Below are 57,671 nucleotides of genomic sequence, written 5' to 3'. Positions count from 1 at the left end.
GGCTCGCAATTGCTGCAGGTGTTCGGGAGGCTGGAATCAAAAAGCGGCGTACGGCACCTGATCGCCCAGCGGCTTTATGACCTGACGCCGCTGTTGACTGGACTGGATGTGCGCAGCCGGGACTTCCAGTAATCGGGCCTGTAATTTGCAGTAGCAATCGGTACATCCTGCCAACGAGAAGCCCTGTATGTACAAAGACTACCCAGCCGCTTACCAGGTCAGCAAAGGCGCGGCGCTGCAAGTGGATACGGCCTTTTACGAGCGTATCCGCACGAATGCGCAGCAGCGTACCCTCGTCGAGCAATTCGAAGTGCCGATTCGTACCGGGCGGGCCTGGAAGGTCAAGGCCGGTCAGGTGTTTCGTGTTACCACACCGGTTGGCCCGCAGGTGGGCGATTTCAATCTGTGGAACGCCAACGACCCTCGGGAACGCCTGTGGGCGGCGCGCACGCGTCAGTTGCAGGGCGCGCATGTCAGCACCCATGACCGGCTGTGGTCGAACCTGCCGTTTTTACGGCCGCTGGTCACCATCACCGATGACAGCCTGGCCAGCTACGGGATCGACGAGCATGGTGGCCGTCTGCACGATTTGCTCGGCACGCGCTGTGATCCCTACGTCAACAAGATGCTGACCGGCGAAGACTTTCATCATCACTGCCATTCGAACCTGACCCGCGCAGTGTTGCCGCACGGGCTGACCGAATTCGATGTGCATGACGTGTTGAATATCTTCCAGTGCACCGGCCTGAACCATGACGACATGTACTTCATGAAAGCCTGTCCGGCGCAAAAGGGCGATTACCTGGAGTTCTTTGCTGAAATCGACCTGCTGTGCGCCTTGTCGACCTGTCCGGGTGGCGACCTGTCACTGCCGATGTGGGGGCCTGACGCGCAGGACCCGTTAAGCGTTTGCCGTCCGCTGGGCGTCGAAATCTACGATCTCGACGCTGCGTTGCTGGAGGGTTGGCAGTCTCCCGAACGTGCAGCTTATAACGGTCAGCATGGCTTGCAGATTGCCAAGGCTGAATGGGAAAAATAACCGCTCAGGCTGCGCGAGCCATCTTGCGCAGCCCCCAGACCATCATCGCCCCCAGCCCGAGCATGGCCAGAAGCAGTGCCGGGTAGGCCACCCACCAGTGCAGCGGGGCGGTCATCATGCTGAATTCCGACATGCCGCCGATCCCGGCAATCAGGTTCAGGGGCAGAAACACCACATTGATTAGCGTCAGTTTGCGCAGCAGGGTGTTGGTGCTGTTATTGACCAGATTTCCGCGTGCATCCATCAACCCGGCGAACACCGTGGAATAGATCTCCGCCTGTTTGTAGCACTGGTCGTTCTCGATGATCATGTCGTCGATCAGCGCCAGGCTGTCGGCTGCGTATTGCCGGCCTTGCGCATGGTTGCGCAGACGCGTCAGGACCGCACCGTTGCTGTGGATGGCATTGATGTAATACACCAGACTTTCGCTGAGGTTGAACATCTGCAGCAAATGGCGGTTTTCCAGGGAAGAGTTGAATTTCTGCTGCAATTCCCGGGCGACCATCTTGATGACTTTCAAATGGCCCAGATAGTGATGAATATTGTTGAACAGCAGCTCCAGAAGGATATCCAGCGGCTGGTCCAACGGGCGGTGAGCCCCCAGCGCGCTCAAGGGTTGCTCGTCATCGCAGATCAGCACCAGCTGGTCCCGGCTCAACAGCACGCCAAAGGACGAAACGTCGAACGAGAAGCTGTCCTTGCCCGAATAGTTCTCGGGACGTTTCCAGATGACGAACAACGCATCAGGGTGAAACTCGATGCGCGAAATTTCGTCGGGGTCGAGTGCCGAGGCAACGGCATGCTCATCAAGGTGAAATCGCTCCAGCAATAATCTGCGTTCCCCGGCATCGGGTTTGCTGAACCACAGCACCTGAGCCTTTTGCGGGTCACATGCCAGCAACTGGTTGTTGTCGAGTTTCAGGCCCTGAATCATCGTTTCACCATGCCTGGCCGAGGCGCTTGAGCTCCAGACGGCGGACGAATTCTTCCAGCACCAGGCTGTACAGATCATCCTGCAGATAAGCGTCTTCGATGCCGGCATCCAGATTCGGGTTGTCGTTGACCTCAATCACCACCACTTGATCGCCTGACTGTTTCAGGTCCACGCCATACAAGCCGTCACCAATCAGGTTGGCAGTCTTGAGCGCCAGTTCGACCACGGCGCGCGGCGCTTCGTGCACCGCCAGGGTACGGCATTCGCCAATGACCTTGGCACCGATTGCCTTGTGGTTGTAGATCTGCCAATGCCCTTTGGACATGAAGTACTGGCAGGCGAATATCGGTTTGCGGTTGAGAATGCCAATGCGCCAGTCGTACTCGGTGTAGAAAAACTCCTGAGCCAGCAACAACACCGAATGCTCGAACAATTGGGCTGTCGCCGTATGCATTTCCTCGGGCGTACTGACTTTGATCACGCCTCTGGAAAAACAGCCATCGGGAATCTTCAATACCAGCGGGAAACCCAGGCGTGTGGCCACGTGCTGCAGTTCTTCCGGGCGGTCCTTGTAGAGGGTTTCCGTTCGCGGCATGCCCAGATCGTGGCTTTTTAGCAGGTCAGTCAGGTACACCTTGTTGGTGCAGCGCAGGATCGAGGTGGAGTCATCCATTACCACCAGCCCCTCGCTCTCGGCCTTCTTGGCAAAGCGGTAGGTGTGGTTTTCAACGCTGGTGGTTTCGCGAATCAGCAGCGCGTCGTACTCGGCCAGTCGGGCGTAGTCTTTCTTTTCGATCAGCTCGACATCGATGCCCAGGCGCTGACCGACGCGGATGAAATTGGCCAGCGCCTCGGTGTTGGACGGTGGCAGCTGTTCCTGCGGGTCATGCAGGATCGCCAGGTCATAGCGGGCCATGCGCCGGGAGCTGGGCTGGCGCCAGACGTTGCGGCTGAAGCCTTCCAGCGCCATGGCGAACTCATCCTGCTGATCATCGCGCAGGCGCGGCAGAGCGCCTGCCTTGATACCGGCAATGTGCCAATTGTCACGCTTGCGAAACTCCACCATCAGGATCGGGCAGGGGAAGACTTCAAACAATTGACGGGCGAGATCCTTCAACGGCTCAAGTGTGGTCTGACCGAAGTAAAGTGTCAGGGTAAACCCTTCGGTGTCGTCATAGGGGTGATCCTGAAGTGCGGTTTCCAGCAACTTGTCCAGGTCATCGAGGGCCAGGCCGTAGAGTGACTTGCGGGTCAACTCGCTGATGGTCTTTACCGAGGGAATGACATTGTGCTGGCGTGCTTCGGCCAGCAGGGAACAGTAATAACCATGGCCCAGGTATTTGTAGCTGCGGCACAGGTTGATGACTTGCACACGCTTGCCTGCCGTGGCTTTCAGCGGCTTTTCCAGATAATCCTGGGCGCTGATCAAGTCTTCGCTGGGGAAGTACGATGCCCAGTCTTCGAGCCGTTCGACAATAATCACCAGTTGCCTCTGCGCTGCAAAGAGTGTTGTGGGGTCTGCTCGTCGGGTTGTTGCTGAAAGCGCAAGTTGCGCAGATACTTCGTTCATCTTCACCTGTGCCGCTGACATGTGTAATCGATCCGATGGGAAACAAGTCCTTTCTATTAAGCATGTGCTTTTTGAAATGTCCCGTTTCGTTACACAACTTTTACGGCGGTGCAGATGGACTTTATATTTCGCGATGCAGTTGAAACCGATGTCGACGACTTGCTGCTTCTGGAGAACCAGTGCTTTGACGGCGACCGTCTGACCGCGCGCAGCTTTCACTGGATGATTCGCCGCGCCAATGCCAGCCTGATCGTCGCCGAGCAGGCCGGACAGCTCACCGGCTATGCGCTGGTGCTTTTTCATCGGGGCACCTCGCTGGGGCGTTTGTATTCGCTGGCGATTGCCGATGCGGCGCGGGGCAAGGGGCTGGGCAAGCAGTTGTTGCAACGTGCCGAGCAGCAGGCCGTGGGCCGCGACTGCGCTTACCTGCGCCTTGAGGTGCGCCCTGATAACCACTCGGCTATCGGGCTGTACGAACGCAATGGTTACCGGCGTTTCGCTCAGGTCGACGACTATTACCAGGACCATGCCCCGGCCTTGCGCTACGAGAAACGTATCGTCGAGCACGCCCGGCTGGACAGTCGTTCAGTGCCTTACTACCAGCAGACCCTGGAGTTCACCTGTGGTCCTGCCTGCCTATTGATGGCGATGAAGGCTCTACATCCTGCGCGTTTGATGGATCGCGCCGAAGAACTGCAGATCTGGCGCGAGGCGACCACGGTGTTCATGACCTCCGGCCACGGTGGATGCAGCCCTCAAGGGCTGGCGCTGGCTGCCCGGCGACGGGGCTTTGCCGTGAAGTTGCTGGTGTCGGTAGCAGGCCCGCTGTTTCTGGGCGGCGTGCGCAGCGACAACAAGAAACAGGTGATTCGCCTGGTTCATGAGCAGTTCTGTCATGAGCTGCGAACCTGCGGTGTAGAGACGCTGCCCAACCGCTCATTGAACCTGCCTCGCGTACTGGCCGAGAGCGGCAAGCCGCTGGTGCTGATCAGCAGCTATCGCCTGACACGCTCCAAGGCACCGCACTGGGTGATGGTCACCGATTGCGACAGCGATTTCGTCTATCTGCACGATCCCGATATTGATCACAGCCTGCATCGGCAGGCCATCGACTGCCAGCATATGCCGGTAAGCCATGCCGATTTCAATCGCATGAGTTGTTTCGGTGCCGATAAACTTCGGGGGGCAGTGATTGTGTTTGCCGCGCCTGTGGATGATCATGCGTGCGCTTCCCAAGCGGCTTCAGCAGCCCGGCCACAGGATCCCGTACATTGATCAAGTCAGCCCTCAAGGCTCTTTGCGCATTGGCCATCGCCGCGAGCCTGTCGGCCTGCATCAGCGCGCCAGTCCCTCTGACGCCAAAAACTGCCGAACAGTTGCAGAAACAGCCACCAGTGCGGTTCCTGCTGAGCTTTGATGACGGCCCCAGTGCGTCGACTTTTTACAACCCCAGTATCACCGTACTCGACAGCCTGGCCGACAATCCGTTGCAGCCGAACATCAAAGCCGTGTTCTTCGTGCAGACCGGCGCCACAGGCGCAGGGAATAGTGATCAGGGGCGGGCGATCATGCATCGTCAGCATGAAGAGGGGCATTTGCTCGGCTTTCATACCGCCACGCCGCACCACACCAATCATCGTTCGTTGACCGATGAGGAGCTGGAGCAGTCCCTGACCCAAGGCTGCGCCATCATCGCCTCGATTACCGGCGTGCCGACCACGTTGTTGCGCCCGCCGTTCTGGAACTACGACAAACGCACGTTCAGCGCCTACCAGCGTCATGACCTGCATGTATTACTGACTGACCTGAGCGCCAATGACGGCAAGATCTGGGGCTATAACTTCAGCCTGCGCCGCCGTTCGAACATGGTCAGTCAGCTCTCGCAAGTACGTGAACGCATCGCCGCCGGAGAGCTGCCTGCGGTGGACGGGGTGATTCCGGTGGTGGTGACCTTTCACGACCTGAACCGCTACACCGCGCGGCATGCGCGAGAGTACCTGCAGATACTGGTCGACAGCGCCCATCAGACCGGCGTGCGACTTGCCGACAAGCCGTTCTACGACGACAGCGCGCAATTGCAGCGCGCTGCTCTGGCGCGCACGGTCAAGGACGCGGGGCAGCCTATAAGGCTACCCGGCGCATGGAACTGGATCTGGGACCACAACGCTCACTGACGCCCGGTCAGACCAGGGTGTTCTTACGCACGTGACCGCCCTGAACAATCATCGCCAGATGCTCGCCCTGACCGACCAGACAACCGATATCGCTCAGCGGGTCGCCATCCACCACCAGCATATCGGCTATCGCACCGGCGCTGATGCAACCCAGTTCACCCTCGCGCTGGAGTATCTGCGCCGCAACACTTGTTGCACTGCGTAACGCCGCCAGATTACCGAGCAGTTCGGCGCGAATCTTCAGTTCGTGGGTCTGGTACTCGTGCATTTCCCCCAGTAAATCCGAGCCATAGCCCATCGGTACGCCCGCTTCGGCGAACAGCAGCAGGGCGTTGCGGCCGGCCTGGCGCACATCCTCGATTTTGGCCACCGAGTCCGCTGGCAGGCCGAAGCGCTCGCCGTACTCGGCAAGCATTTCATAGGTGACCTGAGTCGGCACCGCAAATGCGCCTTTTTCGGCCATCAGTCGGGCGGTGTCGGCATCCACCAGGTTGCCGTGCTCGATGGTTCTTACGCCGCATTCTATGGCGCGCCGAATCGCTCGTGCGGTATAGGCATGGGCCATCACGTAGGTGTTCGCAGCGGCGGCTTCGTCAACGATGGCGCGGATCTCTGCCTCGCTGTATTGAGTGTTGGCAATCGGATCGGTTGGTGACGAGACGCCGCCCGAAGCCATGATCTTGATCTGGTTGGCGCCCTGTTGCAGCTCTTCGCGCACGGCCAGACGCACGTTATCGACGCCGTCCACTACGCGTGCGATGGCCCCGGCCCGAAAGCAGCACGAGCAAGGCTCGTTGAGCAGCAATTCGCCCCGTGGCGCATGTCGCCATGGCCGCCGGTCTGCGACAGCGCTTTGCCCGAAGCGAAGATCCTTGGCCCGGGAATCAGCCCCATCTGGATCGAACGCGCCAGCGCCCAGTCGGCACCCCCGGCATCACGAACAGTGGTAAAACCGCGGTTGAGCATCGCAGCCAGAATCGGTAATGCGCGGTACATGATGATTGCGTTGGGTTGCAGGGCATTCATGCCCAGGTTGGCGTTGGAAGCCAGCACATGCACATGGCAGTCGATCAGGCCGGGCATCAGGGTTCTGCCGCCCAGATCGATAATCCGCGCGCCAACCGGGGCAGGCTCGCCTTCGGCACGCACGTCGATAATGCGCTCACCCTCGATCACGACTTCCTGGCCGGAAATCAATTGCCCTTTTTGCAGGTCCAGCAGACGGCCGTTGCGCAGGATCAGGCGTGTAGGATCAGCAATACTCATTGGAAAGCTCCAGACAGGGGACGATGGGCAGCAGGCGCACGGTCGCGATACAGCAGCGCACCAATGCCGCTGACGACGGCCGCGAACATGATGTAGAAAGCGGGTGCCAGGTTGCTGCCGGTCGAGGCAATCAGCCAGGTGATGGTGAAGGTGGCAAAGCCGCCGAAAATGGTGACGGCAAAGTTGTAGGCCACCGAAAGCCCGGTGGACAGCACGTGGGTGGGCAGTAACTCGCCGAAGGCGGCGAGGATCGAACCGATGTATCCGGAAATCAGCAGGCCGAGTACCAGCTCAAAGACCAGCAGCGAAAACAGTCCCGGCATCTGGTTGATGAACAGGAACATCGGGTAGGCGCTGAAGAAAATGGCAATTGCCGAGCCCAGCAACCACGGGCGATGCCCGCTGCGGTCTGCGAGGGCACCGACAATCGGTGTGGCGACGATCAGTACTGCACCACCCATCATTCCTGCACTGAAGCCCATCCATGACGGCAGGCCAAGCACGCGTTGGGCGTAGGACGGAATGTAGAACAGAATCGCGTAGGTGCAGACCGTCCACAGTACCACCAGCGAAAAGCTGATCAGGGTCTGGCGCGGGTAGGTCTTGATGACTTCGCGCAGAGGCGACTCGACTGGTTTTGCGGCCTTGTAGGCAGGCGTCTCATCCACCCGGCTGCGAATATAAAAGCCGACCGGCCCGATCAGTGTGCCAATCAGAAATGGCACCCTCCAGCCCCAGCTTTCCAGCTGCGCCTGGGTAAGGTAACTGGACAGAATGGCACCCAGCGCAGAGCCGAGCAGCACTGCAACGCCGATGCTGGCCTGAATCCAGCTGGAGTAAAAGGCTTTTTTGCCCTCAGGCGCATGCTCGGTCAGGAATGCGGTGCCAGATAGCCAATTTGCGCGAAGCTGGGCGTCAATCCGATGATCAGCGTCCCCAGCGCCATCAGCAGGATGGTCAGGGATAAAGCCGCCTTGCGCCCGCGCTTGTCACTGTAGATGCCCAGAACAATGCCGCCCACCGGACGCATGAAGAAGCCGACCCCAAAGGTCGCCAGCGCCAACAGGTAAGAGGTCAGCTCGCTGCCGGTGGGGAAGAACACTTTGGCAATGATCACCGAGAAGAAGCTGTAGACCGTGAAGTCAAACCATTCCAGGCCATTGCCGATCACCGTAGCGGTCACCGCGCGGCGTGCCTTTTGTTCATGGGTGCGTGAAGCAGAGGATCGTAATGTGCTCACTGGATAAGCTCCTGCATGCGATGCGCGCAGGGAAGCCCCCTGCAGTGGCTGCATTGATTAAGGGGCAGGGTTGATGTAAGTGCTGCTGAGTCAGGTCTTTTTGCCCGTTTCAGTCGAGAGTAGGTGCTGGGCCGATTTTAAGAAAACGCTCATTGCGCAGGTTTGCATGCGTTATGTGCATGCAAGCGTCAGAGACGGGGCGCTAGTGTGGTTATCTCATCTGTCAGCCATTTCTCGAACGCACGCGCAGCGCGCCGCGGCGTCTTGCCGCTGGGGGTCAGCAGGTAATAGCCGCCTATTGCACCCACACTTTTCTGGCAGGCCGGCACCAGCGCACCGGACTGCACGTGACGGTCAATCATCGGTTGCCAGCCAAGTACGATACCGTGCCCGGCGACAGCCAGGTCGACCAGCACGGGGTACAGGTTGACGGTCATGCGCTTGCGGATCAGCGACGCATCAACGCCCTGACGGCCGAACCAGTCTCCCCAGGACAGCCGCTGGCGTTGCCCGTCCTCCAGCATCAGCAGGCAGTGGTCCAGCAACTGTGCTGGTTCCAGCAGCTGGCCGTTCAGGTAGTCTGGCGAGCAGTAGGCATTTACCGATTCGGCGAACAGCAAACGACTGTCGAGGCCCGTTGGTGATGTTTCGCGCAGGAAATACAGCGCCAGATCGAATTCCGCGCGAATCAGCGAGTCCAGCCCGTCGACCACTCGCAGGCGGATATCCACGGCGGGGAAGGCATCGCGATAGCGTCCCAGCAAAGGGCCCAGCCACAGTGCGGCCACGCCGCTGGAACACGCCAGCGTCAGTTGTTGTTCGCCGCTATGGGTAATGACTTGTGCCGTGGCCTCTGCACACAGGGTCAGCACGCGCTGGATCTGCTCGGCGTAAATCTGCCCGGCGATCGTCAGATGAATGCGCTTGTGCTCGCGACGAAACAGCGCGCGGCCGAGAAATTCCTCCAGTTGCGCGACCTGACGGCTGATCGCGCTCTGGGTGAGGTTCAGTTCGCTGGCGGCACGGGTAAAACTAGCGTGCCGAACGGCGGCTTCGAAGGCGATCAGGTTCTGCAAGGGTGGAAGGGGCTCGATACGCACAGCGGCTCCTGTTGCGGGCAGGTCTACAAAGGGTCGGGAAATGGCGTCGATAGCAGCCAGTCCCTGAACACGCACAGCGATGGCAGGTTCTGAAAGCGCGTCGCGTACGCCAGGTAGTAATTGCGCCCACTGTCCAGCGGCTCGAACAGGGTGACCAGTTCGCCGCTGTTGATTTCGTCCTGCACCAGAATGCGCGGTACCAGTGCGATACCGATGCCCGCCGCCACAGCCTGGATCAGGTGCGAGGTCAGTTCGAAACTCGGGCCGGGGCGCATGATGTGGTGGTCCAGCCGATTACTGTCGAACCAGTCCGACCAAGCATTGGGCCGCGATACCACGCTCAGCAACGAATGCTGGGCCACCTGCGCCGGGGTGATCGTCTGGTAGCCAACAAGCGCAGCAGGGCTGGCAATGACCACCAGTTTTTCGCTGACCAGCGGGTGGGCGATGTAACCGGGCCAGTTGCCGTTACCCGCACAGATGATCGCGTTCATTTCGCTGGCTGCCGGCGTCAGGTCGGCATGCACGATGCGTGAGTGGATATGCACCACATAGCCCGGATGCCGGGTGTAAAAGTCATTCATGCGTGGCAACAGCCACTTCGAGCCGAAGGTGGGCAGCACGGCCAGGTGCAGCGTGCCGCCTTCTGCCTTGTGCGCAATGGTTTGCAGGGTTGCACTGCGAATACGGCCCAGCGCCGCGGCCAGCTCATGCTGGTACAAGGCACCGGCCGTGGTCAGTTCGATACGTCTGCCATCACGCTTGAACAGCTCGACTTCCAGTTGGGCTTCCAGCGCCTGCACCTGGCGGCTGACGGCGCTCTGGGTCAAAGCCAGTTCGTCTGCGGCCTTGGTGAAGCTGCCATGCCGGGCGGCCGCCTCGAAGGCAAGCAGCAGCGACATGGAGGGCGTCAGTCTTCGGGTGTTCATTCATAAAGCTCATGGAAAAACAGCAGGTTTTACGTTTGCCCTGAAGCATGACAGGCCGGAGAATCACGCTAACCGTTGATAACGTCATGCATTCGAGCGTTTCGAAGCATACGTGCTTTGCATATAAAACGCCTAGCGAGGAACACCACCCATGATTGCGCTGTTGAAACCGACCTCTGAGCAGGTCGGTCACTATGACCGTTTCCTCAATGCCTTGGTGGAGGGCGGCTTTCGCGGCGAAATAGCCAGGGACCTCGGCTCGCGTACTGTGCTGGCCACTGACAACTCCATCTACCAGCGCCTGCCGCAGGCTGCGGTGTTCCCGATGGACAGCCATGATGTGGCAATTGTCGCCCGCCTGGCAGCGCGGCCCGAGCACAAGCAGGTGGTGCTGACCCCGCGTGGCGGAGGCACAGGGACCAATGGGCAGTCGTTGACCGACGGCGTGGTGGTCGACCTGTCGCGGCACATGAACAATATCCTTGAAATCAACGTCGAGGAACGCTGGGTGCGGGTGCAGACCGGCGTGGTCAAGGACCAGCTCAACGCAGCGCTGAAGCCGCACGGGCTGTTTTTCGCGCCGGAACTGTCGACCTCCAACCGCGCCACGATTGGCGGCATGATCAACACCGACGCCAGCGGGCAGGGCAGTTGCACCTACGGCAAAACCCGTGACCATGTGCTGGAACTGACGACCGTGCTGCTCGGTGGTTCCTACGTCAACAGTCAGGCATTCAGCGCTGAGCAGCTGGCCAGCGAGCAAGCGCGTGTTGACCGTGCTGGCGATGTGTATCGCTTTGCGCAGCAGATCGCCGATACGCAGGCGCAATTGATCAAGGACGTTTTTCCGCCGCTCAACCGTTGCCTGACCGGTTACGATCTGGCGCACCTGCGTGAGGAAGACGGGCGTTTCAACCTCAACAGCGTGCTTTGCGGTTCCGAGGGGTCGCTGGGTTTTATCGTCGAGGCCCGACTCAACGTCCTGCCAATCCCCAAACATTCGATTCTGGTCAACGTTCGTTATGCCGGTTTCATGGACGCTTTGCGGGATGCCAAGGCGTTGATGGCGCACAAGCCGCTGTCCATCGAGACCGTGGACTCCAAAGTGCTGATGCTGGCCATGCAGGATATCGTCTGGCACGGCGTGGCCGAGTATTTCCCGCAGGACCCGGCCACGCCGACTCTGGGCATCAACCTGATCGAGTTCAGTGGTGATGAGCTGGACGAAGTGGAACAGCGCGTCCATGCATTCGTCGCTCACCTGCAAAAAGACACCTCGGTGGTGCGCCTAGGTCATACCCTGGCAACTGGCAGCGCTGCGGTAAACCGCGTCTACGCCATGCGCAAGCGTTCGGTAGGGCTGCTCGGCAACGTCAAGGGTGAAGCGCGGCCGCAGCCGTTTGTTGAAGACACGGCTGTGCCACCGGAAAACCTTGCCGATTACATTCAGGAGTTTCGGGCGCTGCTGGACAGCTACGGCCTGCAATACGGCATGTTTGGCCATGTTGATGCAGGCGTGCTGCACGTGCGACCGATACTGGACATGAAAGACCCGGCGCAGGCGGCATTGATTCGCCCGATATCCGACGCCGTCGCCGCGCTGACCAAGCGCTACGGCGGGCTGCTGTGGGGCGAGCATGGCAAGGGCCTGCGCTCGCAATACGTGCCCGAATATTTCGGCGAGTTGTACCCTGCGTTGCAGGCGCTCAAGGCCGCGTGCGACCCGTTCAACCAGCTCAACCCCGGCAAGATCGCCACACCGGCTACGGTGCCCGATGCGCGCCTGACTTTGGTGGATGAAGTGACGTTGCGCGGTGATCTGGATCGCGCTATCGATGAACGGGTCTGGCAGAGCTACGACAGCGCGCTGCACTGTAATGGCAACGGTGCCTGTTACAACTACGACACCGACGATGCCATGTGTCCGTCATGGAAAGCCACGCGTGACCGCATTCACTCACCCAAGGGCCGCGCTTCGCTGGTCAGGGAATGGCTGCGTCTGCAAGGCGAGCAGGACGTCAATGTCCTCACCGCCAGCGCCAGGGCGCGCAGTGCCAATGTACTGAAAAGCCTTGCCGAGCGAACCGTCAACAGCGTCGCCAGGGTGGCGGGGCAGAAGGATTTCTCCCACGAAGTCTACGACGCCATGGCCGGTTGCCTGGCCTGCAAGTCCTGCGCGGGGCAGTGCCCGGTCAAGGTCAACGTGCCTGAGTTCCGTTCGCGTTTTCTGGAGCTGTACCACAGCCGTTACCTGCGCCCGATCAAGGATTACCTGATTGGCTCGCTGGAGTTCAGCATTCCGCATCTGGCGCGCTTTCCCCGGTTGTACAACGCGATCATGGGCGCAAAACCGGTGCGTTACCTGCTTGAGCACGTCGCCGGTATGGTCGACAGCCCATTGCTCAGCCTGATGGACTTTCGCGCGGCCTGCGCCCGCTGGAATGTCGGCATTGCCACGCCGCAGCGTCTGGCCGCGTTGGGCGAGCGGGAGCGCAAACGTACGGTGGTGCTGGTTCAGGATGCGTTCACCCGATACTTTGAAACCCCGCTGGCAGCAGACTGGCTGGAGCTGATCTCGCGCATGGGTTATCAGGTTTATCTCGCACCGTTCGCACCCAACGGCAAGCCGCTGCACGTGCAGGGTTTTCTGGCCGCGTTCGAGAAGGCTGCCGGTTTCAACAGCCAGTCGCTTGGCAAGCTGGCAGGGTACGGCATTCCGCTGATCGGTCTGGACCCGGCCATGACCCTGGTCTATCGCCAGGAGTACAGCAAGACGCTGGGCAGCGAGAGCGTACCGACCGTCATGCTGCCGCAGGAATGGCTGGCTTCTGCGCTTGAGGAGCAGTGTGACGCTCCGTCAGGTGAGACGTATTACTTCCTGCCGCATTGCACTGAAAAGACCAACGAGCCCGCCAGTGTCGGCCTTTGGCAGAAAGCCTTCGCTCGCGCCGGGCTCAGGCTTGATGTGCTGGCCAGCGGTTGCTGTGGCATGTCCGGCACTTATGGGCATGAAACCCGAAACGCGAAAACCAGCGACACCATCTATCGTCAGTCCTGGCAGCCGCTGGTGGCCCGGCATGGCGTTGAAGGTCGACTGGTCGCCGATGGCTACTCATGCCGCAGCCAGGTCAAGCGCCAGGATGGCAAAGTGGTGCAGCATCCACTACAGGTACTGCTGGAACGGGTGAGGGCGCTATAGAGAGGACGCAGAGCGTCCAGAACGGCATGCCCACGCGGAGCATGGGCACGATAGTTACAAAACTATCGTTCCTCACGCTCCTGCGTGGGAATGCCTTGCGTGATGCTGAACGTCACAGATCTGTGCCGCGCCGTTCGGCCAGAACTTAGACCAGGTACTTGTTGAACCACCCCAATGTGCGGTCCCAGGCCAGTTTGGCCGCGGCTTCGTCGTAACGCGGGGTGGAGTCATTGTGGAAGCCGTGGTTGGCGCCCGGATAGATGTACGTTTCGTACGTCGTGCCAGCCGCTTTCAGGGCTTTCTCGTACGCGGGCCATCCTTCGTTGATGCGGGTGTCCAGTTCGCCGTAGTGAATCATGACTTGCGCCTTGATCTTCACCACGTCTTCGGCGTTGGGCTGGCGGCCATAGAACGATACGGCAGCTCCCAGTTCCGGGTACGCCACGGCTGCAGCATTGGCCACGCCGCCGCCATAACAGAAACCGGTGATGCCGACCTTGCCGGTGCTCGCGTCATGCTTCATCAGCCACTCGATGGCAGCGAAGAAATCGTTCATGAGCTTTTCCGGGTTAACGGTCTGCTGAAGCTCCCGGCCCTTGTCGTCATTGCCCGGATAGCCGCCAACCGAGGACAGGCCGTCAGGTGCCAGCGCGATGAAACCGGCTTTGGCCACACGACGGGCAACGTCTTCGATATAGGGGTTCAAACCGCGGTTTTCATGCACCACGATCACTGCCGGTACTTTGCCGGTGGCTTTTGCCGGGCGTACCAGATAGCCACGAACCTGACCATGCCCCTTGGGTGAGGGGTAGGACACATACTCGGCAACGATATCCGGATCGGTGAATTCCACCTGTTCGGCCAGCGCGTAGTTGGGGCTGAGGGAAGCGAGCAGCGCGCTGGCGGTCAGGCCGCCGAAGGTGAACAGCGCAGCCCGATCGAGAAACTCGCGTCGATTGATCCGGCCGTGCGCGTAGTAGTCGTAAAGCTCAAGCAATTCAGGGGCAAAGTCTTTTGCAGTGAGACGTTCCATCAGTACGCTTCCTTCTGAATCATTCAGGACTGCCTGCGTGTTGGCGGGCTGATGGGCGCAGCGCGATCAACACAATGTCCGGTCCCGATAGTATTTCCAGAACACCGGGATCGCTACTGCAAATTGAAGAAAAGCCGTCATCCCTTACCGATCTTGCCAACTAGCCTGATGTGCAGGCCCGTGCCTGCTGCCAGTGGTTCAGGAAAATCAGGCATCTAATTGCACTACTTGCCATCAGTGATGTCCATTTGACTCCTTCGGCACATGCCGCGGCGTTTGCGCTGTGCAAGCCAACATATTATCGAGCCGCCGTATCAAGCAGCGTCGGTTCAGGCCGACAACACATCATGATCTTCACCCCACGCTCATGGTCATATTCCACCTGCATTTCGAGATAACGTGATGATGACCCTCCCGACGGAAGACCGCACCCAGCTGTTCAAGGACACGGCTATCCAGTTCTGGAAACACATCACTCCGATCGTGTATGTCGCGCTGGGCATTCACTGTGTCTTGCTGGTGGTGTTCCTGGGGCTGGGCATGAAGGTCCTGTGGGTAGCGAACATCGTCAGCACGCTGCTCTACATCAACTGCCTTTACCTGATCCGCAGACAGCGCTATCGCCAGGCCGGACAGCTGATGTGTCTGGAAATCATTGGTCATGCACTGCTCGCGACATGGGAGTTGGGCTGGGAAAGCAACTTCAGCTTCTACCTGTTCTGCGTGATCCCGATCATTGCCTTTACCTTTCAACTGGTCGCTATCAGACGCATTGCCTATAGCCTGGCGATACTCCTGTCGCTGGTCGGATGCTTCGCCTTTCGCCGGCACATGGGCCAGGAATCAGGCCTTAGCCAGAACCTGCTTGATGCGTTCGGTATCGTCAATGCGCTGGTGGCCACTGTCCTGTCGATTTATGCCACCGCACTCTCGGTACGTTTCACGTCGTCGATGCAACTGAGCCTGTTTCATATTGCCAACCGCGACAGCCTGACCAATCTTTATACGCGCAGGAGAGTCCTGCATCGCATACGCGAGCTGGAGGCAAGGCGTCAGGGGTTCTCGGCTTCACTGATCCTGCTCGACATCGATCATTTCAAACAGATCAATGATCTTCACGGGCATGAGACCGGTGACGCGGTGTTGCAGCGGGTGGCCGAAGTCATCAGTTCAAGCGTGCGCAACAGCGATATGGCTGCCCGTTGGGGCGGTGAGGAGTTTTTGGTGCTGATGCCGGACACCGCGCCCGATGATGCACTGCGGGTGGCGGAGCGCATCTGGCGGCGTATTGCTGAAGAGGCCGGTCAGATCGATGAACGCAGCATTGCGGTCACCGCAACCCTTGCCATGGCAACCCTTGCCGCGGGCGAGACCTTTCAGATAACCCTCAATCGTGCCGACACGTCGCTTTATCTGGGCAAACAACAAGGCCGAAACCGGGTAATGATCGCCGGGTGAGGTGTTCATTCACCCAGTGCTCCATCAGCGTGTAGACTTTCGCGCTTTGAACAGAGGGCGCATTGCGTCGCGCTTCCTCATTGGCTATGTATCGATCAAGGCATGCTTATGGATTTGCGTCAGCTCGAAGCCTTCGCGGCGGTCATGTCGGCAGGCAGTGTCACTGCTGCCGGGAAAATGCTTGGCCGTTCTCAGCCATCGGTTACACGGGCCATTCAGGAGCTTGAGCAGGAATTGGGTTTTGCCTTGTTCGAGCGCAGCGGGCCGAAGGTCACGCCTACCCACAAGGCGTTCATGATGTATGGCGAAGTGGAGAGCGCGCTGCTGGGCGTGCGGAATATCCGCCAACGTGCGCAGCATATTGCCCAGGAAGAAAATCACCAGATCAAGCTGGTAGCGATCTCGGCCCTGGCGGCTGGTTTGCTGCCCACGGCCTTGTCGCGCTTGCCTGAACATCTGCGTCCGCAGCAGATCCAGTTGCAGAGCATGTCCCCGGAAAATGTGGTTCAGGCCGTGTTGTCGAAAACCATGGACCTGGGCGCGGTAAGCTTGCCGCTGGAGCATCGCGGCCTGGAAATCCACTGGATCGGCGAAGCGCCTTGCGTGGCGGTATTGCCTGCCGATTCTGCGCTGGCCACCCACAAAGTGCTGTCGATGGAGCTGCTGCGTCAGCAAACGCTGATCACCATGGCCAACCCGTATCGCTTTCGTCGACGCATCGACAAGGCGTTTCAGGACGCGGGCGGTCAGCCGCCGCGCATGCTTGACACCAATACGTCCCTGATCGCCATGCAAATGGCCAGAGTCGGGTTGGGCATTGCGCTGGTCGATCCTTTCACCGCCATCGGCGTGCCGTTGCAAGGTGTGGTGGTCCGGCCGATCGCCTGCAACATCCCGTTTTTCTTCGGTCTGATTTCAGCCTTCGCCAGCCCGTTGTCCGATGTGGCAAGCGCGCTGATCGATGAGATTGCCGACAGCGCAAAAACCCTGTTGCCGGCAATGATCATGCACGAAGCCAGCGCGCACGATGCCCTGTTGCAGAGCATTTATGCCGAGTGAGCGTGAGGTGCAATGCGTGTCGTGACGCTCCACGGCACCGCACGCAGAGCCCGTTAGAATTCCATTCAGGAATATCAATATGCTTTTTTGCGCATTGCGAGAATAAAAAAGCGCCTCTTACTATTCGAATTAAGCATTCAAAGGCTTAAAGAATTCATTTAGTGCGACATTGGAATGATTCTTGAAGTGTTTGAGTCACCGCTTGGGCTTGTGGCCCGAACATTTTTTCGAGTACCGATCAATGTCAGATGTAAATGCACCCGCTGGTCTGGCGGCCCTGGAAGCTCGTTTGCAGCAGGATCTGGCCTGGCTGGACCTGCCCGCCAGGCCTTGGGTCAAAGCCAGGATGAGCGCCGGGCAGGCAGTGCTTGATGTGGCGATCATCGGCGGTGGCATGGCCGGTCTTGCTCTGGCCGCAGAACTGCGCAACCTCGGCGTGGCGGCGGTGATTTTCGATCAATCCCCGGCCGGTTTCGAAGGCCCTTGGGCAACCACCGCGCGAATGGAAACCCTGCGTTCGCCAAAGCAACTGACCGGACCGGCGCTGGGGCTACCGGCGCTGACGTTCCGCGCCTGGTACGAAGCGCAATTCGGTATCGACGGCTGGGCATTACTGGACAAGATTCCACGCCTGCAATGGGCCGAATACTTGCGTTGGTATCGCAAGGTGCTGGCGCTGGACGTGCGCAACGAACACCGGGTGAGCCGGGTCGCACCCAGAGCGGACGGCCTGATCGAACTGGATATCGTGACGCCTGTGCAAACGCAATTCCTGCTGGCCCGACATGTGGTGCTCGCCACGGGCCGTGACGGTCTGGGCGGCCCCTGGGTGCCGGATTTTGCCCGGCAGTTGCCGGAGCATTTGTGGACGCATTCGGCGGCGGGCCTGCAGGATGGCTGGTTCACCGGTAAACGTGTGGCAGTCATCGGTGGTGGCGCATCGGCCATGGACAGCGCCGCCACTGCGCTTGAAGCGGGCGCAACGCGGGTTGACCTGCTCATCCGGCGCGCCGAGCTGCCTCGCATCAACAAAGGCAAGGGGGTCGGTAACCCGGGAATGGTTCACGGTTATTGGCGCCTGCCGGATATCTGGAAATGGCGCATTCGCCACTACCTGAACACTCAGCAAGTGCCACCGCCACGCGGCAGTACGCTCAGAGTTTCTGGTTCGGGCAAAGCCCGCTTCATGCTCGATAGCCCGGTGCTTTCAGTCGAACAGAACCCGGCCGGCGGCGTGTGGCTGAACACGCCCAAAGCGCGTATAGAGGCCGATTGTGTGGTGTTTGCCACCGGGTTTCGTACCGACTTCCGCCAGCGCCCTGAATTTGCCCCGTTTTCGTCGCAGATTCGCGTCTGGCAGGATCGTTTCGAAGCGCCGCAAGGCGAAACCGACAGCGAACTGGCGGTGCTGCCAGATTTGGGCAATTGCTTCGAGTTTCAGGAAAAGACCCCCGGCGCCTGTCCGGGGCTTAACCATATCCATTGCTTCAGTTACCCGGCAGCGCTGAGCTATGGCGCGGTATCCGGGGATATTCCTGCCATCAGCGAAGGCTCCAAGCGTCTGGCCCATGCCTTGGTCGGGCAGTTGTTCAATGAGGACATCGTTCTGCATTTCGACACCATGCTCGATTACGCCGAACCAGAGCTGCTGGGCGATGAGTGGGTGGCCAGCCAGCCGACCGCTGAAGAGCTGCGCCAATGATTGGCTGGGCGCTGCGCAGGCTCACTCAGTCTTTGCTGGTCATTCTGTTGATGACCGTGGTGGTGTTCGTCGGCCTCAACGCCATCGGTAATCCGATGGATATTCTGGTTGGTGAAGACCTCAATCAGGCCGAACGTCTGCAGGCCATCGCTCACCTGGGGCTTGATCAGCCGCTGTGGCAGCAGTACCTGATTTTTCTCAAAGGCGCGGTTCACGGCAATCTTGGGCAAAGTTTTGTGTACCACGAAGATGCCATGCGCCTGATTCTGCAGCGCTTGCCCGCGACCTTTGAGCTAGCGTTCAGCGCCTTGTTTCTGGCCGTAGTCATCGGTGTGCCGTTGGGCATGTTCGCTGGTATGTACCCCGAGCACCCGCTTTCCCGGCTGATGATGGCTGCCAGCATCGTCGGTTTTTCGCTGCCGGCGTTCTGGGTGGCATTGATGATGATCATGCTGTTCTCGATCACGCTGGGTTGGTTGCCGGCCAGTGGCCGGGGCGAAACCCGTGAATGGCTGGGCGTGCAATGGTCATGGCTGACGCTGGACGGTTTGCAACATCTGTTACTGCCTGCGCTGAATCTCGCGCTGTTCAAGATTTCGCTGGTGCTGCGCCTGACCCGTGCGGGCGTGCGTGAGGTGCTGCCTCAGGAATTCGTCAAATTCGCCCGGGCCAAGGGCCTGTCGCCGATGCGTGTGATGTGCATGCACGTCATGCGCAACACCATGATTCCGGTGGTGACGGTGCTGGCCATGGAACTGGGCTCGACCATCGCCTATGCCGTGGTGACTGAAAGCATTTTCGCCTGGCCGGGTGCCGGCAAGCTGATTCTCGACAGCATCAACATGCTTGACCGCCCGGTGGTGGTCGCTTACCTGATGGTGGTCGTGGTGATTTTCGTGGTGCTCAACCTGATCGTCGACGGCTTGTATTACCTGCTGGACCCACGTGTACGCATCGAGGCCTCCCGATGAATGTCATTGAAAAAGCCCCGATCGGCAGCACGCTGTTGCAGGCCCAGTCACCCTGGCTACGAGTGCTGACCGAGTTCTTCAGCTCGCCCACTGCGGTGACGGGCCTGGTGGTCCTGCTGCTCATTGTGCTGGTTGCAGCCCTGGCACCCTGGATCGTGGTGCAGAACCCCTACGACCTGATGCAGCTCAACGTGATGGATGCGCGAATGCCGCCAGGCAGCGTCAATATGGACAGCGGCTATACCTATTGGCTGGGCACCGACGGACAGGGTCGCGATCTGGTCTCGGCGATTATCTATGGCCTGCGCATCAGCCTGTGGGTCGGCATTGGCTCGGCGCTGATTGCGGCAGTGATCGGCACGTTGTTGGGGCTTGTATCTGCGTATGTCGGCGGCTGGGTCGATGCCTTGCTGATGCGTCTGGTCGACTTGCTGCTGTCATTCCCGGTCATTCTCATGGCTCTGATGATTCTCGCCTGGCTGGGCAAGGGCGTCGGCAACGTGATGCTTACCCTGATAGTGCTTGAATGGGCCTACTACGCCCCTACAGCGCGTGGTCAGGCGCTAACCGAAAGCCGTCGCGAATACGTCGATGCAGCGCGCGGGCAGGGCGTTGGTCCGCTGCGCATTGTGATCGGCCACATTCTGCCCAACTGCCTGCCGCCGCTGATCGTGATCGGCGCGCTGCAAATCGCCCGCGCCATTACCCTGGAAGCGACCCTGTCGTTTCTCGGTCTGGGTGTGCCGGTGACCGAGCCTTCACTGGGGCTGCTGATTGCCAACGGCTTTCAGTACATGCTCAGTAATGAATACTGGATCAGCCTGTTTCCGGGGCTGGCGCTGTTGATCACCATTGTGGCGATCAATCTGGTCGGTGACCGTCTGCGTGATGTTCTCAACCCGAGGTTGCAGCGATGAGCCAGCCTGAGGTGTCAGCACAGCCAACCCTTGATGTGCGTGGCCTGTGCACTTCGTTCCATACTCGCGCAGGCGTGCTGCCGGCGGTGCGTGATGTGTCCTTGAGCGTGCAGTCGGGGCGTATTCTCGGCCTGGTCGGTGAGTCGGGTTCGGGCAAATCGGTCACCGGGTTTTCGATTCTCGGCCTTGTCGATGAGCCAGGACGCATCAGTGGCGGGCAGGTGCTGTTCAAAGGGCGTGATCTGACCAAACTGTCTGCCTCGCAACTGCGCGGCATTCAGGGCAACCGGGTGGCGATGATTTTTCAGGACCCGATGATGACCCTCAACCCGGTGCTGCGGGTCGACACGCAAATGATCGAAGCGGTGCGCGCGCATAGCCCGTTCGGCAGGCGAGAGGCCCGTGAGCATGCCAGTCGTACTCTGGCGCTGATGGGCATCGCCAGCCCTGAAGAACGCCTGCGCGCCTACCCGCATCAACTGTCTGGCGGCATGCGCCAGCGAGTGGCGATTGCCATCGCGCTGCTGCACGCCCCGGACCTGATCATTGCCGATGAGCCAACCACTGCGCTGGACGTCACCATTCAGGCGCAAATTCTCAGTGAGGTGCAGAAGCTGGTACGTGAGCAGGGCACCTCACTGATCTGGATCACCCATGATCTTTCCGTGATTGCCGGGCTGGCTGATGACGTGGCAGTGATGTACGCCGGACGCATTGTCGAACAAGGCCCGGTCGCCGAGGTGCTGGATCGCCCGCAACACCCTTATACACAGGGGCTGATCGACAGCCTGCCAAGTCGCAACAAGCGTGGCCAGCGCCTGCGTCAGATAACCGGCATGGCGCCGGACCTTCTGTCTATGCCTGCCGGCTGCGCCTTTGCGGCGCGCTGCTCCAGAGCGTCGCAGATATGTGTACAGAGCGACCCCGAACCCCACGAGGCGGGACCGCGCCAGACGGTTCGCTGCTTTCATCCGGGAGCTGCCGATGCCCAGTGATCTGATTCCCCTTATCGAGCTGCACCAGGTCAGCAAGACCTTCGGCAAACCGGTGGCCGAACACTCTCTTCAAGGACTGCTGCAGCGACTGCACCTGACCCGTCCGAAACCGGTGACCCATGCTGTGGATCGAATCGATCTGCGGATCATGCGTGGCGAAGTGGTCGGGCTGGTGGGCGAGTCGGGCTGCGGCAAATCGACCTTGGGACGCATGGTTGCCGGGCTGCTGCCGGTCTCGTCAGGTGTCGCGTCGGTGGACGGCAAGCCGCTCGACAGCCTGACCACGCAGGAGCGCAAGGCGCTGCGCCTGAAAGTACAGATGATTTTTCAGGACCCGTCGTCAAGCCTCAACCCGCGCCTGCGGGTCGACCGTATCGTCGGGGAGGGCGCGCTGCTGCATGGCCTGACCGACCGCAAAGGGGCCGATGATTACGTCAGTGCCCAGTTGCAACGTGCCGGGCTCAGCCCGCAGTTGCGCCAGCGTTATCCCCATCAATTCAGTGGCGGTCAGCGTCAGCGCATCGGCATTGCCCGTGCACTGGCGGTGCAGCCGGAACTGTTGGTATGCGACGAGTCGGTAGCAGCGCTGGACGTGTCGATTCAGGCCCAGATTCTCAACCTGTTCATGGACCTGCGCGACGAGCTGGGTCTGACCTATCTGTTTATCAGTCATGACCTGGGCGTGGTCGAGCATCTGTGCGACCGCGTGGTCGTGATGTACCTGGGCCGTGTGGTCGAGACCGCATCGGTCGATGACCTGTTTGCGCGTGCCAATCACCCGTATACCCAGGCCCTGCTGGCGCAGATCCCGCGATTTGATATCCGCAGTACCCGTTATGACGCGATCAAAGGGGAAATCCCCAGCCCGCTGAACCCGCCAACCGGGTGTCATTTCCACCCTCGCTGTCCGCACGCCATGGCGCGCTGCCGCGAGGAAGTTCCAGCGCTGAGGGAGGTTTCGCCGAACCACCAGAGCGCGTGCCATTTGAATGATCAACGCTGAACGAGCGCCTGAAGCTCGTCACCCTCTGCCATTGCGTTTAAGGAATCACCTATGAAACCACTCGTTCGTTCGTTGTTAGCGTCGGCCCTCGTTCTGGCCGCTGGCAGTGTCTCGGCGCAGGACTTGCGTATCGGTTATGCCGACCCGGTATCGTCGCTCGATCCGCAGCTCAACAACTATGCCGGCGACCGTTCGGTGGCGCTGCATGCCTTTGAATCGCTGGTCAGCCGCCGCGATGACAAGACCCTGCCGGGCCTCGCCAAAAGCTGGAAGGTCGTGGACGACACCACTTGGGAATTTGCCCTGCGCGATGACGTGAAATGGCAGGACGGCACGCCGCTGACCGCCGACGATCTGGTCTTCTCCTTCGAGCGCGCCCGCAGCGTACCCGGCAGTGTCGCGTCTTATGCAGGTGCCATGCGCACCGTTGAATCGGTCAAGGCCAAGGATGAGCACACGCTGATCATCAAGACTCGTCTGCCTAACGCCAACCTGCTGCCGGACGTCGATTCGATCTACATTGTCAGCCGCCATGCAGGTGCGACCGCCAGCAGCGCCGATTACAACTCGGGCAAGGCCATGATCGGCACCGGCCCTTACCGGTTTGTCTCATTCGTGCCGGGTGATCGCACGATCTTTGCCCGTAGCGACAGCTACTGGGGCGTGAAACCAACCTGGGACAAGGTTGATTTTCGCTTCATCGCCAACGCCGCCAACCGTACTGCGGCTTTGCTGGCGGGTGATGTGGACGTGATCGACAAGGTGTCGCCAACCGATGTGGAGCGCCTGCGCAAAACGCCGAGTGTCAATGTCTTCGCCTATCAGGGCTTGCGTGCGCTGATCATTCAACCGAGCTTCCGTGCCGGGCCGAATGAGTTCATTCGTGACAACGCAGGCAAGCCGCTGGCCGAAAACCCGCTGCTGGATGTGCGGGTGCGCAAGGCGCTGTCCCTGGCGATCAACCGCCCGGCCATCAATGAACGCATCATGCAAGGCACCGTCACCGAGGCCAATCAATGGATGCCGGCCAATACGTTCGGTTACAACCCGCAGATCAAGAACATTCCCTATGACGTCAAACAGGCCAAGGATCTGCTGGCGCAGGCAGGATTTCCCGAAGGCTTCCAACTGACTGTGCATGTGCCAGGCGACCGTTATCCGCAGGCACCGGAGGTCATGCAGGCGGTGGCGCAATTCTGGACGCGGATCGGCGTCAAGGTCCAGCTGGAGGTATTGCCGTGGGCTGTGTACGCGGGCAAGGCCAACAAGAATGAACTGGCGATCAGTGTGATTGCCTGGGGCAACGGGACTGGCGAAGCGGCATATGCCCTGACCAACATTCTGACCACGGTCGACAGCAGCAAGGGCCAGGGCGCGTCCAACTGGGGGCATTACAGCAATCCGCTGGTAGACAAGGCACTGGCTGATTCGACCGCCGAATTCGACGAGGCCAAACGGCGCAAGATTCTTCAGGACTCGGTTCAGGTGGTCAGCGACGACGTCGGCATCATCCCGCTGTTCCACTACCAGAACATCTGGGCGGCGCGCAAAGGCCTGAAGGTCGAGCCGCTGGTCAGTGACCGCACGGCGGCAACCATGGTTACCGAGCAGCCTTGATCTCCTTTCATTCACGCGCCGCTTCTTGAAGCGGCTGCGCGCATGCAACCACAGCATTGCAGGACCTGTCATGACATCGACCACTGAACATTCGACGCCTCCGGACACTCTGGATAGCCTGTTGGGCATCGCGCCAGCCAGCCCGTTGCACGCAATTCGGCATGCGCGGGACAAGGTCGCACTGGCGACCCAGGGTAGTCAGGATTTGTTTTTTGCCCCGACGCTGGAGCACAACCTGTCGTTGAACGAGCGTCTCTGGGTTGCCTATTACGCGACCCTGCTGAGTCTGCAACCGACCCTCAGCGAGCATTATCTTTCGCAATTGCAGGCGACTGGCGCGCAGGCAAGCGTACTGGCCGATGTGAGCGCCAGCCGAATCGACCTGCTGGAGGACCCGCGCCTGGCTGCGATCCTGCGCTTTACCCGCACCCTGATCGAGTCTCCGGTACACGGTGATCAAAGCGCGTTGCAGGCGCTGCAAAAACAGGGCCTGAGCACCGCTGAAATAGTGGTGCTGGCGCAACTGATCGCCTTTCTGTCCTACCAGGTGCGTCTGGCCGCAGGGCTGGGTGCTTTAAAGTCTGCCGGAGCAGCCTGATGAGCGAACTCATAGAAATTGAAGGTTTCACCAATCAGGTACTGGGCTGGAAAGCCTGGCTGCCAACCGTGGACCTGAACAGCGCGACCGCCGGGCAGGTTGCGGTGCTTGAAGAAAGCCACCCGCAGGCCAAGACCTCGGATTACTACCTGACCCTGGCACATCACCCTGACATCCTTCGCCAGCGCTCACAGGCGTTCAACGCGATCATGTACGCACCGGGTGGCCTGTCGCGCGCCGAGCGGGAGCTGGCGAGCACTGTCGTGTCGCGGATCAACCGCTGCGTCTATTGCGCGTCAGTGCACGCGCAACGCTTCGAACAACTGGCCAAGCGCAATGATGTTATCGCCCAGGTATTTGCCGACCCCCATACGGCAGGTACGACCGCGCGTGAAAAAGCCATCGTGCAGTTCGCCATCGACCTGACGCTCGAGCCGGCCTCGCTCAACGCCGGGCATATCAATGCACTGCGCGAGCAAGGGCTGGACGATGCGCAGGTGCTGGACCTGATTCACGCCATCTCGATATTCGCCTGGGCAAATCGGCTCATGCTCAATCTGGGAGAACCAGTCTTTCCCAAGGTTTAAAGACTGCGGTGTTCTCAATCGCTGCCGCGCTTCAGTAATGGCCGGGGCGAAGTCTGGCCCGGTCGTTGCAGGTTCGCTGTACTAGTACATAAGCGACCTGGTCACGATTGAGGTAATGGAATGCTGATAGCGCACATTTCTGACACGCATGTACGACCCAGAGGGCTACTCTATCAAGGCGTTGTCGATTCAAATGCAATGCTGGCGGCTGCCGTCGACACGATAAACGCCCTGGATCCGCCGCCTGATCTGATCCTGTTCAGCGGTGATCTGGTGGATGAGGGGCGACCCGAGGAGTACGCAATGGCCCGAGAGCTGCTGCAGCCGCTGCGCCAGAGGCTTTTGATGATACCGGGCAACCATGATCATCGGCAGAACCTGCGTAGTGCCTTCCCGGAGCACGATTACTTCATCAATGAGGAAAACTGCAGCTTCGTCGACTCGGGTTCCGCGCCGATGCGCATCATCGGGCTGGATATCAGCGTGCCCGACCAGCACCACGGCGACATGACCGATACCGCCACCCAATGGCTGGATCGTACACTGGCGCTGGAGCCTGACAAACCGACGTTGATCATGATGCATCAGCCGCCGTTTTCAAGTGGCATTCACTGCATCGACGCCTATCGCTGTGAAAGGGGCGAGCGGCTGGCCGAGGTGGTCTCCAGATACCCGGCTGTCGAGCGAATCGTCTGCGGTCATATTCATCGTTTCATGCAGTTGCGCTTTGGCGGCACGCTGATGTGCACGGCCCCGAGCACGACGACGGCCATTGCCTTGCAACTGCGCCCGGATGCTGCCGACGCTTCCTATGTCGAGCCTCCCGCGCTGTTGCTGCACCACTGGAAGGTCGACACCGGTCTTATTACCCACTGGGTGCCGATAGGCCGTTTCGAGGGGCCTTTTGACTTCGCTTGAACCGACATATGAGCCTGGCAACCATGCGCTGTCAGGCCACTTGTTCCTTGGCCAGATTGACCAGAATGATGCCCGCGATGATCAGGCCGATACCGCTCACGGCCATTAACGTGGGCACCTGTTGATAGCGAAACGCGGCAATGACAGTGATCAGCGTAATGCCCAACCCTGACCACATGGAGGTGATCAGGGACATCGGCAAGTCCCGTTGTGCATACCCCAGGCAGACGATTCCGAGCCCGTAGCCCGCGATAGAGGCAATAACCGGGACCCAACGGGTAAAGCCGTTACTTTCTTTCAGTGCGATGGTCGCCACTGTTTCAGCGACAATTCCTGCAAGCAGGAACAAATAGGCTTTTATGAGCATGGCGGCAGATCGCTTTTCAGGCATTCAGGAAGGGAGAGAAATGATGCGGTCGGCGTAAAACCCGTTGAACGGGGTGCGCAGGGACACCGAGTAAGCGCCGGTCGATTGGAATTCCAGCCAGTCGCTTTCCCTGATATCGCTGGCGAGCGAGTAGGGGAAGGCCAGGCGATCCATACTGTCGCAGGTGGGGCCGAAGATATTGAACGTGTTTTCCGCAGCACCGGTGTAAGGGGTGCCGTCTCGCCACACGCGTGCGGGAAATTGCAGCCACTGCTGGGCTGAGAGCAAACCGCCAAAAATACCGGCACCACAAAAAACGCTCTGCTCGCGTCTTGAAAGCACCCGTGCAAATAGCGACATGCCGCCGTAGACCAGACCACGACCCGCTTCGCAGATCAGGTTCAGGTCCTTCAGTGTCGGGCTGGTCTGGATATGGTCGCAGACTCTGCCAACCAGGTCTGGCGTGTTACCCATGGAGTTCAGGTAATTACCCGGAAACCCGCCACCGATATCCAGGTGCCTGACGTGCTCGGCGGTGTCGCGCACAATGGCATCGGCGTCATTGAGGGCCGCGAGCCACGGGCCGTCTTCAAGGGCTTGCGAACCGACATGGAATGACAGCCCGAGTGACCAGTCGGTGCTGGACGCCACTTGATGCACCAGTTGCGTCGCTAACACCGGACTTGCCCCGAATTTTCCTCTGAGATCATAAACCGCCGTCGACTCGGAGGGTGCGTAGCGCACGAACAGGCTGATCGTGCTGTCGCGCTCGGGCAACACGTCCCGCAACTTCGAGAGTTCCTCCTCACTGTCGAGCACAAATGAACGCACGCCATACCGATAGTAAGCCTCGTGCAGGCAATGGCGGGACTTCACTGGGTTCATCAGGTATTGAACTGCATCGGGCAGCGTGTTGTGTACCGTCTGCACCTCTGCAAGCGACGCCACGTCAAAATGATTGATACCACCCTGGCTCAAGGCTTCAAGTACTTGCTCAAGTGGATTGGCCTTCATTGCATACAGCACGGTACCTGGAAAACAGCCACTGAATTGCTGCGCATTCCGGGTGATCCAGCGCGGGTCAACGGTATAGAAGGTGTCGTTGGTGTCGTCGGCTAATTGTGCAAGAAGTGTGTCCACGTTGAACTTCCCTGGCTTCGAAGTGTGAGCAGAGCTTGAGCAAGCTTCGTGCCACTGCTTTATCAGACGGCCGAACAAACTTAACGGCAGTGATCTAATAAACATGTATAGAAGACGATAAGCCAAAACAGTGCGATTTCGACGCTATCAAGTCGGCGTGGTGCAGTTGCTTACGTGCCCTGAAATAATAAACATGGATGGCACTTTGCTACTTCTAAAAGTGGCTTATACATAATTCGATACATGTATTAAGGTTGTCATGTTTCGAAAGCTTGCGTAAAAAAGTCAGTTAATTTAAAGGCTTGCCGATCTTTCAGTCACGCTTCAGGCCGGCGTCGGCGATTAGCTGGCACCTTGCCAATACACGATGATCAATAACGGTGGCACGCCACTTGCTGGGTACAACATCGTGAAGTAATGGGGGCTTGTTCCATTGCGTCAGCGCTCGCGTTAACGACGACAAAGTAATTCATGGTCATGGATCAGGCAGGGGGTTGCTCGGCAAGCCGAATAGCAGCGCCAATGAAGTCACCGTTATCGAGTGGAAGGTGTACATGGATTTTCGTGCTTTTTATTCAGGCAACGCCCTGCAGTTTCTGGCCTCGCGCCAACTTGCTTTTTCTGAACTGGAAGAGGTTGTAAAACGCCAGTATGCCGATGCACAACTGGCGCTGATCAGCAGCTCTCCCGTACATGGCATCGCTAATGCGGCCAGTGATATAGACCTGATATGTGTGACCGATGATCGGCAGTCCGATCAATCGATGGCCTCGCAGATTTACCACAACGAACACCATATGGAAGTGGTGGCATTTGCCCGCGAAGAAGTTCACAACGCGTTCTCCCAACTGGCGACGGACGCACACAAAGCTACCGCACAGAAACTCGTTGCGTTCAAGTAGTGGGACAAGCAGCAGGCAGTATCGCGAAAGTACCTGGAGCGCCTGGTCTGCGCGGTGTCGACCGATCAGTCGCTTCCTTATCTGGACAGTCAGAAGGACTTGAGTTCGATCTGGTCGGTGGCAGCGTTCGACGACTTCCGCCAGAGCGCCTGCTTTTCAGTGCGGGCCTGGCGCAGTGGCGAATACCGCGCGGCCGCCGCCTATGCCTGCAACGCCGCACTGTTTCTGATGAACGCGACGCTGGCCAGCCACGGCTGGGTCAACTCCAATCGCAAGTGGACACTCCTGCGATGGGACCGCGCGCTCAACCGGCACGGCATGCTGAATGACGACGGCCTTGCCTGTGCCTCACGCTATTCACCTGACGGTCAAGGACGGACAACTGGTGGTGCAGGGCAATCGCCGTGCATTGACCGAAAACGGTCTGCTGGAGCACCTGCGCGAGCACAAGCCGGCGCTGATAGAACTCATCGAACAAGGCGACTACCAGAACAGCAAACGCGGCGCACTGACGTTGCCCGCCAATGGCATCCCTCAGGGCTGCGAGCAAATCACTGCGCAGATGCTGACGCTGGTGGAGCTTGATCAGGCAACCATCGACCAGTTGCTGGACGCGATACCGGGAGGTGCCGCCAATGTGCAGGACATCTACCCGCTGGCTCCGCTGCAGCAAGGCATTTTGTACCATCACGTTACCGCCACTCAGGGCGACCCTTATGTGATGCAGGTGCAATTCGCCTTTTCTGATCAGGCGCGTCTGAAGGCATTCGCCCAGGCGCTGCAAACCGTCATCAACCGGCATGACATTCTGCGCACCTCAGTGCACTGGAACGGTCTGGAAACCCCGGTGCAAGTGGTCTGGCGTCACGCTGAACTCAAGGTCGATACCTCGCCGACCGCCGAAGGCATGACCATGGTGCTGGGCCAGGCACCGCTGATGCGTCTGGTCTGCCATGAGCCGGCGCAAGGTCAGGGGGTGCAGGCTACGCTGCTGTTCCACCATATCGCCATGGACCACAGTGCGCTGGAAGTGGTGCGTCATGAAATACAGGCGTGCCTGTCGGGGCAGGCCGGGCTGCTGGGTGTACCGGTACCGTTCCGCAACTATGTCGGGCAGGCGTTGTTGGGCGTCAGCGAAGAACAGCATGAAGCGTTCTTCCGCGACATGCTCGGCGACCTCGATGAACCGACCCTGGCGTACAGCCTGCAGGATTTGAGCGGTGACGCCGATGAGCTCGAAGAGCACAGTGTCACGCTTGATCTGCTGCTGTGCCAGCGTTTGCGCGCTCAGGCGCGGACCTTGGGAGTAAGCGTCGCCAGCCTGTTTCACCTGGGCTGGGCACGGGTGCTGGCAGGCCTTGCCGGACAATCACGGGTTGTCTTCGGCACTGTGCTGATGGGGCGCCTGCTGGGTGCCGAGGCCACGGAGCGAGCGCTGGGCATCTTCATCAACACCTTGCCGCTGCGTCTCGATATGGACGATCAAGGCGTGCAAGCCGCAGTACGGGCAACTCACCAGCGCCTGACCGCACTGATGCGCCACGAACATGCACCACTGGCACTGGCCCAGCGTTGCAGCGGGGTGCAAGCGCCGACGCCGTTGTTCAACGCCTTGCTCAACTATCGCCACAGTTCACCAGCGCAGGCTTCCGGTGAAACATGGCAGGGCATTGAGGTGCTGCATGCTCAGGAGCGCAGCAACTACCCGCTGGTACTGAGCGTCGATGACCTGGGCGAAGCGTTTGGCTTTACTGCACAAACCACCGCAGGTATCAGTGCGCAAAGCATTTGCGCTTACATGCAATGGACCATGGAAAGTGTGCTCGATGCGCTGGAACAGACGCCGCAGATGCCCGTCGATCAGCTTGATATCGTGCCCGCCAGCGAGCGAGCGCAGCTTCTGCTCGGCTTCAATGATCGGCAGGCCGACTATGAACGCCGGCTGACGATTCACCAGCGCATCGAACACCTGGCGGAGCAACAGCCTGATGCGATCGCCGCGCAGGTGGGCGAGCAATGCCTCAGTTACAGCGAGCTGAACGCGCATGCCAATGCGCTCGCCCAGCACTTGATCGGCATCGGCGTACAGCCCGACGATCGCGTTGCCGTGGTTGCACGACGCAGCCTAGAGACGCTGGTCGGCTTGCTGGCCGTGCTCAAGGCCGGGGCGGGCTACGTACCGGTTGACCCGGCGCATCCGGATGAGCGTATCGTCTATTTGCTGACTGACAGCGCACCGGTTGCGGTATTGACGCAACAGGCATTTGTGGAACGTCTCAACGTCGTTTCAGGGTTGCAACGGCTGGAAGTACCGCTGATCGACCTTGACCTGGCGAACTGGCCGCAACAGCCAGGCAACCCGCACATCGACGGGCTCAATTCGACTCATCTCGCCTACGTGATCTACACCTCGGGCTCGACCGGTCAGCCCAAGGGCGTGATGGTCGAGCACCGGACGCTGAATAATCTGGTCGACTGGCACCGCGCCGCCTTCGATCTGCGCGCGGGCAGTCACACCGCCAGTGTGGCGGGTTTTGGTTTCGACGCCATGGCCTGGGAAGTCTGGCCAGCCTTGTGCGCCGGGGCGACATTGCACCTGCCGCCTGCAGAGATCGGCAATGAACAGCTCGATGCGTTGCTTGACTGGTGGTTGAACCGACCGTTGCAGGTCGCATTTCTACCCACGCCTGTTGCCGAGTACGCCTTCAGTCGCAACCTGCGTCATCCGACCCTGCGCACGCTGCTGATCGGCGGCGACCGTCTGCGCCAGTTCCATCGTGATCCAGGCTTCGCAGTGATCAACAACTACGGCCCGACCGAGACCACCGTGGTCGCCACCTCAGGCCGCCTGTTCCCCAATGGCAGCCTGGACATCGGCAAGCCCATCGCCAATACCTCGGTTTATTTGCTGGATAACCGCCAGCAACTGGTCCCGCTGGGTGTGGCAGGCTAGCTGTACATTGGCGGCGACAGTGTCGCTCGCGGTTACCTGAATCAGCCGCAACTGACTGCTGAGCGCTTTCTGCGCGACCCTTTTCCCGGACAACCACAGGCGCGCATGTACCGCACCGGCGACCTGGCGCGCTGGAACGCAGATGGCACGCTGGAGTACCTGGGCCGTAACGACGACCAAGTGAAGATTCGTGGCGTGCGCATTGAACTGGGTGAAATAGAAAGCCAGCTCGGCCAATTGCCAGGCATCGAGGAAGCGCTGGTCCTGGCTCGCGAAGATGAGCCGGGGCAACCACGGCTGGTGGGTTACTTCACTGAACATGCAGACGCTCCCACCACCACAGTAGAGCAATTGCGTACCGCGCTGCTGGCCCGCCTGCCGGGTTATATGGTGCCCGGCGCATTGGTACGACTGGAAAGCTGGCCACTGACGGCCAATGGCAAGGTCGACCGCCGTGCATTGCCAGTCCCCGACCGCGATGCGCTGTCGACCGGGGAATACCAGGCACCGCAAGGTGATCTGGAGAACGCACTGGCTCAGATCTGGAGCGAATTGCTACAGGTCGAGCGGGTAGGGCGTCATGACCGGTTCTTTGATCTGGGTGGCCATTCGCTGTTGGCCATGCGTATGGTTTCTCAGGTCCGCCAGCGTCTGTCACTTGAGCTTGCCCTTGGCGACCTGTTTGCCGACAGTTCGCTGATCGCGGTGCCGCACTGCCTGACGGCTGCCGCGCGCAGCCAGTTGCCTGCCATCGACGTACAGCCACGCACCGGCCCTGTTCCGCTGTCTTCTGCTCAGCAGCGCATCTGGTTCATGGCGCAAATGGAAGATGCCAACAGCGCCTACAACATCTCATTGGGCCTGAAACTGAGCGGCCCGCTGGACAGCCGTGCCTTGACGCGTGCGCTGGAACGCATTGTCGCCCGCCACGATAGCCTGCGCAGCCAATTCAGCCAGGAAGACGACAAGGCCTGGGTGCAGGCAGCGTCCGCCACGGTAGTACCCGATATTGGCTGGCAGGATTTGCGTGGCCAGGACGCAGGAGCCTTACAGGCGGTAACAAAGGAAGAGGCAGCGCAGCCCTTCGATATGCACCGCGACCTGCCGATTCGTGGTCGCTTGCTGTGCCTGGCTGAAGACCGTCACGTTTTGCTGCTGACCGTACACCACATCGTTGCCGATGGCTGGTCGCTGGGTGTTCTGACCCGTGAACTCACCGCGCTCTATCAGGCGTTCAGTCAAGGCCAGGATGATCCGCTGCCTGCGCTGACGCTGCAATATGACGATTACGCAGTGTGGCAGCGCAACTGGCTGGATGCCGAACGGTTGAGCCATCAGGGCGATTACTGGCAGCAGGCACTGGCGGGTGCGCCGGTATTGCTGACCTTGCCCACTGACGGTCCACGGCCTGCGCATCAGGACTATACCGGTGCCAGTGTCACGCTGGAGCTCGATCCGCGCCTGAGCAGCGACCTCAGGACCTTCTGCCATGAGCAGTCGGTGACACCGTTCATGCTGTTCATGGGGGCCTGGGCCGCATTGCTGACGCGCTTGTCCGGCCAGGAGGAAGTCGTCGTCGGCATGCCGGTTGCCAACCGCCGCCATGCCGAAATCGAAGGCCTGATCGGTCTGTTCGTCAATACCCTGGCCGTGCGTGTCGATACCTCGGGTGAGCCGAATGCTGTGGCACTGTTGGCCCGCATCAAGGCCCGCGTGGTAGCAGCGCAGGACCATCAGGACCTGCCTTTCGAACAGGTGGTGGAGCGCCTGCGGCCGCCTCGCAGTCTTTCGCATAGCCCTTTGTTCCAGGCATCACTGACCTGGGACGGCAGCCAGGGTCTGGATTTGCAACTGGGCGACATGCACCTGGAGCCGCTGGAAGAGCAGGCCGCTTTCGCAAAATTCGACCTGGCGCTGAGCGTCGGCGACAGCGCCGATGGTTTCCGCTGCATCGTGGAATATGCGACAGCGCTGTTTGATCGCAGCACCATCGAACGCTATCTGGGTTACCTGGAGGCGATATTGCGCGGCATGGTCACCGACAGCCAGACGGTCGTGAACCACATTCCGCTCTTGTCGGGTAGCGAGCGTCGGCAGTTGACCGACGGTTTCAATGCACCCGATGCGGTTTACCCACAGCGGCTGACCCTGCACAGCCAGTTTGAAGCACAAGTGCAGCGCACGCCGAATGCGATTGCCGTAACGTTCGAAGATACATCCTGAAGCTACGCGACACTCAACGCCCAGGCCAATAAAATTGCACATCGCCTGATCGGCATGGGCATCAGTGTGGATGACCGTGTTGCCATCTGCACGCAGCGCAGCCTGCAAATGATCGCGGGCCTGCTGGGCATTCTCAAGGCCGGTGGCGCCTATGTGCCACTGGACCCGGCTTACCCACTCGAGCGTTTGGCCTACACCCTCGGCGACAGCGCGCCAGTGGCGTTGTTGAGTCAGCGGTCAGTGCAGCACGCCCTGCCGGTGTCAGATGTGCCGGTAATCAGTCTCGACGATGCCGATTTGCAGGACGAGTCCGTCTCTAATCCGCAGGTGCCGGTAAAGCCCACGAGCCTGGCTTATATCATCTACACCTCGGGCTCAACCGGTCAGCCCAAGGGTGTGATGATCGAACACCGCAACGTTGCACGGCTGTTTTCGGCCACCGATGACTGGTTCGGTTTCAACGAAAAGGATGTCTGGGCACTGTTCCACTCGTTTGCCTTCGATTTCTCGGTCTGGGAAATCTGGGGCGCATTGCTGCACGGCGGACGTTTGTTGATCGTGCCGCAACTGGTCAGCCGCTCGCCGGAAGACTTCTACAACCTGCTGTGCAGCGCAGGAGTTACGGTGCTCAACCAGACGCCGAGCGCGTTCCGGCAACTGATCGCTGCCCAAAGCGAGAACGAGCAGGCGCACTTGCTGCGCCAGGTGATTTTCGGCGGTGAAGCGCTCGAAACGGCGATGCTCAAGCCGTGGTATGCACGCAACGTAAACTCTGGCACGCAACTGGTGAACATGTACGGCATCACCGAAACAACGGTGCATGTGACCTATTATCCATTGCAGCCCGAAGACGCCATGCGTGTCGGTGCCAGTCCTATCGGCAGGCGCATTCCCGATTTGCAGATGTATGTCCTCGACGCCCGCGGCGAGCCGGTGCCGGTAGGTGTGGTTGGCGAACTGTATGTTGGCGGTGCCGGTGTGGCGCGGGGTTATCTGAACCGTGAAGCGCTCACGGCCGAACGTTTCCTCGACAACCCGTTCAGCTATGCACCGGGTGCGCGCATGTACCGTACCGGCGACCTTGGACGATGGATGGCCGACGGTAGCCTGGAATACATGGGCCGTAACGACGAGCAGGTCAAGATTCGCGGGTTCCGTATTGAGCTGGGTGAGATCGCGTCTCGCCTGAACGATCATCCGGATGTCATCGACGCTGTGGTAGTGGCACGCGAGGATGTGCCGGGCGACAAACGACTGGTTGGCTATTACACCTGCGGTGAAGATAAAACCGGGCTGGATATCGAGCAGTTGCGTGCCTGGCTGTCGGGGCTGCTGCCCGAATACATGGTGCCTGCGGCGTTTGTAAGGCTGGCCAGCCTGCCAGTTACCGCGAACGGCAAACTGGACCGCAAAAGTTTGCCGGCACCGGATCGCGACAGTATCGCCAGCCGTGCCTATGAAGCGCCGCAGGGTACGATCGAAATCACCCTCGCCAGCCTCTGGGCCGAATTGCTGCATGTGGAGCAGGTTGGGCGTCAGGATAACTTCTTTGAACTGGGCGGCCACTCATTGCTCGCCGTGACCCTGATTGCGCGTATGCGTCGTCTGGACATGCGTGCCGACATTCGTGTTCTGTTTGTTCAGCCAACACTGGCAGCGCTGGCTGACGCCGTCGGTCGCGACACTGAAGTCAAAGTGCCGGCCAACCTGATCGATGCGCACTGCCAGCGCATTACACCCGAACTGCTGCCATTGGTAGCGCTGGATCAGCCAGCCATCGACCGTATCGTCGCGAAGGTGCCGGGCGGTGCCGCCAATGTGCAGGATATTTATCCGCTGGGCCCCTTGCAGACAGGCATTCTTTACCACCACCTGACCGCCGGGGACAGCGATCCCTACCTGTTGCAGCCGCAGTTCGCGTTCGCCGACGTATCGCGGCTGAACGCTTTCTGCGATGCATTGCAGCGGGTGATCGAACGCAACGATATGCTGCGCACCGCGTTGTTCTGGGAAGGTTTGCAAACGCCGGTGCAGGTGGTCTGGCGTCAGGCTCCCATGCACGTTCAAGAGACAGTGTTGCACGACCTTTTCAATGCCCCACGCATGGACCTTACTCAGGCACCGCTGCTGCATCTGGTTTATGCCCATGACCCGGCCAACCACAGGATTGCGGCGGTTCTGCGTTACCACCATGTGATCATGGACCATATTGCTCTTGATGTACTGAGCCATGAATTGCAGGCCGTACTGCTGGGCAACGAAGCTTCGCTCGCAGCGCCCGTGCCATACCGAAATTACATTGCCCACGTCCTGCAAGGGCCTGGCGACGAGGCCCATGAAGCGTTCTTCCGCGAGCAGTTGGGCGATGTCGATGAGCCGACCCTGCCTTACGGCCTGGTAATGGCATCGGCAGATCAGATTCCTGGCGAGGCCCGACTCACACTGGACATCGACCTGTGCCATCAGGTTCGTGATCAGGCAAGGCAACTGAGCGTCAGCGCCGCTACTTTGATGCACCTGGCCTGGGCTCAGGTCCTGGGGCAGTTGTCCGGGCGCGACAGCGTGGTATTCGGCACCGTACTGCTTGGACGGTTGCGCGGTGGCGAAGGCGGCGAGCGGGCCTTGGGTGTGTTTATCAACACCTTGCCGCTGCGCATGGACCTGGGCGGGCATTGCGCGCGCAGTACGGTGCTCGACCTGCACGCTCGTCTGGTCGGCATGCTCACCCACGAGCATGCTCAGTTGGCACTGGCCCAGCGATGCAGCGCCTTGCCGGCTGGCGCGCCGCTGTTCAATACGTTGCTCAACTACCGCCACAGCGCTGTGCCTGAGGTCGATGACCAGGCAAGCAACGCTGCATGGCAAGGGATTGAGGTCGTGCATGCAGAAGAGCGCAGCAACTACCCGCTGACCCTGTGTATCGATGACTTCGGCGATGCGTTCAGCCTGACAGCCCAGACTGCGCCGGGTATTGATCCGCAACGGATTTGCGCTTATGTGCAACAAGCCCTTGTCCATTTGGTGCAGGCACTGGAGCAGCAATCGGAAACGGCTTTGATCGAATCATCGGTGCTGCCGGAGGCTGAACACGCGCTGTTGTCGACCACGTTCAACAACACCCGTCGTGAATACCCCCGCGAGCAGCTCGTGCATCGCCTGTTTGAGCGCCGTGCTGCGCTGCATCCGCATGCAGTGGCTGCCGTGCATGGCCGCCGTTCGCTGACTTATGGGGAGCTGAACGAACGTGCCAACCACCTGGCCCATTACCTGCTGGGGCAAGGTGTGAAGCCCAATGAGCATGTGGCGATTCTGCTGCCTCGCTCGCTGGAACTGGTGATCAGCCAGTTGGCGATCGGTAAATGTGCAGCGACCTACGTGCCACTGGACGTCCACGCGCCTGCCGAGCGGCAGCATTACATGCTCGATGACTGCCAGGCGAAATACGTGTTGACGCAGAGTGCCATGTCGACAGCCTCATCCGTGCGGCGTATTGATCTGGACCGCCTGACTCTTGACGACCAGCCTGCGCATGATCCGGGCCTGCCACAGGCCTCTGATACAGCGGCTTACGTCATGTATACCTCTGGTTCGACGGGGGCGCCAAAGGGCGTACGTGTCGCCCATCGCGGTATCACCCGACTGGTGTTGAACAACGGTTATGCCGACTTCAACGAGCAGGACTGCATCGCCTTTGCCTCCAATCCGGCGTTCGATGCAAGCACCATGGAAGTCTGGGGCGCGTTGCTCAACGGCGGGCAGTTGTTGGTGATCGAGCACACCACGCTGATTGACCCGATGCGTTTCAGCGCGGCCCTGCGTCAGGGCAATGTCAGCGTGCTGTTTTTGACCACCGCGCTGTTCAACCAATACGTGCAACTGATTCCAGAGGCACTCGGGGGTCTGCGCCTGCTGCTTTCAGGCGGAGAGCGCGCAGACCCGGCCAGCTTCCGCAAACTGCTTGCCCAGGCACCGGGTCTGCACCTGCTGAACGCTTACGGCCCCACCGAGACAACCACCTTCGCCACTGCCTGCCAAGTAAGAACGCTGGCCGATGAGGCCGAGTACGTGCCTATCGGTCGACCCATAGGCAACACCAGTGTCTACGTGCTCGACGCTCATCAGCGCCTGACACCGCTGGGAGCTATCGGCGAGCTTTACATCGGTGGCGACGGTGTGGCGCTGGGTTATCTGAACCGCCAGGATCTGACCGACGAGAAGTTTATTGCCGACCCGTTCAGCGATCAGCCTGGCGCCATGCTGTACCGCACCGGCGATCTGGGTCGCTGGCTGGATGACGGCCAACTGGAATGCCTGGGACGCAACGACGATCAAGTGAAAATCCGTGGCTTCCGTATTGAGCTGGGCGAAATTGTCAATTGTCTGCACCAGTTGCCGGGGGTCAGAGAGGCCGTTGTTCTGGCTCGTGAGGACGAGCCGGGCAATGTACGTCTGGTTGCCTATTTCACCAGCCAGCCGGAGTCCGATGCCCCCGGGCCGGAGCAAATGCGTGCACATCTGCAGGCCAACCTGCCTGAATACATGGTTCCGGGAGCCTATATAGAGCTGACCGTGCTGCCGCTGACTGCCAACGGCAAACTTGACAGCCGTGCGCTGCCCAAACCGGATCACTCGTCGCTGCTGGGGCTGGCCTACGAGCCACCGCAGGGAGAGATTGAAGTGGCTCTGGCGCAGATATGGGCGGAAGTTCTACAGATTGAACAGGTAGGCCGCCACGACCACTTCTTCGATCTGGGCGGGCATTCCTTGCTGGCCATGCGCATGGTGTCGCAGGTGCGTCAACAGATGGGCATGGAGTTGCCATTGGGCGAACTCTTCGCGCTGGGCGAGCTGGCCGCCGTCGCCAGTGCGCTGGCCGGTGCCGGGCGTAGTGAACTGTCGCTGATCCTGCCTGCACCGCGTGATCAGTCGTTACCGCTGTCGTTCGCCCAACTGCGCTTGTGGTTCCTGGCGCAGATGGAGGGTGGCAATGAGGCGTACAACATCCCGCTGGCCCTGCGCATACAGGGCTTGCTGGATGTAGCTGCGCTGACCGCTGCGGTATCACGGATCGTCGAGCGCCACGAAACCCTGCGCAGCCGGTTCATCGCCTGCGAAGAGGGCGCAGAGGTGGTGTTTACTGCGCCTGCGGCCATGCCGGTCCTGCATGTTGAAGATCTGCGTCAAATGCCGGAAACACTGGCCGAACGTGTTGCTGTAGAGGCCACCGCAGCGTTCGATCTGACGCGTGGGCCGCTGATTCGTGGCTGCCTGCTACAGGTGGAAGACGAGCAGCATGTGTTGTTGCTGACGGTGCACCACATCGTCGCCGACGGTTGGTCGCTGGGCGTGCTGACTCGCGAATTGCTCGCGTTGTACCCGGCATTGCATCAAGGCAAGGACGATCCCCTGCCAGCTTTGGCTATTCAATACGCCGACTATGCGGTATGGCAGCAGGGCTGGATGAGCGGCGAGCGCTTGCAACATCAGGCAGCCTATTGGCGACAAGCCCTGGAAGGCGCACCGACGCTACTGACGCTGCCTGCCGACCGGCCCCGCCCGGCGCAGCAGGACTTCGCCGGTGCCAGCCTGAACGTGCGGCTGGACGGGCCACTGACGGCAGGCTTGCGAGCGCTGGCGCAACGGCAAGGCGTCACGCTGTACATGACCTTGCTGACCGCATGGGGCGCATTGCTGGCGCGTCTTTCCGGTCAGACCGAAGTGGTGGTCGGCAGCCCGATTGCAGGACGCGGTCGTGCGGCGCTGGAAGGGCTGATCGGGCTGTTCGTCAACACCCTGGCCGTGCGCATCGATACAGCCTCGGCGCTGACCGGTAATGCATTGCTGGCACAGGTCAGGGAGCGGGTACTGGAGGCTCAGGATCATCAGGACCTGCCATTCGAGCAGGTGGTGGAAATTGTCCGGCCGACCCGCAGCCTGGCTCACTCCCCGTTGTTCCAGACCACGCTCAACTGGCTGGCCGGGGAAACCTCGTTACCGGACATGGACGGTTTGTCGCTGAGCGTGGTCGAGCAGGAGAGTCAGGTCTGCAAGTTTGATCTGTCGTTGAACCTCGGCGAGCAGGGTGACTCGCTGTTTGGCACGTTGGAATACGCAACCGCGCTGTTCGATGAGCCCACGGTGCAGCGCTATTACGGTTATTTCGAACAGGTGCTGCACGCGCTGGTGAATAACGAAAACGCGGTGCTGGGTGATATCCCGCTGGTGGGCCCTCAGGAACGCGAGTATCTGCTTGAAAGCCTCAATGCCAGCGCGGTGAGTTTCCCGCAAGGCCAGACCGTTCATGGCCTGATCGAAGCTCAGGCCGCACGTCTGCCTGAAGCCGTCGCTGCCCGGGCTGGCGAACAGTCGCTAAGCTACGCAGAGTTGAACCGCCAGGCCAACAGCCTTGCCCATTATCTGATCAGCCTTGGCGTGCGCCCGGATGATCGGGTGGCGGTGGTTGCGCGCCGCGGGCTGGACACGCTGGTGAGCCTGCTGGCAGTGCTCAAGGCCGGTGCCTGCTATGTGCCGGTGGATCCGGCGCATCCCGATGAACGCCTTGGCTACCTGCTGACCGACAGCGCACCGGTGGTGGTACTTGCTCAACAGACCTTCATCGCACGCCTGCCAGCATTGGTGGTGCCGGTGATTGCGCTTGATCGACCCGAGTGGTCGGCGCAGGCGGATAATCCGCTGGTGGCGGGGCTGACGTCCCGCGAACTGGCTTATGTCATCTACACCTCGGGCTCGACCGGGCAACCGAAAGGCGTGATGGTCGAGCATGGCACCCTGGCCAATCTGGTGCATTGGCATTGCCAGGCGTTCGACCTGCATGCAGGCAGCCACACTGCCAGTGTTGCCGGTTTCGGCTTTGACGCAATGGCCTGGGAAATCTGGCCGGCGCTGTGTGCCGGTGCAACGCTGCACGTTCCACCTGCAGACATCGGTAACGAGCAGCTCGACGCGCTGCTTGACTGGTGGCTGGCGCAACCGCTGCAAGTAGCCTTTCTGCCGACCCCGGTGGCTGAATACGCGTTCAGTCGCGAGCTGCATCATCCGACCCTGCGCACGCTGTTGATCGGCGGCGACCGCCTGCGTCAGTTCCACCGTGACCCGGGCTTTGCCGTCATCAACAACTACGGCCCGACCGAGGCTACGGTGGTGGCCACCTCGGGCCGTCTGCTGCCGGATGGCAGCCTGGATATAGGCACACCGATTGCCAATACCCGCGTGTACCTGCTCGACGACCAGCAGCAACTGGTGCCCTTGGGCGTTGCCGGCGAGTTGTATATAGGCGGCGAAGGCGTGGCGCGTGGTTATCTGAACCAGCCGCAACTGACTGCCGAGCGCTTCCTGAGCGACCCGTTCAGTGGGCAGCCGCAAGCGCGCATGTACCGCACTGGCGATCTGGCGCGCTGGAATGACGATGGCACGCTGGATTATCTGGGCCGTAACGATGATCAGGTGAAGATTCGTGGTGTACGTATCGAGCTGGGCGAAATCGAGGCGCAGTTGGCGGCATTGCCGGGTATCGAGGAATCGCTGGTTCTGGCCCGCGAAGACGAGCCTGGGCAACCACGTCTGGTGGCGTACTTCATCGAACACGCCGCTGCCTCCGCCATTGAGGTCGCCGGACTGCGTGCCGAGATGCTGGCTCGTCTGCCAGGCTATATGGTGCCAAGCGCTTTTGTGCGCCTTGACGCCTGGCCGCTGACCGCCAATGGCAAGGTGGATCGCCGCGCCTTGCCTGTCCCGGACCGCGACGCTCTGCCGGGGCGTGAATACGAGCCGCCGCAAGATGAACTGGAAATAGCCGTTGCCGAGATCTGGAGCGATTTGCTGCAGGTCGAGCAGGTAGGGCGCAACGACCACTTTTTCGAACTCGGTGGCCATTCGCTACTCGCCGTCACCCTGATCGCTCGCATGCGTCGTCGTGGCATGGACGCAGATATTCGCGTGTTGTTTGCCCAGCCAACCCTCGCGGCCCTGGCCCGCGCCATCGGCAACGGCAGTCAGGTGAAGGTTCCGGCCAACCTGATCGGTACGGATTGCACCTCGATCACCCCGGACCTGCTGCCCTTGGTGAAGCTGGATCAGGCAGGTATTGATCGCATCGTCGCCAGCGTTACCGGCGGTGCGCCCAATGTTCAGGACATCTACCCGTTGGGGCCTTTGCAGGCAGGTATTTTCTATCATTACCTGTCAGCCGGTGACGATGACCCTTATCGCTTGCAGGCACGCTTTGCATTTGCCGACCGCTCGCGGCTGGATGCCTTTTGCCAAGCGTTGCAGCAGGTCATCGCCCGTAACGATGTGCTACGTACGTCGCTGTGCTGGGAAGGCCTGGAAACACCTGTGCAAGTGGTATGGCGTCATGCCGACCTGCCGGTGATCGAATTGCCGCTGGCGGCACTGGCCGATCCCGAACCGCTGGACCTTGTCCGTGCACCGCTGCTGCGTCTGGTGCACGCCGATGACCCAGACAACCAGCGTATCGTCGCGGTACTGCTGTTCCATCACCTGATCATGGACCACGTTGCCCTCGACCTGCTGAGCCGGGAATTGCAGGCAGTACTGCTGGATCAGCAGGCGCAACTGCCCGCGCCAGTGCCTTACCGCAATTACATTGCGCAGACCTTGCTGGGGGCGGGTGAGCACGCGCATGAAACGTTCTTCCGCGAGCAATTGGGTGACCTGGACGAACCCACCTGGCGTATGGCCAGACTTCGCTGCCGGGGCCGGATGTTCCGAGTGAAGCCAGGCTGCGCCTGGATTCGGCGCTGAGCCAGCGGTTACGCGATCAAGTACGGCAACTGGGTGTCAGCCCTGCCAGCCTGATGCACCTGGCCTAGGCTCAGGTACTGGGCCGCTTGTCCGGGCGCGACAAAGTGGTGTTCGGCACCGTACTGCTCGGTCGCCTGAACGGCACCGAGGGGACAGAGCGCACGCTCGGGGTGTTCATCAACACCTTGCCGCTGCGCATTGACCTCTTCGGTCAGAGCACACGCGATGCGGTGTTGCAGACCCATATGCGTCTGACCGGATTGCTTGCCCACGAGCATGCCTCGCTGGCAATCGCCCAGCGTTGCAGCGCCTTGCCTGCGGGCGCGCCGTTGTTCAGCGCGTTGTTGAACTACCGCCACAGCACTGCGCCCGGAGAGCACGACGAGGCTGCCGAAAAAGCCTGGCAGGGGATCGAACTGTTGCAGGCCGGTGAGCGCAGCAGCTACCCGTTGACGCTCAGCGTCGATGACCTGGGCGAGGCGTTTGACCTGTCGGCGCTGACCAAGACGGGCATCGATGCCCGGCGTGTCTGCGCGTACCTTTCCTGCGCCGTAGAGAACCTGGTGATCGCCCTTGAGCAAAAACTTACCGCGCCGATTCAGTCGCTGAATATTCTGCCGGTCACTGAACGAAACGAACTGCTCGATGGCTTCAATGCCCAAGCGCTCAGCCCAGAGAACCCGCTGACCATTCACCAGCGTATTGAGCAACAGGCGCTTGATCAGCCGCACGCTGTGGCTGCCCAGGCAGGCGACCAGCGCTTGAGCTACGCGGAGCTGAATGGCCGTGCCAACGCACTGGCCCATCACCTTATCGGCTTGGGCGTACGTCCGGATGACAGTGTAGCGGTAGTGGCGCGGCGCGGGCTTGAAACACTCACCGGCTTGCTAGCGGTGTTGAAAGCCGGGGCAAGCTATGTGCCGGTCGATCCGGCACATCCAGACGAGCGCATCGGCTATCTGCTTGAAGACAGCGCACCTGTCGTGGTGCTGGCTCAGTCCGGCCTGCTGGCGCGTCTGCCCAGCCTGGCTGTACCGGTGGTTGTCCTAGATCGCCCGGACTGGTCGCAACGCACCGACAACCCGCATGTTCCGCAAATGACCACGCGTCAACTGGCTTACGTGATTTATACCTCGGGGTCCACCGGACTGCCCAAAGGCGTGATGGTCGAGCATCGGACGCTGAACAATCTGGTGGACTGGCACTGTCAGGCATTCGATCTGCGTGCGGGCAGTCATACCGCCAGCGTTGCCGGGTTTGGTTTCGACGCGATGGCCTGGGAAGTATGGCCTGCGTTATGTGCCGGTGCGGTATTGCATCTGCCGCCTGCGGAGATTGGCAACGAACAGCTTGATGTGTTGCTCGACTGGTGGCTGGCGCAACCTCTGCAAGTCGCGTTTCTGCCGACACCGGTGGCCGAATATGCATTCAGTCGTGAGTTGCGCCATCCGACCCTTAAAACCTTGTTGATTGGTGGCGACCGTTTGCGTCACTTCAATCGCGACCCTGGTTTCGCGGTGGTCAACAACTACGGTCCGACGGAAACCACGGTGGTTGCCAGCTCCGGTCTGATGGAGCCGGGCAAGGTCTTGCACATCGGCAAGCCTGTTTCCCATGCGCGGCTTTATGTATTGGATTCGCAGGGCCAGCCTGTGCCGCTAGGGGTGCCCGGCGAGTTGTATATCGGCGGCACAGGCGTAGCACGTGGCTATCTGAACCGCCCGGAGCTGACCGCCGAGCGCTTCGTTGATGATCCTTTCAGCGACAGCAGCGAGGCCAGAATGTACCGCTCCGGCGACCTGGTGCGCTGGCTGGCTGACGGGACCCTTGAATACCTGGGCCGCAACGACGATCAGGTCAAAATCCGTGGGGTACGCATCGAGCTGGGCGAGATTGAACAGCACCTGGCGCAATGCCCGGGCGTTGGCGAAGCCGTTGTGACTACGCAACGTCTGGAAGATGGCTCGTTGCGCCTGGTGGGCTACTTCACCCGTCGCGACGCTGCGCTCGACAGTGCTGCATTGAGAGCGCACCTGCTAGGGCAATTGCCGGAATACATGGTGCCTGCGGTCTTTGTCGGTCTGGATGCACTGCCGTTGACCCAGAATGGCAAGGTCGACCGCAAGGCCTTGCCAGCCCCGGACATGGCCGCGCTGGCGAACCATGCTTATCAAGCGCCGACCACGGCATTGGAGGAGCGTCTGGCGCAGCTGTGGGCCGAGGTTCTGGAAGTGGGCCGAATCGGCAGACACGACAGCTTCTTTGAGCTGGGTGGCCATTCGCTGTCGGCGATCCGTCTGGTCAGCCTGCTGCAAAAAGCAGGCTTGTCACTGTCTCTGGCCGAGTTGTTCCAGCATCCGAGCATCGCAGCGCTGGCCGGATTGCTCGACCAGCGTCCGACACCCTCGGTTGAAGCTCAGGAGGTCGTCACGGTAAGGGCAGGTGGCAGCGAACCGCCTCTGTTCCTGATTCATGACTTTACCGGTCTGGATGCTTACTTTCCGGTCCTTGGACAACACCTGCAGGGCGACTTCCCGATCTACGGCTTGCCGGGGGTTGGCCTTGGCCAGCAGCAATTGCGCACCATGGAATGCCTGGCGGCGCGGCTGGTGGAACGTATTCGGCAGGTCCAGCCACGCGGTCCTTACCGGCTGGCAGGCTGGTCGTTTGGCGGGGTTCTGGCCTATGAAGTGGCGACTCAACTGCTCGGTATGGACGAGCCCGTAGCATTTCTCGGCCTGATCGACAGCTACGTGCCGCGCCTGACTGATCAGGGCAAGGCCCGCTGGCAAGGACCTGACCTGCTTGAGCGGCAATTACTGTCGCACTGCATCGCGCACTGGAAAGCCCAGAGCGGGGCGGGTGCTGCTGCATTGGCGCGTCTGACCTCATTGAGCGGACAGACGACCCTGCCAGACTTTGAAACCCTACTGAAACTTTGCCGCGACGAGGAGCTGCTGTACGAGGAACTCGCGCAGGCCAGCGATCAACAGTTGCATCACTACCTGGACCGGGAAGTGGCGCACGGTCACGCCCTGGCGCATTACCAACTGGAACCGCTCGGTTTGCCGATCCACCTGTTCTGCGCAGAGCAGCGTCCAATGGCACCGACAGGCACCAGTCCTACACTGGGCTGGGGCGAAGTCCTGCCAAAAGGCCAGTTGCGTTGTGTCAGCGTGCCTGGGGACCACATGACAATGATGCAGGCACCTCACGTGGATACGCTCGGTCGGAGTATCAGTGCGGCGTTGCATGCAGTACCCGATACACCGCCGTCGACACCGGCTTATCAATCGCTGTTGGCCATCCAGAGCGGGCGGGATGGACATGCGCCATTGTTCTGCGTGCCGGGTGCCGGTGACAGCGTCACCAGTTTCATCGGCCTGGCCGAAGCGCTGGGGCCTGACTGGCCTATCTATGGTCTGCAGCCGCGAGGTCTGGACGGCCGCAGTGCTCCGCACAGCAGGGTGGAAGCTGCAGCGCAGAGCCATGTGCAAGCCATCGAAGCAATGTATCCACACGGCCCATTGCATCTGGTTGGGCATTCCTTTGGTGGCTGGGCGGCGCATGCCATGGCCGTCAAGCTTCAGGCTCGTGGTCGCGAGGTTGTCTCGCTGACCCTGATCGACAGCGAAGCGCCTGGTGGCGACGGACTGCGCAGCAAGCCCTATACCGCGACGGCAGTGCTGGAGCGGCTGATCGAAGCGTTGCAGTTGTCCGCTGGCAGAAGCCTGGAAATCGACCCTCAAGTGTTTGCCGACAGCGATGGAGACACTCAACTGCACCTCCTGCAACAGGCCATGGTGCGCGTCGGGCTGTTGCCACCGCGTCTGGCAGCACAGGCACTGCAAGGGATTGTTCGTACATTTGCCAGCGCGATACGGACTGTCTATCGACCAGAGCCGGGAGGCTACAGCGGCAGGGCCAGCCTGGTGCTGGTGGATGATCCGCAACTGGATGCTCTGGACAATCAGCTCGAGCAGGCGTCATCTGCAACAGGGTGGCAACACCTGATACCGCAGTTGACGCTATGGCAGGGACCGGGCAATCACTTCAGCGTCCTCAAGGCACCAGACGTTTACAGTCTGGCGGCCTGGTGGTACGACGGATTGGCAATTGGCGTGGGAGAAACGCAATGAACCGTTTGACAGGACAGGCAGGCCAGCGCTACTGGCGGTAAGGCGGCATGGGCGGGGTGATCGATATCGCCCCGTCCTGTGGCATTGGCTACCTATTGCGCTCTTGAAAGTTTTTCAACAGGCTGAACAAGCGCTTTCCGATGAGCCATACATCCAGCGCATCAGCGAGTGCCGACCGCTGATGCCCAGTTTGATGGCGGCGCGGCGCTGGTAACTGCCTACCGTATTGACCTTGAGCGCAAGCCGTTCGGCCTGTTCGATTGCGGTATGACCGGCGAGCAAACCGATGCACACCTGCATTTCCCGCTCGGACAATGTCTGACCTGTTTCGCGCAACCGGTCATGAAAACGCTCTTCAACGCTTTCGGTTTTTTTCGGTTCGACAGTGATCATTGTCATTTGCAAGGCATTGACATGTCTTTCGAGTATCGAGAATAAAAGCGGGGAGATAGTGCTTAGCTGACGACGTTCATTGTCCGAAAACTCATGCGCAGGCAGCGCCCTGAAGACGGTTATCTTGCAGCTGAAGTTCTCCGAGGCCTGCGCGGGATAAAGATGGATCGAGTCGCTGAGCAGCAGGGTGCCGGGTGAGGACGTCACCGTTTCGTTGAAAACCGTGGGTGCCGACGCGGGCAACGTTTGCCATGGCTGTGGCAGTGAGGAGAGGTGGGTGGCATCCACGGCAAGCTGAGTATCGATAAGCTTGTGGAACATGCTGGAAAAATGGCCGCTGCCGATGCTGGCTATGGCCCTGCCTATGTGGGGTAGTAGTGTGTGTGGCATTGAGTCATCCATGATTTCAGAAATGCTGACACTAGCTTAGACGTTAAACGCAAACAGCGGTCACATCAACTTGGCCGTGGGTGATGTGGCCGCTAGATGCCCGCGTTAGATGCCTCTTAGAACACGGCTAGTTGAAGTGAGCCAAGAATAACGATCTGATGTTACATAAATAATGAGTCATCACAAACAGTGATTATCGTTGGCGGTGCGAAAGGCAGGGCAGGCGGGCATATCGAGCCGGGGCGACGTCCTGTCACCTGACGCGGTTGCTCGGCAAGCGTCTATTTGCCGAGCATGAAGCGGGTTACAAGGCGTGTCAGCCGTCCATAAGGTGCCGAGACCTTGTCAGACATGTTGAAGCGACTCAACGTGAGAACACCGCGTGCATGGGACAGACGAACGAAGCCCTCATAGCCGTGATAGGCCCCAGTGCCACTTTGCCCGACGCCGCCGAACGGCAGATCATCCTGAGTCGCGTGCAGCATGGTGCCATTAATGGTCACACCACCGGATTGTGTCCGGTTCAGCACCTGATTCACGGACGTCTGGTCGTTGGAAAAACAGTAAAGGGCCAGAGGCGCGGGGCGATCATTGATGAAGGCTATGGCTTCATCCAGGGAGTCATAGGCAAGTATCGGCAGCAGCGGACCAAAAATCTCTTCCTGCATCAGGTCCGCATCGAGCGGTACATCCGTGAGCGCCATGGGCGCAATTTTACGTTCGAGGGTCGACACCGGCGCACCGTGTTGCCATGCTTTCGCCCCCTTTGAGATGGCCTGGTTGGCCATGCTCACGAGGCGGTCGTGGTGGCGCTGGGAGATGATCGAGGTGTAGTCCGGGTTACCTTCGAGTGTCGGATAAAGTTTTTTCGCGGCGGCCAGCCACTCGCCGGCAAAACTGTTTACATGTTCGCGCGGGACCAGTATGTAGTCGGGTGCGACGCAGGTCTGCCCAGCGTTGAACAGTTTGCCGATAGCAAGCATCCGTGCCGCTTTTTTAATCGAATAGTCCTCGCAGATCACCACCGGTGATTTGCCGCCCAGCTCCAGTGTCACCGGCGTCAGGTTACGCGCAGCCGCCGCCATGACATGGCGACCTACATAGGTCGACCCGGTGAACACCAGGTGGTCAAAGGGCAGTTCACTGAACTGGCTTGCCAGCAGGGCATCTCCGGTGACCACTGTGACCTGCTCGGCGGAGAATGTTTCACCCAGCAATTGCCGGAGCAGCTCAGAGGTTCTGGGGGTCAATTCCGAAGGTTTGATCATCACCCGGTTGCCCGCTGCCAGTGCCTCTATCAAGGGCACCAGCGTCAGCGTCAGCGGATAGTTCCAAGGCGCGAGAATACCGACTACGCCCAGCGGCTGATAAATGACCCTGGCAGTCGCAGGCTTGAAAACAATACCCACCTTGCGTCTGGAGGGCCGCATCCACGCCTTGAGATGCGAGCGAATGTGCTTGATGCCATTGATGACAGGCATCAGCTCGCCGAGCCTGGTTTCAGCGAACGAGCGGTTGCCGAAATCTGCGCTGACCGCTTCGAGCAACCTGTCCTGATTGTCGCTGACCACTCGCAGAATGGCGTTGAGGTCGGCGATTCGTTGAGCGTAAGAGGGCACCCCTTGAGAGCGAACTGCAGCTTTCTGCGCCTCAAACAGCTCGGTTAGCCCCGGAGCGGGAGACGGCGTAGTGGGCGTGATCCTTGCGGGCTGATTCATGAAGCTGCTCCTGTGGCTGCGTGTTTTTATAAGATAGATGCAGTGTTGCGATTACGTTCTGGCTCACGTAACCGTACAGAACCATCGCCAACCGATGAAGGGGCGATCCGGCCGGTTCAAGTGGCCGAAACGGTCAACCTGTTCTTGCGTATTCACTTGTCAGGTGCAGGTTCGGGATCAAGGCGATCCAGATGGCTGACGATCATTGCCGCCACCATGGCGCAGGTCTTCGCCGGGTCGAGGGGCTCATCGAACAGCAATTCGATGGTGGCGTGAATCATCTCGACCGCCACACGGGCAACCATTGCTATCTGCTTGGGGTCAGCCTCGGGAATGGCGCTGGCAATAATCGCGGCCTGGGCTTTGGACACCCTGCGGTGAGAGTCGAGCCGCACATGCTCCAGCGCAGGAACCGCCCTTAAAGCCTTCAGCGTCCACATGCCGCCCAGCGTGGCTTCGGTAACCCGGTAAGTATCCAGAATCAGTTCGGCAAGCGCCTGCTCCAGAGCCTGCGGCGTACCTGCGATCAGCTCGGGGGTGATCCAGTGATCAATCCGCTCGTTCTGCTTCTCCAGCAAACGTTCGCCAAGAACCGTCAACAGCGCGTACTTATTGGGGAAATAGCGGTACAGCGCTGGCGGTGTAAGGCCTGCCCGTTCGCACACCAGATTGGTCGACAAGCGCTCTATACCCACCTCGCACAAGGTGTTTGCGGTGGCGACCAGAATACGTTCGTAGGTTTCAGTAGCGCGTTGCTGCGCAGGCAGCTTCTTGCGCTCGGCGGTTTTGCCTGCGACCTGCGCAGGAAAGGGTTCAGTTTTCAGCCTGGCCATAAGTACCTGTCAAAAAAGAGTGGGGCGTCAGCAGGACGGTCGAAAAAAACAGTTGCTCCACGATAAAATGATAGCTATAACTATCGTGTAGCGATGACTATCATAACTGAAGCGTCGTTAGTGTGACGGTCTGTTAAAACAAAAAATAAAAAAAGGTGACGCTATGAACGCACGGCAATGGCTTTTCCTCTCTTCTGTTCTGATGTGCTCCACCGGTATTCATGCTGCTGCGGGACCGCTGGAGGCAAAGGGCCTTTGGTTGACGGCGGAAAAAGACGCCGTGGTCAAGCTTGACGACTGCGCAGACAAGGTAGGCGCCATCTGCGGGCAGGTTGTCTGGGTCAAGGATGTTGCCTCGACGTCGAGTGACTGCGGTGTACAGATTCTACAGCTGACCCGCTATGACCAGGATGCCTGGCGCGATGGCTGGGTGTACGACCCCCGTGATCAGAAAAAATATAAGGGCGCTGTCCGGGTCAAGGACGGACGCCTCAATGTAAGGGCTTTTGTCGGCACCGAAGTTCTCGGCAGGACAGAGCAATTCGAGCGTATCGCAACACTGCCTCCTGCCCCGGTTTGCAAATTGTAAATCCGGCCCCTCAGCGTGGGAGAGAATCATGCGCACTTATTCAACTCGCTATGTAATGGCTGCAGCATTGTGCTCCGCAGCAGGCAGCACCCTGGCTATCGCAGATGAAATGTCGAGCTACGCGGTGGATATCACCGCCAAGGCCAGCTCGGACATTCGCACCCGCGGCATTTCCGATTCCCTGAATCGTCCGGGGGCCAGAGTAACCATTCAGGTCGCTCATGAAACAGGCCTGGTGGCGCTCGCCGAATTTTCTACGGTCAGCAAGAAGCAGTTCCTCGACGGTGATGGTCTGGGAGTGCTGCTCGCAGGGGGTTATCGCTTTGGCGATCCCGATGCCTGGCACTATGGTGTGGGGCTGGCGACGGAGATGTTTCCTGGGGCTCAGTTCAAAGCGCCCAATCGCTTCGATTTCGAGACCTTCACGCCGGGCGATGAGCACACGACCAATTACAACAGTCAGTTCGCCGTGCTGGAAATCGGTTATGGCGCACTTGAAGGCCGAATTGCCAGGGTTCTGTCGAAGAACTACCGGGGCGCCAACAGCGGTGGCGTGTGCGGTGCGCAATTGCAGTTCCGCGAGGACCCGACCAAAGGCCTGGAATGCTACGCCAAGGGTGACCAGAACTCCCGAGGCAGCATGTTGTATGACCTGGATTATAAATACGCGCTGGGCATCAATACCAACCTCAAACTGCACGCCGGTTATCAGCAGATCGCCAACTTTTCGGAAGCGAACTTCGCTGACTACGGCGTAGGTCTGGTCCATCACTGGTGGGGCTTTGACTGGGGACTCGACTGGGTGACATCCAAGACCCGGGCGCGTGAGCTGTATATGGCCGAAGACGACGGACATGTGCGAACCACGGATGGCAATCGCTGGGTGGCGTCGATTTCCCGCACATTCTGAGTAGACCTTTATGACTTCGCTTTTCATTTCCCGGACGCCTGAGGCGGTTACCGGCCTGGAGCAACTCGTCCTCGCGATTGACCTGGGAACGTCCGGCTGCAAGTGCGCACTGGTCTCCATGGAGGGAGACATCCGTGCCTGGGCGTTTCACGGTGTGCCGTTGCATGTCAGTGGCTTGAGTGCAGAACAGGAGCCGGAGGACTGGTGGAATGCTTTCATGGTTGGCGCCAATGAGTTACTGGGAGCCGACCCGCTCAGGCGTCGTCAGGTCGTGGCCATCTGTTGCTCCACGCAAAGCGAAGGCACGGTCTGTGTCGACCGCAATGGGGCCGCGATTGGCCGGGCACTGCTGTGGCTGGACAAGCGCGGCGCCGACTCCATCAAACAGCGAATGGGCGGAGGCTGGTGCAATCTGGGCGGCTACGGGCCACTCAAGCTCTGGCGTTCGTTGCGACTGACAGGCGGGGTGGCGTCTCTGTCCGGGATGGACTCGGCCGGGCACATGGCCTACATCCTTGATCATGACCCTGCACGGTATGAAAAGACCCACAAGTTCCTGAATGTTCTCGACTACATGAACATGCGGTTGTCGGGTCGTTACTGTGCGACAGGCGACTCGATGCTGACCGCCTGGATTACCGACAACCGGGACCCTCACCGCATTCGCTACGATGACGGGCTGATAAGGGCGCTGGGCATCGACGCTGACAAACTGCCTGAGCTGGTGGGCTCGACCGAAGTCATTGGCACATTGAAACCCGAGCTGGCAGATGTACTGGGGCTACCTCGATCAACGCCCGTGGTTGCGGGTGCCGTAGACACTTCGGCAGTGGCTGTTGGTGCCACGGTGCGTGACTTTGCTCCACACCTTTATCTGGGCACCTCGTCCTGGGTCGGCGCTCATGTACCGTTCAAGAAATCCAGTGTCCGTCACCATATTGCTGCGGTTCCCAGTGCGGTCAAGGGCCGTTATCTGGCAATGGCCATGCAGTCGGCTGCAGGTGCCAACCTGTCGTTTTTGCGTGACAAGGTGCTTTACCACCCGGACGAGTTGTTGAGCGATGAGCAACAGCCGGATGTGTATGCCTTGCTTGACCGTATTGCAGCGCGTGTGCCGCCGGGTTCGCGAGGGCTGATCTACACGCCATGGCTGTGTGGCGAACGCTCCCCGGCTGGTGATCCGAGCCTGCGTGCCGGCTTGATCAACCTGAAACTCGAACATTCCAGGGAAGACATTATCCGGGCCTTCATGGAAGGCGTTGCCCACAACACACGCTGGATGCTGGAGCCGTTCTCGCGGTTTATCGGCCAGTCGAGCGGAATCATCGTCGCCACCGGCGGCGGAGCGCAATCGGATGTGTGGTGCCAGATCATGGCCGATGTCTGCGGGCGGGTCATTCAGCAACCGCACAATCCTATTCAGACCAACGCCCGCGGCGCTGCGTTCATCGCTGCGGTAGCGCTCGGGAAGTTGCAGTTCGACGATCTTCCGACACTGCAAAGGCCGCATCGACTGTACGAGCCATCCCGCTCAACCCGAAACCTGTATGACGACCGCTTCGCCACGTTCAAGGAAGTCCGCAAACGCCTGGCACCGCTGTATCGCAGGTTGAACCCATCGCAGGAGACGACACCATGAACAATGTCCAACAACAGATCGTCGACCTGTCGCGGCACCTCTCACGCCGCGGCTTCTTCGCCGCCACCGGCGGCAACCTTGCGCTGCGTATCGACGCGCTGCACATCGCGGTCACACCGTCGGCCACCGATTATTTCAGCATGCGACCGGAGGATATCTGCGTTCTGCGACTCAAGGATCTGCAGCAACTGTCAGGTGAACGTTCGCCTTCGGTGGAAAGCGAGTTGCACGCCAAAGTCCTGCGCAGTCGCCCGGATGTCAATTGCAGTATCCACACCCACCAACCCCTGGCCAGCGCTTGCACATTGTTCGGCAAAGCGCTGGACGTGCCTTACCCGCCGCTATGGAAGTCGCTGGGCAAACGCATTCAACTGGTGGGTTACGCGCCGTCCGGCTCCGGCTGGCTGGCCGGCAAGCTCGGCAGGGCCATCCGGCCGGATCACAACGTTTACCTGATGCGCAATCACGGCGTTCTGTGTTGCGGTGCGGATATCGAGACCACCCTGACGCGCCTGGAGGACCTGAAAACATTCTGTCGTGATCATCTTGTCAACCATATCAAAGTCAATACCCGTGGAAAACCTGAGTCACGCGCTGCAGTGGCCCGCCTGATCAATGCCCTGACCAGTTCCAGCTCGCACGCACTCAGCCCTCAGACTTTTTCAGAGACTCAATCATGAACAAACCTCTTGATCCTGCCAGCATGCCTGCAATTCCCGAATCGGCTGTATCGCAATGGCCGGACGTCGATTCCCTCTACCGCCGGTTCGACGAACTGGTGAAGCAGCCCATTCGCCCGATCAAACGCGAAGCGATGAGCAAGGTCATGGGCTATTTCGACGAGCGCTGTCAGGGCTCCAAGCGTCTTTCCGAGGCAGCCAAAAAAGTCATACCGGGAGGTGTGCAACACAATCTTGCGTTCAACTATCCGTTTCCGCTGGCCTTCGCCCAGGCCAAAGGTGCGCACCTGACGGATGTCGACGGCAACCGCTACACCGATTTTCTACAGGCCGGTGGCCCCACTTTGTTGGGTTCGAATCACCCGGTCATTCGCGAACAGGTCAACCGTATTCTCGATGAATGCGGGCCGGTGACCGGCTTGCTGCATGAGTACGAGGTCAAGCTCGCCGAACTGGTCTGTGAAGTGATGCCCGGTGTCGACATGCTGCGCTTGCTGGGCTCGGGCACTGAAGCGGTGATGGCAGCGGTATGCCTGGCACGCGCCTACACCCGCAAGAAGTGGGTGATTAAAATCGGCGGCGCCTATCACGGCTGGAGCGATCAACTGGTCTACGGCATGCGCTTGCCGGGCACTGGACGCATGGAGGCAGTTGGTATTCCGCGAGGCGCTACGGCAAACACCCAGGAGAGCCCGCCCAATAATCTGGATGCATTACGCCGCAGACTGCAGATCAATCGCCTTCGTGGCGGCACTGCAGCGATTATGGTCGAACCCTTTGGCCCGGAAAGTGGCACACGCCCGGTACACGCCGACTTCAACCGACAGTTGCGTGCACTGTGTAACGAATTTGGCGCACTGCTTATTTTCGACGAAGTAGTCACCGGGTTCCGTGCGGGTCTGGGCGGCGCGCAAGCTTATTTCAATGTCATGCCAGACATCACGGTACTGGGTAAATGCCTGACGGGAGGCTACCCGATGGCGGGTGCCATTGGCGGACGCAGAGATGTGATGCAACTGCTTGCCGGTGGCATTGGTACATCTTCCCGAAGGGCGTTCGTGGGCGGGACGCTGTCGGCCAACCCGCTGTCGTGCGTCGCCGGTTATTACGCGCTGCTGGAGGCGCGCCGCCTGAATGCGCCGGCGCTAGCGGGCAGGGCGGGCGACCGCATGCGCGCAGGACTTGATGAAATCATCAATCGGCGCGGCTTGCCCTATGTAGCCTACAACATGGGCTCTATCGTTCATCTGCAGACCTCCGGTGTGTTGCTGCTCGACACCAGTAATCCGCTCAAGCTGCTGAGGGCACGCAATGAGGCCAAGACCCGCAAGCACATGATGGAGGAGATGGGGGCTGCGTATACCGCTCATGGCCTGATCACCCTCGCGGGCAGCCGTATCTACACCAGCTTGGCAGACACCGACGACGTCATTGATGACGCGCTCGAGCGGTTCGACGCCGTTTTTCAATTGGTGTGAGGTGAGCACCATGCACGATTTACTTCGAAAACAGTGGTTTGAGCTGCGCGAACGGATGATGGGTCAGGTGGACTCACACAGCAGTATTTCCTTGCGCTTGCCAGGCGAACAGGGCATGTGGCTGGGGAAACTCGACGACCTGGCACCCCAGGCTGTCGCGTTGTCCGATTCCGCAGAGGACGAGCGCCAGACCCACGCGGCGATCTATAGGGTTCGTGCCGATGTCGGCGCAATCCTGATCGGCGGTGGGGCCTTTGCAAAAAGCCTTGTCGATTTTGGCGGGGTCCTGCCGATTCTATTTGATGAGCAGGCGCGTCATATAGGCCACATGGGTTCGCCCGCCAGTGCTGATAGCCCCCTGGCACATGCATTGACGCGTGGCGGCAATGCCGCCGTTATCGATGGAACTCCGGTTGTGATGGGCACCACAGGCCCTCGAATGGTGCTCAACGCAGAATTGTTCGAGAAATGCGCGAAAGCCTACACCCTGGCCAAGGCGTGCGGCACACACCTCACGCTGCTGCCTTGGTGGGTGGTGCTGGTCGCCAACGGAAGGCTGATGAAAGACGAGAAGCGGGCGGCGCAGTGCTTTGCCGAAGGCAAGATCCCACCAGAAACCCGCGGTTACTAAAGCTTCTCAAGAGGCGCATGCCATGCAAACGTCGTCCGCTGTAACTCGCAGGCATTTGAGTGCCGCATTGGCACTGGGCTCTGTCGCGGTACTGATGGTGGGGCTGCAGCCGCTGCTGCTGGGCGAATTGCTCGCGCAAAACCATGTGTCGCTTGAGGGCGTAGGGCTGGTAGCCATGGGCGAAATCGTGGCGCTGGGGCTGGGCGTGGTAATGGGTGACTTACTGCGGTCAATGCTCAACCTGCGCCTGCTTACGGTCATCGCCATTCTGTGCGCAGCCGGAATGGACCTGGTTACGGCCAATGTTACTGGCGACGGGCCGTTAACGGCGGCTCGTGCGCTGGCGGGACTGGCCGAGGGGCTACTGTTATGGGGGGCCGTGAGCCTGATCGTTCAGGGGCCTGCGCCGGATCGGGTCGCAGGTGTGTTCATGGTGGTCCAGACACTGGCTCAGGCGCTGATAGCTGCAACACTTGCATACCTGATATTGCCTGATCAAAGCGTCTACGCAGGCTTTGTGTTTCTTGGAATTCTGACCGCAGGCTCCGTGCTGTTTGTTGCCTGGCTACCCAAACGCCTGCCGCAACAGCCTGACAAACAACCGGATACATCAGGCTTCAAATGGAACCTGAAGCAGGTCCTGCTCTTGATGCTGGTGTTCATGCAGCTCTCGGCGGTAGGCGGGCTTTGGGCGTACCTGGAACCGCTGGGCATTCACGCAGGACTGGATGCGCACTCAGCGCAATTGCTTGTCTCGGCGATGCTGTTCATGCAGGTCCTGGGCGGCTGTCTGGGCATTTTGCTGGTGCGCCGGGTGCCTGACTATTCGATGCTGGCAGCCGCCGCACTGCTCCTGGCGAGCATTGCGCTGGGCATGTATGTAACGGCTTATCAGGGCGTGAGCGTATTTCTGGGCCTGTGCGGTCTTTTTGCCCTGATCTACCTGATGTTGACGCCGTTTCAGGTGCGCATTGCGCTTCAAATCGACCCCTCGGGACGCATCGCCGGGCTCATTCCGGGCATGCAACTGCTCGGCTGCGCATTCGGACCGTTGCTGGCGTCGCAGTGGGTGTCTGACGACAACGCTCAACCGGTGCTGCTGGTCAGTGTCTGGCTGTCGGTTACGGCGCTGTTTCTGGTTGCGCTGTTGCACCGGCGGGCCGTCAGTAGAAGGGTTGGCGTGGCACGCAGAGCTTGAACCGTGCGCGAGCAGCAGCGGCGGAGCCATTGCAGTTGAAAGGCACGCCGCCTTCGGAGTTATTTTGAAACTGGTGGTGTCTGGATCGTTCAGGTGATGCTGCTGACATGCAGACTGCCGCGACGCATTTGGGCACTTGCCGAAAGCGCTATGCCTCTCCAGCGTGTGACATCGAGCGCAGATCCACCTCAGGCGTTAGATGGCACCTCATGATCCGTAATCCACATACCGCGCCATAAGGTTAGGGCGGCTAAACGTATCGATCGCATAAATCCGCTGCCACATGGCATCGACCTCGGCCTTGAACGTGGCGTCATCCATGTCGACCCAGTAGCGAGGGTCGCGACCGCGCTGCTGATCGTAGCTGGCAGTGACCGGATCCAGGTGCCGGTATG

The 57,671-nt window shown here is 59.9% G+C and carries 36 protein-coding genes and 4 pseudogenes (2 of these 40 cut by a window edge); 27 read left to right on the top strand and 13 right to left on the bottom strand.

All coding sequences use genetic code 11. The annotated features are described in order from the left end of the window. Window positions 1-132, top strand: partial view of an error-prone DNA polymerase gene (locus tag LJU29_RS14935; RefSeq protein ID WP_257110867.1) — the 3' end only. Its footprint begins 2,964 nt before the window's first position; 132 of the gene's 3,096 nt are visible here — the last part of the coding sequence; its start codon lies beyond the left edge, outside the window; it ends in the stop codon at window positions 130-132. A gap of 55 nt (window positions 133-187) precedes the next feature. Then, window positions 188-1,039, top strand: a complete 852-nt coding sequence (locus LJU29_RS14930; protein ID WP_005732049.1) for an urea carboxylase-associated family protein — start codon at window positions 188-190, stop codon at window positions 1,037-1,039. Between the two features lie 4 nt (window positions 1,040-1,043). Here LJU29_RS14930 and LJU29_RS14925 read toward each other — a convergent pair whose 3' ends face one another. Together LJU29_RS14925 and LJU29_RS14920 are read right to left on the bottom strand one after the other, a co-directional pair. After that, entirely contained in the window at window positions 1,044-1,973 is a 930-nt protein-coding gene (locus tag LJU29_RS14925; RefSeq protein ID WP_057424291.1) for a magnesium transporter CorA family protein, read from the bottom strand. Between the two features lie 4 nt (window positions 1,974-1,977). Next, window positions 1,978-3,564 (bottom strand): RimK family ATP-grasp domain-containing protein, encoded by a 1,587-nt coding sequence (locus tag LJU29_RS14920; RefSeq protein WP_257110866.1) that lies wholly within the window; start codon window positions 3,562-3,564, stop codon window positions 1,978-1,980. Window positions 3,565-3,657: 93 nt separating this feature from the next. Here LJU29_RS14920 and LJU29_RS14915 point away from each other — a divergent pair, with 93 nt between their 5' ends. Next, complete coding sequence (locus tag LJU29_RS14915; RefSeq protein WP_257110865.1) at window positions 3,658-4,818, top strand: GNAT family N-acetyltransferase/peptidase C39 family protein; 1,161 nt, start codon at window positions 3,658-3,660, stop codon at window positions 4,816-4,818. Then, window positions 4,815-5,717: a polysaccharide deacetylase family protein gene (locus LJU29_RS14910; RefSeq protein WP_257110864.1), complete on the top strand. Its 903-nt coding sequence runs from the start codon at window positions 4,815-4,817 to the stop codon at window positions 5,715-5,717. Before LJU29_RS14915 ends, LJU29_RS14910 begins: the two co-directional genes overlap by 4 nt. Before the next feature lie 7 nt (window positions 5,718-5,724). Here LJU29_RS14910 and LJU29_RS14905 read toward each other — a convergent pair. From LJU29_RS14905 to LJU29_RS14890, 4 genes and pseudogenes are all read right to left on the bottom strand, one after another. Next, window positions 5,725-6,983, bottom strand: a pseudogene (locus LJU29_RS14905) (metal-dependent hydrolase family protein). Beyond that, window positions 6,980-8,223 (bottom strand): annotated as a pseudogene (locus LJU29_RS14900) (MFS transporter). Before LJU29_RS14900 ends, LJU29_RS14905 begins: the two co-directional pseudogenes overlap by 4 nt. 188 nt (window positions 8,224-8,411) lie before the next feature. Beyond that, window positions 8,412-9,323: a LysR substrate-binding domain-containing protein gene (locus LJU29_RS14895; protein ID WP_257110863.1), complete on the bottom strand. Its 912-nt coding sequence runs from the start codon at window positions 9,321-9,323 to the stop codon at window positions 8,412-8,414. Between the two features lie 23 nt (window positions 9,324-9,346). Beyond that, entirely contained in the window at window positions 9,347-10,252 is a 906-nt protein-coding gene (locus LJU29_RS14890) for a LysR substrate-binding domain-containing protein (protein ID WP_002553726.1), read from the bottom strand. A 151-nt stretch (window positions 10,253-10,403) separates the two neighbouring features. Here LJU29_RS14890 and ydiJ point away from each other — a divergent pair, with 151 nt between their 5' ends. Then, complete coding sequence (gene ydiJ, locus LJU29_RS14885) at window positions 10,404-13,451, top strand: D-2-hydroxyglutarate dehydrogenase YdiJ (RefSeq protein WP_257110862.1); 3,048 nt, start codon at window positions 10,404-10,406, stop codon at window positions 13,449-13,451. A 145-nt stretch (window positions 13,452-13,596) separates the two neighbouring features. Here the strand turns inward: ydiJ and yghX are convergent, their stop codons facing one another. After that, entirely contained in the window at window positions 13,597-14,484 is an 888-nt protein-coding gene (yghX, locus tag LJU29_RS14880) for a YghX family hydrolase (RefSeq protein WP_257110861.1), read from the bottom strand. Between the two features lie 402 nt (window positions 14,485-14,886). Between yghX and LJU29_RS14875 the strand changes: the two genes are divergently transcribed. The 11 genes from LJU29_RS14875 to LJU29_RS14825 all read left to right on the top strand — a co-directional run bounded on the left by LJU29_RS14875 (window position 14,887) and on the right by LJU29_RS14825 (window position 26,309). Then, a complete protein-coding gene (locus tag LJU29_RS14875) occupies window positions 14,887-15,942 on the top strand; it encodes a GGDEF domain-containing protein (protein ID WP_054995464.1) in 1,056 nt (351 codons plus the stop codon). Between the two features lie 108 nt (window positions 15,943-16,050). Continuing rightward, on the top strand, window positions 16,051-17,001 hold the full coding sequence (locus LJU29_RS14870) for a LysR family transcriptional regulator (RefSeq protein ID WP_005758411.1): 951 nt from the start codon (window positions 16,051-16,053) through the stop codon (window positions 16,999-17,001). A 241-nt stretch (window positions 17,002-17,242) separates the two neighbouring features. After that, a complete protein-coding gene (locus tag LJU29_RS14865) occupies window positions 17,243-18,703 on the top strand; it encodes an NAD(P)-binding domain-containing protein (RefSeq protein ID WP_057454463.1) in 1,461 nt (486 codons plus the stop codon). After that, window positions 18,700-19,674 (top strand): ABC transporter permease, encoded by a 975-nt coding sequence (locus LJU29_RS14860; protein ID WP_002553733.1) that lies wholly within the window; start codon window positions 18,700-18,702, stop codon window positions 19,672-19,674. Before LJU29_RS14865 ends, LJU29_RS14860 begins: the two co-directional genes overlap by 4 nt. Continuing rightward, the gene (locus LJU29_RS14855) at window positions 19,671-20,591 is read left to right on the top strand and encodes an ABC transporter permease (protein ID WP_257110860.1); all 921 of its coding nucleotides are present in this window, start codon (window positions 19,671-19,673) and stop codon (window positions 20,589-20,591) included. Before LJU29_RS14860 ends, LJU29_RS14855 begins: the two co-directional genes overlap by 4 nt. Then, the gene (locus LJU29_RS14850; RefSeq protein WP_257110859.1) at window positions 20,588-21,586 is read left to right on the top strand and encodes an ABC transporter ATP-binding protein; all 999 of its coding nucleotides are present in this window, start codon (window positions 20,588-20,590) and stop codon (window positions 21,584-21,586) included. Before LJU29_RS14855 ends, LJU29_RS14850 begins: the two co-directional genes overlap by 4 nt. Further along, window positions 21,576-22,589 carry an ABC transporter ATP-binding protein gene (locus tag LJU29_RS14845; protein ID WP_005758402.1) on the top strand — a complete coding sequence of 338 codons (1,014 nt, stop codon included), beginning with the start codon at window positions 21,576-21,578 and terminating at the stop codon, window positions 22,587-22,589. The genes LJU29_RS14850 and LJU29_RS14845 overlap by 11 nt, the downstream gene beginning before the upstream one ends. Window positions 22,590-22,640: 51 nt before the next feature. Further along, window positions 22,641-24,206 (top strand): ABC transporter substrate-binding protein, encoded by a 1,566-nt coding sequence (locus LJU29_RS14840; RefSeq protein ID WP_257110858.1) that lies wholly within the window; start codon window positions 22,641-22,643, stop codon window positions 24,204-24,206. Window positions 24,207-24,276: 70 nt separating this feature from the next. Continuing rightward, on the top strand, window positions 24,277-24,804 hold the full coding sequence (locus LJU29_RS14835) for a CMD domain-containing protein (protein ID WP_005743664.1): 528 nt from the start codon (window positions 24,277-24,279) through the stop codon (window positions 24,802-24,804). Continuing rightward, window positions 24,804-25,391 (top strand): peroxidase-related enzyme, encoded by a 588-nt coding sequence (locus LJU29_RS14830; protein ID WP_054995458.1) that lies wholly within the window; start codon window positions 24,804-24,806, stop codon window positions 25,389-25,391. Before LJU29_RS14835 ends, LJU29_RS14830 begins: the two co-directional genes overlap by 1 nt. A gap of 120 nt (window positions 25,392-25,511) precedes the next feature. Beyond that, window positions 25,512-26,309 (top strand): phosphodiesterase, encoded by a 798-nt coding sequence (locus LJU29_RS14825; protein ID WP_257110857.1) that lies wholly within the window; start codon window positions 25,512-25,514, stop codon window positions 26,307-26,309. Window positions 26,310-26,340: 31 nt separating this feature from the next. Here LJU29_RS14825 and LJU29_RS14820 read toward each other — a convergent pair whose 3' ends face one another. Then, on the bottom strand, window positions 26,341-26,676 hold the full coding sequence (locus tag LJU29_RS14820; protein ID WP_004662130.1) for a DMT family transporter: 336 nt from the start codon (window positions 26,674-26,676) through the stop codon (window positions 26,341-26,343). A gap of 24 nt (window positions 26,677-26,700) precedes the next feature. Continuing rightward, window positions 26,701-27,816: a type III PLP-dependent enzyme domain-containing protein gene (locus LJU29_RS14815; RefSeq protein ID WP_005758391.1), complete on the bottom strand. Its 1,116-nt coding sequence runs from the start codon at window positions 27,814-27,816 to the stop codon at window positions 26,701-26,703. Window positions 27,817-28,370: 554 nt separating this feature from the next. Between LJU29_RS14815 and LJU29_RS14810 the strand changes: the two are divergent. From LJU29_RS14810 to LJU29_RS29640, 4 genes and pseudogenes are all read left to right on the top strand, one after another. Then, window positions 28,371-29,066: pseudogene (locus LJU29_RS14810) on the top strand (DUF6001 family protein); the annotation flags it as partial. Then, window positions 29,044-33,894 (top strand): annotated as a pseudogene (locus LJU29_RS29905) (amino acid adenylation domain-containing protein). The pseudogenes LJU29_RS14810 and LJU29_RS29905, both read left to right, overlap by 23 nt. A gap of 54 nt (window positions 33,895-33,948) precedes the next feature. Then, window positions 33,949-42,678 carry a non-ribosomal peptide synthetase gene (locus LJU29_RS29645; protein ID WP_257110856.1) on the top strand — a complete coding sequence of 2,910 codons (8,730 nt, stop codon included), beginning with the start codon at window positions 33,949-33,951 and terminating at the stop codon, window positions 42,676-42,678. 86 nt (window positions 42,679-42,764) lie between these two features. Next, a complete protein-coding gene (locus LJU29_RS29640; protein WP_257110855.1) occupies window positions 42,765-46,817 on the top strand; it encodes a non-ribosomal peptide synthetase in 4,053 nt (1,350 codons plus the stop codon). 114 nt (window positions 46,818-46,931) lie between these two features. Here LJU29_RS29640 and LJU29_RS14785 read toward each other — a convergent pair whose 3' ends face one another. The 3 genes from LJU29_RS14785 to LJU29_RS14775 form a co-directional block, all read right to left on the bottom strand. Then, window positions 46,932-47,600: a helix-turn-helix transcriptional regulator gene (locus tag LJU29_RS14785; protein WP_042915731.1), complete on the bottom strand. Its 669-nt coding sequence runs from the start codon at window positions 47,598-47,600 to the stop codon at window positions 46,932-46,934. 281 nt (window positions 47,601-47,881) lie between these two features. After that, window positions 47,882-49,318 (bottom strand): coniferyl aldehyde dehydrogenase, encoded by a 1,437-nt coding sequence (locus LJU29_RS14780; RefSeq protein ID WP_057453864.1) that lies wholly within the window; start codon window positions 49,316-49,318, stop codon window positions 47,882-47,884. A gap of 152 nt (window positions 49,319-49,470) precedes the next feature. Continuing rightward, window positions 49,471-50,151: a TetR/AcrR family transcriptional regulator gene (locus LJU29_RS14775; RefSeq protein WP_005777396.1), complete on the bottom strand. Its 681-nt coding sequence runs from the start codon at window positions 50,149-50,151 to the stop codon at window positions 49,471-49,473. A gap of 163 nt (window positions 50,152-50,314) precedes the next feature. Here LJU29_RS14775 and LJU29_RS14770 point away from each other — a divergent pair, with 163 nt between their 5' ends. Genes LJU29_RS14770 through LJU29_RS14740 form a run of 7 tightly spaced genes read left to right on the top strand, consistent with a single transcriptional unit; the run spans window position 50,315 to window position 57,276 of the window. After that, window positions 50,315-50,740, top strand: coding sequence for a DUF2147 domain-containing protein (locus tag LJU29_RS14770; protein ID WP_005758379.1), 426 nt, complete (start codon window positions 50,315-50,317; stop codon window positions 50,738-50,740). A gap of 28 nt (window positions 50,741-50,768) precedes the next feature. Further along, on the top strand, window positions 50,769-51,650 hold the full coding sequence (locus LJU29_RS14765; protein ID WP_122322279.1) for a TorF family putative porin: 882 nt from the start codon (window positions 50,769-50,771) through the stop codon (window positions 51,648-51,650). 10 nt (window positions 51,651-51,660) lie between these two features. Next, entirely contained in the window at window positions 51,661-53,289 is a 1,629-nt protein-coding gene (locus LJU29_RS14760) for a xylulokinase (RefSeq protein WP_057453865.1), read from the top strand. Next, window positions 53,286-53,969 carry a class II aldolase/adducin family protein gene (locus LJU29_RS14755; RefSeq protein ID WP_257110854.1) on the top strand — a complete coding sequence of 228 codons (684 nt, stop codon included), beginning with the start codon at window positions 53,286-53,288 and terminating at the stop codon, window positions 53,967-53,969. The genes LJU29_RS14760 and LJU29_RS14755 overlap by 4 nt, the downstream gene beginning before the upstream one ends. Continuing rightward, entirely contained in the window at window positions 53,966-55,447 is a 1,482-nt protein-coding gene (locus LJU29_RS14750) for an aspartate aminotransferase family protein (RefSeq protein ID WP_257110853.1), read from the top strand. The genes LJU29_RS14755 and LJU29_RS14750 overlap by 4 nt, the downstream gene beginning before the upstream one ends. 10 nt (window positions 55,448-55,457) lie before the next feature. Next, window positions 55,458-56,078, top strand: a complete 621-nt coding sequence (locus LJU29_RS14745) for a class II aldolase/adducin head domain-containing protein (RefSeq protein WP_057453867.1) — start codon at window positions 55,458-55,460, stop codon at window positions 56,076-56,078. A gap of 22 nt (window positions 56,079-56,100) precedes the next feature. Continuing rightward, window positions 56,101-57,276: an MFS transporter gene (locus LJU29_RS14740; RefSeq protein ID WP_057422362.1), complete on the top strand. Its 1,176-nt coding sequence runs from the start codon at window positions 56,101-56,103 to the stop codon at window positions 57,274-57,276. Between the two features lie 207 nt (window positions 57,277-57,483). Here LJU29_RS14740 and LJU29_RS14735 read toward each other — a convergent pair whose 3' ends face one another. After that, a protein-coding gene (locus tag LJU29_RS14735) for a hypothetical protein (protein WP_257112735.1) crosses the window boundary here: on the bottom strand, window positions 57,484-57,671 show its final stretch. 661 nt of this gene lie beyond the right edge of the window; 188 of the gene's 849 nt are visible here — the last part of the coding sequence; its start codon lies beyond the right edge, outside the window — the gene reads right to left on this strand; it ends in the stop codon at window positions 57,484-57,486.

Source organism: Pseudomonas ficuserectae, assembly GCF_024584585.1.
Taxonomy (GTDB): Bacteria; Pseudomonadota; Gammaproteobacteria; order Pseudomonadales; family Pseudomonadaceae; genus Aquipseudomonas; species Aquipseudomonas amygdali.
This window is presented reverse-complemented; position numbering and strand designations above follow the sequence as displayed.

Coding starts and splice junctions, on each gene's coding strand:
- LJU29_RS14930 (WP_005732049.1), top strand. CDS start 188: ATGTACAAAGACTACCCAGCCGCTTACCAGGTCAGCAAAGGCGCGGCG.
- LJU29_RS14925 (WP_057424291.1), bottom strand. CDS start 1,973: ATGATTCAGGGCCTGAAACTCGACAACAACCAGTTGCTGGCATGTGAC.
- LJU29_RS14920 (WP_257110866.1), bottom strand. CDS start 3,564: ATGTCAGCGGCACAGGTGAAGATGAACGAAGTATCTGCGCAACTTGCG.
- LJU29_RS14915 (WP_257110865.1), top strand. CDS start 3,658: ATGGACTTTATATTTCGCGATGCAGTTGAAACCGATGTCGACGACTTG.
- LJU29_RS14890 (WP_002553726.1), bottom strand. CDS start 10,252: ATGAACACCCGAAGACTGACGCCCTCCATGTCGCTGCTGCTTGCCTTC.
- ydiJ (WP_257110862.1), top strand. CDS start 10,404: ATGATTGCGCTGTTGAAACCGACCTCTGAGCAGGTCGGTCACTATGAC.
- yghX (WP_257110861.1), bottom strand. CDS start 14,484: ATGGAACGTCTCACTGCAAAAGACTTTGCCCCTGAATTGCTTGAGCTT.
- LJU29_RS14875 (WP_054995464.1), top strand. CDS start 14,887: ATGATGACCCTCCCGACGGAAGACCGCACCCAGCTGTTCAAGGACACG.
- LJU29_RS14870 (WP_005758411.1), top strand. CDS start 16,051: ATGGATTTGCGTCAGCTCGAAGCCTTCGCGGCGGTCATGTCGGCAGGC.
- LJU29_RS14865 (WP_057454463.1), top strand. CDS start 17,243: ATGTCAGATGTAAATGCACCCGCTGGTCTGGCGGCCCTGGAAGCTCGT.
- LJU29_RS14860 (WP_002553733.1), top strand. CDS start 18,700: ATGATTGGCTGGGCGCTGCGCAGGCTCACTCAGTCTTTGCTGGTCATT.
- LJU29_RS14855 (WP_257110860.1), top strand. CDS start 19,671: ATGAATGTCATTGAAAAAGCCCCGATCGGCAGCACGCTGTTGCAGGCC.
- LJU29_RS14850 (WP_257110859.1), top strand. CDS start 20,588: ATGAGCCAGCCTGAGGTGTCAGCACAGCCAACCCTTGATGTGCGTGGC.
- LJU29_RS14845 (WP_005758402.1), top strand. CDS start 21,576: ATGCCCAGTGATCTGATTCCCCTTATCGAGCTGCACCAGGTCAGCAAG.
- LJU29_RS14840 (WP_257110858.1), top strand. CDS start 22,641: ATGAAACCACTCGTTCGTTCGTTGTTAGCGTCGGCCCTCGTTCTGGCC.
- LJU29_RS14835 (WP_005743664.1), top strand. CDS start 24,277: ATGACATCGACCACTGAACATTCGACGCCTCCGGACACTCTGGATAGC.
- LJU29_RS14830 (WP_054995458.1), top strand. CDS start 24,804: ATGAGCGAACTCATAGAAATTGAAGGTTTCACCAATCAGGTACTGGGC.
- LJU29_RS14825 (WP_257110857.1), top strand. CDS start 25,512: ATGCTGATAGCGCACATTTCTGACACGCATGTACGACCCAGAGGGCTA.
- LJU29_RS14820 (WP_004662130.1), bottom strand. CDS start 26,676: ATGCTCATAAAAGCCTATTTGTTCCTGCTTGCAGGAATTGTCGCTGAA.
- LJU29_RS29645 (WP_257110856.1), top strand. CDS start 33,949: ATGGGCATCAGTGTGGATGACCGTGTTGCCATCTGCACGCAGCGCAGC.
- LJU29_RS14785 (WP_042915731.1), bottom strand. CDS start 47,600: ATGCCACACACACTACTACCCCACATAGGCAGGGCCATAGCCAGCATC.
- LJU29_RS14780 (WP_057453864.1), bottom strand. CDS start 49,318: ATGAATCAGCCCGCAAGGATCACGCCCACTACGCCGTCTCCCGCTCCG.
- LJU29_RS14775 (WP_005777396.1), bottom strand. CDS start 50,151: ATGGCCAGGCTGAAAACTGAACCCTTTCCTGCGCAGGTCGCAGGCAAA.
- LJU29_RS14770 (WP_005758379.1), top strand. CDS start 50,315: ATGAACGCACGGCAATGGCTTTTCCTCTCTTCTGTTCTGATGTGCTCC.
- LJU29_RS14765 (WP_122322279.1), top strand. CDS start 50,769: ATGCGCACTTATTCAACTCGCTATGTAATGGCTGCAGCATTGTGCTCC.
- LJU29_RS14760 (WP_057453865.1), top strand. CDS start 51,661: ATGACTTCGCTTTTCATTTCCCGGACGCCTGAGGCGGTTACCGGCCTG.
- LJU29_RS14755 (WP_257110854.1), top strand. CDS start 53,286: ATGAACAATGTCCAACAACAGATCGTCGACCTGTCGCGGCACCTCTCA.
- LJU29_RS14750 (WP_257110853.1), top strand. CDS start 53,966: ATGAACAAACCTCTTGATCCTGCCAGCATGCCTGCAATTCCCGAATCG.
- LJU29_RS14745 (WP_057453867.1), top strand. CDS start 55,458: ATGCACGATTTACTTCGAAAACAGTGGTTTGAGCTGCGCGAACGGATG.
- LJU29_RS14740 (WP_057422362.1), top strand. CDS start 56,101: ATGCAAACGTCGTCCGCTGTAACTCGCAGGCATTTGAGTGCCGCATTG.